Annotated in this window: 39 protein-coding genes (1 of these 39 only partly in view); 25 read left to right on the top strand and 14 right to left on the bottom strand. The window is 62.5% G+C overall.

Annotation, left to right across the window (positions count from 1 at the left end; all coding sequences use genetic code 11):
- Window positions 1–749: 749 nt before the first annotated feature.
- From A4R35_RS18095 to pgsA, 5 genes are all read left to right on the top strand, one after another.
- Window positions 750–1,748: an LTA synthase family protein gene (locus A4R35_RS18095; RefSeq protein WP_112431793.1), complete on the top strand. Its 999-nt coding sequence runs from the start codon at window positions 750–752 to the stop codon at window positions 1,746–1,748.
- Window positions 1,749–1,997: 249 nt separating this feature from the next.
- On the top strand, window positions 1,998–2,297 hold the full coding sequence (locus A4R35_RS18090) for a hypothetical protein (RefSeq protein WP_052890537.1): 300 nt from the start codon (window positions 1,998–2,000) through the stop codon (window positions 2,295–2,297).
- Window positions 2,298–3,429: 1,132 nt separating this feature from the next.
- Window positions 3,430–4,743 carry an NYN domain-containing protein gene (locus A4R35_RS18085; RefSeq protein ID WP_112431791.1) on the top strand — a complete coding sequence of 438 codons (1,314 nt, stop codon included), beginning with the start codon at window positions 3,430–3,432 and terminating at the stop codon, window positions 4,741–4,743.
- A 211-nt stretch (window positions 4,744–4,954) separates the two neighbouring features.
- Complete coding sequence (locus A4R35_RS18080; RefSeq protein ID WP_189362006.1) at window positions 4,955–6,022, top strand: M42 family metallopeptidase; 1,068 nt, start codon at window positions 4,955–4,957, stop codon at window positions 6,020–6,022.
- Between the two features lie 659 nt (window positions 6,023–6,681).
- Window positions 6,682–7,305, top strand: a complete 624-nt coding sequence (gene pgsA / locus A4R35_RS18075; protein WP_112431787.1) for a CDP-diacylglycerol--glycerol-3-phosphate 3-phosphatidyltransferase — start codon at window positions 6,682–6,684, stop codon at window positions 7,303–7,305.
- A gap of 116 nt (window positions 7,306–7,421) precedes the next feature.
- On the opposite strand, the gene plsY is transcribed toward pgsA, so the two are convergent.
- Together plsY and A4R35_RS18065 are read right to left on the bottom strand one after the other, a co-directional pair.
- Window positions 7,422–8,123: a glycerol-3-phosphate 1-O-acyltransferase PlsY gene (gene plsY / locus A4R35_RS18070; protein ID WP_112431785.1), complete on the bottom strand. Its 702-nt coding sequence runs from the start codon at window positions 8,121–8,123 to the stop codon at window positions 7,422–7,424.
- Window positions 8,124–8,514: 391 nt separating this feature from the next.
- The gene (locus tag A4R35_RS18065; protein WP_189362004.1) at window positions 8,515–9,387 is read right to left on the bottom strand and encodes a 4-phosphopantoate--beta-alanine ligase; all 873 of its coding nucleotides are present in this window, start codon (window positions 9,385–9,387) and stop codon (window positions 8,515–8,517) included.
- A 320-nt stretch (window positions 9,388–9,707) separates the two neighbouring features.
- On the opposite strand from A4R35_RS18065, the gene A4R35_RS18060 reads away from it, so the two are divergent.
- Both A4R35_RS18060 and greA read left to right on the top strand, forming a co-directional pair.
- The gene (locus tag A4R35_RS18060; protein ID WP_112431781.1) at window positions 9,708–10,964 is read left to right on the top strand and encodes an alpha/beta fold hydrolase; all 1,257 of its coding nucleotides are present in this window, start codon (window positions 9,708–9,710) and stop codon (window positions 10,962–10,964) included.
- Window positions 10,965–11,960: 996 nt separating this feature from the next.
- Entirely contained in the window at window positions 11,961–12,482 is a 522-nt protein-coding gene (gene greA / locus A4R35_RS18055) for a transcription elongation factor GreA (RefSeq protein ID WP_052890546.1), read from the top strand.
- A 225-nt stretch (window positions 12,483–12,707) separates the two neighbouring features.
- Here greA and A4R35_RS18050 read toward each other — a convergent pair whose 3' ends face one another.
- Together A4R35_RS18050 and A4R35_RS18045 are read right to left on the bottom strand one after the other, a co-directional pair.
- Window positions 12,708–13,835, bottom strand: coding sequence for an aminopeptidase (locus tag A4R35_RS18050; RefSeq protein WP_112431779.1), 1,128 nt, complete (start codon window positions 13,833–13,835; stop codon window positions 12,708–12,710).
- Window positions 13,836–13,860: 25 nt separating this feature from the next.
- Complete coding sequence (locus A4R35_RS18045; protein WP_189362002.1) at window positions 13,861–15,225, bottom strand: MFS transporter; 1,365 nt, start codon at window positions 15,223–15,225, stop codon at window positions 13,861–13,863.
- Window positions 15,226–15,943: 718 nt separating this feature from the next.
- On the opposite strand from A4R35_RS18045, the gene A4R35_RS18040 reads away from it, so the two are divergent.
- Both A4R35_RS18040 and A4R35_RS18035 read left to right on the top strand, forming a co-directional pair.
- A complete protein-coding gene (locus A4R35_RS18040) occupies window positions 15,944–16,963 on the top strand; it encodes a ribose-phosphate diphosphokinase (RefSeq protein ID WP_112431775.1) in 1,020 nt (339 codons plus the stop codon).
- Window positions 16,964–17,062: 99 nt separating this feature from the next.
- Window positions 17,063–17,806 carry a hypothetical protein gene (locus A4R35_RS18035; protein ID WP_112431773.1) on the top strand — a complete coding sequence of 248 codons (744 nt, stop codon included), beginning with the start codon at window positions 17,063–17,065 and terminating at the stop codon, window positions 17,804–17,806.
- Window positions 17,807–18,048: 242 nt separating this feature from the next.
- Here the strand turns inward: A4R35_RS18035 and A4R35_RS18030 are convergent, their stop codons facing one another.
- From A4R35_RS18030 to A4R35_RS18015, 4 genes are all read right to left on the bottom strand, one after another.
- Window positions 18,049–19,377: a magnesium transporter gene (locus tag A4R35_RS18030; RefSeq protein ID WP_112431771.1), complete on the bottom strand. Its 1,329-nt coding sequence runs from the start codon at window positions 19,375–19,377 to the stop codon at window positions 18,049–18,051.
- Window positions 19,378–19,384: 7 nt separating this feature from the next.
- A complete protein-coding gene (locus A4R35_RS18025; RefSeq protein WP_112431769.1) occupies window positions 19,385–21,094 on the bottom strand; it encodes a CTP synthase in 1,710 nt (569 codons plus the stop codon).
- A 327-nt stretch (window positions 21,095–21,421) separates the two neighbouring features.
- A complete protein-coding gene (locus A4R35_RS18020) occupies window positions 21,422–22,117 on the bottom strand; it encodes an MBL fold metallo-hydrolase (RefSeq protein WP_223258390.1) in 696 nt (231 codons plus the stop codon).
- Between the two features lie 161 nt (window positions 22,118–22,278).
- On the bottom strand, window positions 22,279–23,430 hold the full coding sequence (locus A4R35_RS18015; protein WP_189362001.1) for an RNA-guided endonuclease InsQ/TnpB family protein: 1,152 nt from the start codon (window positions 23,428–23,430) through the stop codon (window positions 22,279–22,281).
- A gap of 661 nt (window positions 23,431–24,091) precedes the next feature.
- Between A4R35_RS18015 and A4R35_RS18010 the strand changes: the two genes are divergently transcribed.
- Window positions 24,092–24,667, top strand: a complete 576-nt coding sequence (locus tag A4R35_RS18010; RefSeq protein ID WP_112431763.1) for a hypothetical protein — start codon at window positions 24,092–24,094, stop codon at window positions 24,665–24,667.
- Window positions 24,668–24,884: 217 nt separating this feature from the next.
- Window positions 24,885–25,130 (top strand): preprotein translocase subunit SecG, encoded by a 246-nt coding sequence (gene secG / locus A4R35_RS18005; protein WP_218104095.1) that lies wholly within the window; start codon window positions 24,885–24,887, stop codon window positions 25,128–25,130.
- Window positions 25,131–25,148: 18 nt separating this feature from the next.
- Here the strand turns inward: secG and A4R35_RS24365 are convergent, their stop codons facing one another.
- On the bottom strand, window positions 25,149–25,313 hold the full coding sequence (locus tag A4R35_RS24365) for a hypothetical protein (RefSeq protein WP_189361999.1): 165 nt from the start codon (window positions 25,311–25,313) through the stop codon (window positions 25,149–25,151).
- Between the two features lie 252 nt (window positions 25,314–25,565).
- On the opposite strand from A4R35_RS24365, the gene A4R35_RS18000 reads away from it, so the two are divergent.
- From A4R35_RS18000 to A4R35_RS17965, 8 genes are all read left to right on the top strand, one after another.
- Window positions 25,566–26,834: a serine/threonine-protein kinase gene (locus tag A4R35_RS18000; protein ID WP_112431761.1), complete on the top strand. Its 1,269-nt coding sequence runs from the start codon at window positions 25,566–25,568 to the stop codon at window positions 26,832–26,834.
- A gap of 561 nt (window positions 26,835–27,395) precedes the next feature.
- Window positions 27,396–28,643 carry an MFS transporter gene (locus tag A4R35_RS17995; protein WP_112431759.1) on the top strand — a complete coding sequence of 416 codons (1,248 nt, stop codon included), beginning with the start codon at window positions 27,396–27,398 and terminating at the stop codon, window positions 28,641–28,643.
- Between the two features lie 364 nt (window positions 28,644–29,007).
- Window positions 29,008–31,071, top strand: coding sequence for a serine/threonine-protein kinase (locus A4R35_RS17990; RefSeq protein WP_112431757.1), 2,064 nt, complete (start codon window positions 29,008–29,010; stop codon window positions 31,069–31,071).
- 835 nt (window positions 31,072–31,906) lie between these two features.
- A complete protein-coding gene (locus tag A4R35_RS17985; protein WP_189361997.1) occupies window positions 31,907–32,815 on the top strand; it encodes a tetratricopeptide repeat protein in 909 nt (302 codons plus the stop codon).
- A gap of 171 nt (window positions 32,816–32,986) precedes the next feature.
- Window positions 32,987–35,245 (top strand): tetratricopeptide repeat protein, encoded by a 2,259-nt coding sequence (locus tag A4R35_RS17980; protein WP_112431753.1) that lies wholly within the window; start codon window positions 32,987–32,989, stop codon window positions 35,243–35,245.
- Window positions 35,246–35,569: 324 nt separating this feature from the next.
- Window positions 35,570–36,064 carry a winged helix-turn-helix transcriptional regulator gene (locus A4R35_RS25100; protein WP_112431751.1) on the top strand — a complete coding sequence of 165 codons (495 nt, stop codon included), beginning with the start codon at window positions 35,570–35,572 and terminating at the stop codon, window positions 36,062–36,064.
- 179 nt (window positions 36,065–36,243) lie between these two features.
- A complete protein-coding gene (locus A4R35_RS17970; RefSeq protein ID WP_112431749.1) occupies window positions 36,244–36,747 on the top strand; it encodes an HIT family protein in 504 nt (167 codons plus the stop codon).
- 235 nt (window positions 36,748–36,982) lie between these two features.
- The gene (locus tag A4R35_RS17965; RefSeq protein ID WP_112431747.1) at window positions 36,983–40,993 is read left to right on the top strand and encodes an Eco57I restriction-modification methylase domain-containing protein; all 4,011 of its coding nucleotides are present in this window, start codon (window positions 36,983–36,985) and stop codon (window positions 40,991–40,993) included.
- A 25-nt stretch (window positions 40,994–41,018) separates the two neighbouring features.
- On the opposite strand, the gene A4R35_RS17960 is transcribed toward A4R35_RS17965, so the two are convergent.
- Window positions 41,019–41,255, bottom strand: a complete 237-nt coding sequence (locus A4R35_RS17960) for a helix-turn-helix domain-containing protein (protein WP_189361995.1) — start codon at window positions 41,253–41,255, stop codon at window positions 41,019–41,021.
- 516 nt (window positions 41,256–41,771) lie between these two features.
- On the opposite strand from A4R35_RS17960, the gene A4R35_RS17955 reads away from it, so the two are divergent.
- On the top strand, window positions 41,772–42,539 hold the full coding sequence (locus tag A4R35_RS17955) for a hypothetical protein (RefSeq protein ID WP_112431743.1): 768 nt from the start codon (window positions 41,772–41,774) through the stop codon (window positions 42,537–42,539).
- Between the two features lie 348 nt (window positions 42,540–42,887).
- On the opposite strand, the gene hemH is transcribed toward A4R35_RS17955, so the two are convergent.
- The 4 genes from hemH to A4R35_RS17935 form a co-directional block, all read right to left on the bottom strand.
- Entirely contained in the window at window positions 42,888–43,871 is a 984-nt protein-coding gene (gene hemH, locus A4R35_RS17950) for a ferrochelatase (protein ID WP_112431741.1), read from the bottom strand.
- 224 nt (window positions 43,872–44,095) lie between these two features.
- Window positions 44,096–45,187, bottom strand: coding sequence for a uroporphyrinogen decarboxylase (gene hemE, locus A4R35_RS17945; protein ID WP_112431739.1), 1,092 nt, complete (start codon window positions 45,185–45,187; stop codon window positions 44,096–44,098).
- A gap of 181 nt (window positions 45,188–45,368) precedes the next feature.
- Complete coding sequence (locus A4R35_RS17940) at window positions 45,369–46,157, bottom strand: class I SAM-dependent methyltransferase (protein WP_112431737.1); 789 nt, start codon at window positions 46,155–46,157, stop codon at window positions 45,369–45,371.
- Window positions 46,158–46,183: 26 nt separating this feature from the next.
- Window positions 46,184–47,323, bottom strand: a complete 1,140-nt coding sequence (locus tag A4R35_RS17935; protein WP_189361993.1) for a dipeptidase — start codon at window positions 47,321–47,323, stop codon at window positions 46,184–46,186.
- A 386-nt stretch (window positions 47,324–47,709) separates the two neighbouring features.
- On the opposite strand from A4R35_RS17935, the gene A4R35_RS17930 reads away from it, so the two are divergent.
- The 5 genes from A4R35_RS17930 to A4R35_RS17910 form a co-directional block, all read left to right on the top strand.
- Window positions 47,710–48,648, top strand: coding sequence for a metal ABC transporter solute-binding protein, Zn/Mn family (locus A4R35_RS17930; RefSeq protein ID WP_112431733.1), 939 nt, complete (start codon window positions 47,710–47,712; stop codon window positions 48,646–48,648).
- 207 nt (window positions 48,649–48,855) lie between these two features.
- Complete coding sequence (locus A4R35_RS17925; protein WP_223258389.1) at window positions 48,856–49,722, top strand: metal ABC transporter ATP-binding protein; 867 nt, start codon at window positions 48,856–48,858, stop codon at window positions 49,720–49,722.
- Window positions 49,723–49,770: 48 nt separating this feature from the next.
- Entirely contained in the window at window positions 49,771–50,643 is an 873-nt protein-coding gene (locus A4R35_RS17920; RefSeq protein WP_223258388.1) for a metal ABC transporter permease, read from the top strand.
- 39 nt (window positions 50,644–50,682) lie between these two features.
- Complete coding sequence (locus tag A4R35_RS17915) at window positions 50,683–51,573, top strand: metal ABC transporter permease (protein ID WP_112431729.1); 891 nt, start codon at window positions 50,683–50,685, stop codon at window positions 51,571–51,573.
- 90 nt (window positions 51,574–51,663) lie between these two features.
- On the top strand, window positions 51,664–51,949 hold the 5' portion of the coding sequence (locus A4R35_RS17910; protein ID WP_112431727.1) for a translation initiation factor. The gene runs 89 nt beyond the window's last position; the window shows 286 of its 375 coding nt (coding positions 1–286); the start codon lies at window positions 51,664–51,666; its stop codon lies beyond the right edge, outside the window.

Genomic DNA, 51,949 nt, shown 5'->3' with positions numbered 1-51,949 from the left:
GTCATCCTACGACACCGAAGCACAACGTTCTGTGTTAGCTCTGTCGCGTTGCACTCGGCCTGCAGACATGCTGTCTGCTTTTTCAGGCTCTCAGCAAAATTGAAGCAAGTATCACTAACGCGATTCAGTTGTCAAGGTGCATCATTAGCGTGGCGCTTTAGCAGCGTCGCAGTCATCCCGCGTGGGCCAGCGACTGGTCCAGCCTGGTTATAACCGGGCAGGAGAGTGACTGGTCAGGCGAGGACGACCGCCCATCTGAGCGGACACCGCGATCTCAGCTATCTTCTGCAGAGAGAGCATCCGCTGCCAGCCAGCCGGCTTGTTCCCTGGCTCAACCACTGGGGCCGTGCGGCTGGGCCGCAGTACCTGCGGCGTCTTTAAGTATTCCACACCAGGCGACTCTTGTCAAGAGGGTACTGGGACCAGATCGTCTGACTGGGTCACCGGAAGCGGAAGGGCTATTGGCTTGCGCATCCGCCCGAATGCCGGACGATGCCTTGATCCCTGATCCTCCCTCTGCCAGTCGTCACCAGGCCGACTTGTTGAAGCCGGGCCGCGGTGCGGTGCCTGCATACTATGGCACAGGGGAAGGGGTTTTGTCAATACCTCAGCTTTGGAGCTTCGGGGAAGAAGTGAAAATTAGCCAGAATCTCCCAGAGAGGATTGACGGATTTCTTTGCGCTGACGTACGCTTTGCTACGTGATAGTACGAGGGGTCACCATATCATTGCGGAAGGGGAGTCTCTTTGATGAAATATTTTTTCTGGATAGCATTCGCCGTATTCCTGGCGGCCTCTATTCCACATGTTGCTTACTTCTTTGCATCGTTTGAGCCATCATCGGGTCCAGAGGGGATCTGGTGGTGGGGTGTAAGCTATGCTATAGCGATCAGCATTGACGTTACCATTTATCTGCTGTCCTGGACGGCCTTTCAGCGTTATCGGCGCTATCGGACCCCTAAGGCAGTCTGGCAGCATTGGCTTCTCATTATTATCTGCACAGGCTTCTCATGGGCGGTAAACTGGGCCTATGCCAAGCAGTTTCACAGCCCGCAGATGCTGAGCGCGGCGGAGCACGCGGCGCCCTGGCTGACCAACGTTTTCCCCTTCATGGCCAGTGCCTTCCCGCTGCTGGGCATCGTCTATACTATGATGGCTGAGACCATCAGCGAGACGGAGGCGGAGGAGAAGAAGGCGCGGCAGCAGCAGCTGACGGCGCTCTCCGAGCTTGCCAAACAGGTCCAACTCCCCATGTCAACCCTGCGCCGCGCCCTGACGACCGGCTCGCGGCTGAACCCCGCCAGCCTGCTGCCGATTGTCAATCAGGAGCGCACAACCGAGGTGGCCCCAGTTGCCAGCGCCGCAGGCAATGGGACAGTGCGCGAAAGCAGTCAAGATCTCTCGCGTCCGATCACCGGCCAGATTGTGGCAGTGGGCAATGAAGGCCCCAATGGCGAGCAGAATACCAACCCGGCTATGCTGGCCGCCTCGGCTGAGGGCAACCCCGATAAGCTCCAAATGACGATCGAGGTCCTGAAGTCGAACCCCTCCATCACCGATGAGGCTCTGGCCCAGTACCTCGCTCTGAAACGCCCTGCCAGTGCTCGTTTTTGGCGTCTGAAGGCACTGGAGATTCTCAACGCCAATGGAAACGGAGCCGGACAGGCCAACCATCTCAAGAACTCAGTCAGCGATACAGGCGTCTGGGCCACACGCGAAGTCGCCAATGGCTCGCTTGGCCGACGTTAGCTCTCCCTGGCTACCGCATAGCCGCAGGAGAGAGCTGCCCGGCTCCCATCCCCTCCCTTTGCTTACTACCAGGCAGCCAGGGAGCCGGGCGCCTCTCCGCTCACTACCTTGACGTCCGTTGCAACGATATGATAGACTAACCAAGAGCAGTGGAGAAACTTTCTGACCTGTCTTGATGTATACAGTGACAGCGCCGTCAATCTGTGCGCTACAGGTTTCCCATATTGCCACTATCTTAGGGAGGGATCAATGCCGACCACTTTCAGCTACGCGCGTATCCTCTACGCCGTAGGCCAGGTGCTGGACCAGATCGGGGTGAAAAGCATCGCTCTCCGCGAGGAGGAGGATGGCCTCTTCGTCGAGGGCTATAATAGCAACGGTCAGCTCCAGGTCCAGCTGCGTTACGATATCCCCGGCCTCTACGAACTGCTAACGCGCGTAGAAGAGCAAGAGAATGGGCGGGAGCTGCCGCAAACAGCAGAGGTGGAGGGGCTGTTGCGCCGCTTCTTGACAGAACATGACCGCGAGTTGGTTGGTATTTCTCGCTAGTATCTGAATAGCGTTCACCGGAGGAACCGGGGAGTGTCCCCGGTTCTTGTGTATCAAGGAAGCTCTCTGGCTGGCAGTACTGGCACGCAACGCCCTCGTCGCTCGCGGTTTTCCACGCCCGGGCCTACCCCGGTTAGCCTGTCCAGGCGGATCGGCAGAGCAGACAAGAGCCGCCGAGCAGGAGACGCTACGCTGTACCATAGATAGCCGGTCTGGAGCAAATGGCCTGGCTGCCGCCTGTACCCCGCACCTAGCCCGCTCTATCAGGCACAGAGGCTGGTCGAGAAGAGAGGCTGCGGTCAGCTCGCTAAGCGAGAAGAAGGATACCAATCTGCCTCGCCCGCACAGCGGCCTGTAAGCCGCCGAGCTGCCTAGAGCCGAGAGGTAATCTCGACCACAGGGTTAGCGAGCTGGTTTCCTGCATGCTTGTTTTCACCTGACCTCTCGGCTGCTATTATTGATGGGCAGGTCAGTGTCTGCTCGCCTGCCAGCAGCTCGAGTAACATCCTGCCAGGCGCAGGCTAAAAGCAGAAGAGACAGAGATTCGGAGCCGGTAAATATGACCGATCGCTTGCTGCCTTTCTGTCCTGGTGATGGGCGGAGACGAACAGCACGCGGTTTGCAGGGCAAGCCAAGTCTCTCCCGCCTCGATCAGAGTCAGGGAAGAGCATCCTGTTTTGACCGCTCCGGCCTGTGACCGCGCCACCAGGCTGGCTCTTAACAGGCAGCTGCTCGCCCAGTGGTGGGGGTTTGCCTCACAATCAGCCAGCGTCTCTGCTTGATCGCTTTCGCCTGATCCGGTGGAATTGGCGAGCAGAGCGGCTCTCTAGCGAAGAGGTGCGGCCAACCAACAGGAGCGAGAACACTGACCAACGCAGGTCGATCAGATCGAGGTGATCGCATGCCAACGATGCCTTAGTATTTGCTCTTCACCCTCTGATAAGCTGTCCGGTAGCTATCTTAATGAGAGACTATATCATAAGTAGTTCTGAAAAGTAAAGCGCAGACCACTCGACTTCGCCAATAAAGTATGATATGCTCATAGTTGTAGGATTGCATAGCAGGCAATCCGAGCACCTGAACAATCAGCAATCCTGGTCTGCGCGGTTTCTCCCCATGAGAGGAGAAGATTGTGCCAGAAGAGATCGCTTTATTCATTGACTTTGAGAACATTCGCTACAGTATGCTGAATATCCAGCGGCGAGAGCCTGATCCGCAGGAGCTGATTGCCGTCGCCCGCCGTTATGGAACTGTCATGGTGGCCCGCGCTTATGCGGACTGGTCGCGTCAGCCGGAGCTGTTCAAGGGCAGCCTGACTGCGGCGATGATTGACCGCGTAGATTGCCCGGCCAAGCAGCGTGACCGTATCCGCATTGGGACGATTCATTATCCTCCAGGGAATCCCTCAACAGGCGCGCTCGGAGTGCCAGGCTACGCTTCTGAAGGTCCGTATCAGCGCCAGTGGTCTGCGGGAGGCACTACCCACAGTGGCTACACAGGCCCCTTCCCCGCAGTGCAGCCCAACCAGGAGAACGGCTGGTCCGGCTATCAGCAGGATCAAGGGCCGCGCCAGGATACGGAGATCCGCTCTCCCAGTGAGGAGGATACCGCTTATCAACAGGTACCTCGCCAGGGCCTCCCCTATAGTTACCCCCACGGCCAGCCCCCCAGTGGCCCCCTCTCCCACCATCATGGCGGCTCTGGGTCTGGTCCTCTGGGATATTCCCATCAGCAGCATAGCGGCGGTACTGGCCATTTGCCTGCCATCGGGCCCGGCACCAACGCGATCGTGCAAAGTACGATCGTCCAGAGTACCGTCGATCTGAATATGCTGATGGACATCATCGAGACGGTCTTCGACCGCCCTTCGATCTCTACCTTTGTCCTGATGACGGGCGATAAGGATTTTACCCGCATCTGCGCTCGCTTGAAGTTACGTCTAAATAAAACGGTGATTGTTGTTGGGATACCGGGAACCGTCAGCCGGGATCTGATTAGCAGCGCCAACCAGTTTGTTCCTCTGGTCCCAGGCATCGCTTCGGCTTCGTCGACGAATACTGGCAGTGGCTATGTCCCGGCTGTCTCGTCGGGCAGCACGGGTCACATGCCTGCCGTGCACCCGGGGACGAATCCCCACATGCCAGCAGTGAATCCGCAGCCGCCGATCGATGTGCTGGACCCGCAATTCTTGCAGTTCCTCGATTACATCGATCGCAACTGGTCCTGGCGCACAGTCATGGGCGTGGCGAATTTCATCGGCGATCCGCTGAATCCGAAGAATCGCTTCCGCGGTCGCCTGACACGCGAATCGGCGCGCGAGTTGCTCCATACCTGCATCCAGCGAGGGATCTTGCTGGTCCAGACCGATGCCAGCGGAGCTGAGGATCTCCGCCTCAACCGCTCCCACCCCGAGGTGGAAGAGGTGCTGAAGCAGTTCGTGCGTTGACATCAAGCAGGGAAGAAAAGCTCAGGGAGGTCCGTGTTGCTGAGCGCTGCCCTCTCGCCACTAATCCGCGCCCTCGTCGCGCGGCCTATTCGCTTCGCCCAAGGTCCAGGCGCCTGGTAGCTGTAAAGCGCCAGGCGCTTTCATTTCTGTTTTGTGTCTTCTCTTCGGCTTATGCTGGTTCTCACTGCTGTTTGCGATGGAGTCTGCTTGTATGGAAGAAGAGTCTCACCTCTCTCTGCTCGAAGAGCTGATTGAACGGCCCAGTCCCTCGGGTTTTGAACAACCCGTTCAGGAGGTGGTGCGCCGCGAGTGCGCCCGCTATGCTGATCAGGTGACCACCGACGTGCATGGGAATGTGATCGCAGCCTTGCACCCCGAAGGCCGCCCTCGCCTGATGCTGACGGCTCACTGCGACGAGTTGGGCTTAATGGTGCGTTATATCGATGAGCAGGGCTTTCTGTACTTCGCCCCGATCGGAAGCTTCGATCCAGCAACGCTGCCCGGCGAACGGGTGCTGCTTCATACGGCTTCAGGCCCCGTGCCTGGCGTCATCGGGGTGAAGCCGATTCATCTGCAAGAGGAAGAGGAGCGAGGCAAGGCCCCCGCTCTGAAACAGCTCTGGATCGATATCGGGGCGAGCAGTAAGAAGGAGGCCGAGGAAATCGCCCCTCCGGGGACCGTGGCCACTCGAGCGGCCCGACTCCAACCGCTGCGTGGTCGGCTGGTAACAGCGCGCGGCCTGGATGATAAGGCCGGCCTCTATGCGGTGTTGGAGACCCTGCGCCAGGTCTCTGCGCAGCGCGAGCAGCTGCAGACCGCCCTCTACGTGGTTTCGGCAGTGCAGGAGGAAATTGGCTTCCGCGGCGTACGTACCAGCGCTTACGAGGTGCAGCCGGAGCTGGCTATCGTGGTCGATGTGATGCCAACAGCTGATCATCCCCAGACGTCCAGGCAGGAGATTGGAGATGTCCGGATCGGAGCCGGTCCAGCGCTGACGATCGGCGCCCACGTGAATCCACGCGTCTATGAGCTGCTGGTGCAGGCGGCCCGCGAGGCTGGGCTGCGCTATCAACTCGATCCTACTCCAGGCCGAACCTCGACCGACGTGGATCTGCTCCAGGTGAGCCGCAGCGGGGTAGCAACAGGTCTGGTCAATATTCCTTGCCGCTATCTTCATACAGGCTCCGAGGTTGTTTCTCTGGAGGATGTCGAGGCAACGGCGACCCTGCTGACTCGTTTTGCTCTGGCTTTGAATGCTGAGGTCAACCTGATTCCGTAGCGTTCCTGAGCGTTCCTGATATGGCGTCCAGTACGGCTCTCTGTCTGGCGGGCAGAGGGAAGGGAAGCATCAAGTGTCCTGCTCAAGCGGGTCAATTGACAAAAGGATGTCCCTAGGGGAAGCCGAGGGCCGCTTCCGCCCTCTCCCTGGCCTGTGGTTGGCTGACGAGCAAGTCACTCAGGGTCAGGTCAGGGCTTGACCTGACGCTTCCTGGTCCAGCCGGGACCAGCCTGGCTGACACACCCTTCAGTGCGCGCTCATTGGCCGAGGCGCTCGGCTGAGTGCGCACAATATTTCCTAATATAGCTATCTAGCTGTTATGCCCGCCCAAGGCTGTTAACGTAGACTCGGGTCAGCACATGCTGCTCGCTCGTCCGGCGGTCTCCTCGCGAGACGCCCGCTCATGCTGCCTGGGTGCTCGCCTCGCTAGCACGGAGACGGCGGCGGGGCACACACAAAGGAAGAATGCAGAGGATGGAAGCCAGGCGCCAGGCGAACTGGCTCAGGCTGGCGTTGCTTACCCTTTTGGTCAGGGCCACGGCGACGCCAGCACTCCCTGTTTGCTTGCCAGCAGATGCAGTCGTGGGCTGCGCTCTACCCAAGCGTCAGCACTTTGCTTATAATGTGAGTACCCAACGCCGTAAGGAGACCGCTGGATTATGCAGCATGTTCCCAATCTACTGAGCCTCAGCCGGATTGCCAGCACTTTGCTCATCTTCATCCTGGTGCTGCTCAATCAGCACTGGGCTTTTTTCGTGGCCACGGTTTTCTTTGTGTTGGCCTCCATCACTGACCTGCTCGACGGTTACCTGGCACGCCGCTATCATCTGGTCTCATCGCTAGGCGTTTTCCTGGATCTGACAGCTGACAAGGTTTTTGTTTCGAGCATTCTCATCGCCCTGGTGCAGATCGGGCTGGTGCCAGCCTGGATTGTCGTGATCATTGTCGCCCGCGAATTTCTGGTCACAGGTCTGCGCTCCATGGTCGCGGCTCAAGGTACCGTGATCGCTGCAGGACGCTGGGGAAAGCAAAAAACCTTTATCACTTTGCTCGCCATCGGCGGTATCCTCCTGGCCCACGGACTTGGCGATCCTCGCCTGGCGCTCTTTCCCACTCCCGTGTTGACGCCCTCGCCTGTGGCCTGGAGTCCGAGCAGCCTGCTCCATTTGCTGGCCGATATCGCTCTTGTGTTGGCCACCTTCTGGACAATCATGTCAGGAGTAGAGTACGTGCTGCGCGCCTTGCCGCTCCTGCAGGGTAAAAAGGATCACCTGCGCGCCTAGTGCGGAGCCTTCCCTTCGCCGCAACTCAGAGCACAGCAGGGACCGGACTGGCTGGGATCGCTGCCAGAGACCCAGGCGCCCGGCCTTTGGCTTTGCTCGCTGACTCGCCCGTTAGCTCAGCGAGAGGAAGCCGCCCCACCGGGCGAGGCCACCACCTCCTTCTGCCCGAGCTTGCGCTCTTTCCCGGCAAGAAGCCGCTCAATGTTGTCAGAGTGGAAGATGATCACGAGCAGAGGGGCCATAATCATGAAAAGCATGGCCGGCACCGGGAGCCAGCCGAGGAGGCCGAAGACAAGGCCACAGATCATGACCGTGACACAGCCCACCAGGGAGCCCAGGGAGACATAGCGGGAGAGAGCAATAGTGCTAATGGTCAAGACCGCCCCGATGCCAAAGATAAGGAAGGAGACAGGGGGAGCAACGAAGAGCAATGAGCCAGCCCCAGTGAGGACGCCTCTGCCACCCTGGAAGCCAATAAAGATAGGGTGGCGATGGCCGATCAGTGCCGCTAATCCGGCCAGCAGGGGCCCCCAGCCCAGCACATGAAAGAAGGGCACATAGACGGCCAACAGCATCGGCAAAATACCTTTGGAAAGGTCGAGAACCATGACAATGATGGCCGGCCCCAGCCCGAGAACGCGGTTGACATTAGTCGCCCCCGTCTTGCGACTGCCATAGTTGCGAATATCAAAGTCACGTCCGCGCAGGATCTTGCCCATCCAGTAGCCTGGCGGCAGCGACCCCCAGAGATAGCCGATGATGGCCACGAGCAAGAGCCTGAGTGCGATAAAAATGGGTTGATCAGCGGTAAGCGGCATAGGAGCCTCCTTCGTTGACTCGGTGAAGTCGGAGCTAGCTAGCACCTGTTGACGGCGCGTCGTAGCGCGCCCTTATTATAGGCCACAATGTCCGCCGGATTCCAGCCAGCCAGTTCCAATAGAATCCCTTCCTGCTCTCCTTCCACGCTTTTGCGCGCATCTGCTCGCTTACTCCCTTTCCGGGACGTCTCTCGCGGAGAACAAGCCAGCACCATATGGCAAGGTGAGCACAAGCAAGGGCGCCAGATTCTTTCCTGCATCAGTAGATTCCAGATCCAGACCAGACCAGGCCGGATCGGATTGGACTGGGGGGCCGGGCCCCGCAGGAGAATCACTTTCTTGTCCTGACTGCCTCCTGGCAACAGACAGCAGTACAAGACCACAGTTGACTTTAGCCGGCGGCTGGCCGCTCCTGCGACCAGAGCAGACTATCAAGCAGACGGACGCCGCCGATACGGACCGCCGCCAGGAGGAGCGCCCGCTCCTCAAGCCCAGCCAGAGCCGCCAGTGAATCTGGATCGCACAGCGCGACATACTCCAGCGTCGCCAGAGGCTCAGCCTTAATGACCTGCTCCATCGCCTGGGTGACCGCCTCTGGCCGCCGCTCACCAGCAAGCAACAATCCCAAACCGGTTAATAAGGAGCTGTAGACAACACGAGCAACAAGGCGCTCATCCGCAGTTAACAGAGAATAATTTTCACTATACGCCAGCCCCCCGGCGTCTCGTTGCTCAGGCAGGACAGAGATATTCACGTCGATATTGAGGTCGCGCACCAGGCGACGCATGAGCGCAACCGTATACACCTCGCTGCGCAAGACGTAGGCGATATCTGGACGGACAAGCAGCAGCAGCTTGCAGGCAGTGGTGGCAATGGCCTGCAAACGCTGCGGATAGAGCCGGGCCTCGATGCACTCGGCCAATGCCCCAGCAGGGGTGACATAGGTGGCAAAGTCCGCCGGATACATCGCCTCGCGCTCCGGCGCAAAGACCACATCAACCCCCAGCCGCTCCAGCAGTCGCAGCTTATGCTCGTTGCCCCCTTGCTCGTGCGCATGGCGCGCCAGCTCTTCGGGCGAGGTGAACTGGAGAGGATCGGCAAAGAAGCTGACGACACAGATCTCACATTCCCGCCTGGCTGTCTCGATGAGCGCCAGGTGCCCCGGGTGGAGACTGCCCTGCGTTGGAACGAGGGCCACGGTTCCCCCAGATAGCCAGCCACGCGCCGTCTCAGTCATCTCCCACAGTTCATGAATCACGCGCATACTTTCTCCCTGGGCTGTGCCCATTTGTATAAAAATGTATCTCTATTATTCATTATGTGCGCGTATTGTAGTTGCTCGGTGGTGTGGCGTCAACTCACCTACCATGCTATACTACTGAGTGAAGAAGCCCGCCTTCACCCTCCGCGCCTCCTATGGCTCTGGCGCGATCCTGGGCTGGCCATCATTGCCCATCAGCGCCGTAGCCACTCGCTGCGCAGCCAGTGATGCTCTGGATGAGGGTCTCCCGCTGGCGCTCCGTGAAGTAGCGCCTCCTCGCCTCTCATGCTATACTACTCAGCGAGGAGGTCTGCGTCTCACCCATGAAGAACGCTTTGCCCCGCCTGAAATGGCTGTTGCGCCTGGGCGCCGCCGCCAGCCTCTTAGCGGGTCTGGGGGCTGCCCTGGCCGTTGTCTGGCACCGCCTCCTGACACCACAGCTGCTAGAGAGCACGCTGCCGGGTCAGCCACGGCTCTACCGCTGGCGACATGGCCACATCTTCTACACGCTGGCCGGTCCCGAGCAAGGGCCGCCGCTCGTGCTCTGGCACGCGCCCGGGCTGGCAGCCTCTGCCTATGAGCTGCGCGAGCTGGCGGCCTTCCTGCGAGAACACTATCGGGTCTACGCCCCTGACCTGCTGGGTTTCGGCCTCTCCGACCGGCCTGCCCTCCCCTATAGTGGTCCGCTCTATGTCGAGCTGCTGAGCGATTTCCTGCGCGAGGTAGTCGGGCAACCAGCCCTGCTCATAGCTCAGGGGATCAGCTGCCAGCACGCACTGGACGTGGCCAGGCGCGAGCCTGAGTTCTGCCGCGGCCTGGTTCTGCTCTGGCCAGAGCATGATGCGGGATGCTGGCGGGAACGTTTCCCCTGGCTCAGATCGCTGCTTGCCTTCCTGGCTCGCACTCCGCTGCTGGGGTCGCTCACCTATTGCTTGCTGACGACGCGGCTCGCCTTACGCGCTCTCGCGGCGCCGGGGCAGAGAGAGAGCAATCTAGACTATAGCTATGCCACGACCCACCAGTTCGGCGCGGAACACGCCGTACGAGCCTGGCTGGCTGATCGGCTCTGCCTGGAGACGGACAGCGTCCGGCCTCCAGCGAACTCTCTCCCCTGCCCCGTCCTGCTCGTGCGGGCCGACTCAGAGGAGAGCAAGGTCCACAGCTGGCCCGGGCTTCAGGACCCGGGGGTGGCGGTCGAGCAGCTCTGGATCGAGACCCGGGACTGCACAGTCGATCACCAGGTCGCGGCCTTGCTCAGCGCTCGCCTGAGCAGCTGGCCGGCTCTCGCCACGCCGGCAGAGGAGGTCTCCACGGCGACCTCTGACACCGGCGAGGCTCAAGAGGCGCCCCAGGCCATCGAGAGCGAGCCGGCGCAGTCCGCCCCCGCATCTGTGGTGGCGCAGACCCGGCCTCAGTTAGCAGCCAGGTCAGAGCCTGCTCTTGAAGCGTATTGCGTCAGATGCAGGCAGAAAAGTCCGATGCTCGCTGTATCAGAAACAACCCTGAAGAACGGGCGTCCGGCCCTGCAAGGTACCTGTGCGCGCTGCGGTGCACGTATGTATCGTATCGTTCGTCGCTGAGCAGCCCAGGCCACGGGGCGAAGGAAGCGCAGACTGGTAGGCCGCCCGTCGCTCTGACAGGAAGGGCCTTCGCCCCGCCACGGGTGGGCGGAACAGAATCAGCCCTGTTCGTCGTTTTAACCTTAAGAAGGGAGGCAACAGCAGCGAGGGAAGGAAGCCAGGCGAGAAGCCGGACGGCGGTCACATCATGAGTGGTGTGCTGGCCTGGTGCGCCGTTGCGTTGCGCTGCATTGCGTTGGAGCGCACCAGGGCGAACAGGTCTGAGCCTGGTCAGCCCAACACCATAGCAAAAATGGCTAGCTGATTTGACTTGACGTCCGGTTTTTGAGACCGTATAATCTCTGTCATGTGTTGCGCACCTGGCGTAGCGCCTGCTGCGCGCTGAGCAGCTCTTGAGGGAACCCTGACGGATAACCACGTGGCAGTATTGCCCCAAACTCTGCACGGATGCATGCGCAGCGGATCATGATCGCCGAGTCGCGCCCAAGCAGAGCGTGGCCCAGCGATCACTTGCAACAGAAGCATGCCTGTTCTCTTCCCCGGTTTTAGCAACCCACCGGGGCTGCCTGGTGGGAGGGGCTATGGATTCGCCTTCTGACACTCCCAGCCCCTGGCAGCCATCCACGCCGTGGCGCCTGGCAATGGCCAGGGCCAGACAAGGGACAAGAAAAGCAGGCATCCGGGACACCCCGGGCCTCCCGGCCCAAGCGCTGCGTTGCGCCGAGCAACCGGCCCCAGTGAGGGGTGAGCCGCCAGGATGCCATTCCATCAAAGGGACCGAAAGGCCGCCCAGTCGCGCCCAGAGCAGGCGAGGCACCCGTCAAGTCGCAGCGGTGGTCCTCAGCCTGACTGTGAGGGCCAGCCAGAGCAGCGTTCAAACGGACCGGACCGATGACAAGCTAGAGCTAGCGATCGCGAAGATCTGGGAGAGGCAACCGCGAACGAATCACGCTTCGATCACGAGCCTTAAGACCAGAGAGGAGTAGGAGTCTACATATGAGTATTGGTGGACAGAGCGATGTAACACCCGAGCGCAAGGTCTACTTTCTAACCCCTGAAGGATATCGCAAGAAGAAAGAGCGCCTGGAATACCTGCGCACGGTCAAGCGCCAGGAGGTCGCTGACTTTATTCACGATGCCAAGGAAGCCGGCGACATCAGCGAAAGCGGCGCCTACGAGGAGGCCAAGCGCCAGCAGGCTGCGGTAGAAGGCGAGATTCTGGAGCTGGAGAAGTTGCTGGCCTCTTCCGAGATCATGACCGCCGATATGCACAGCGATCTCGAGGGTCCTCCGGTCGTGCGTATCGGGATGCAGGTAGAGGTTGAGACAGAGAGCGGCGCAACACGCACATTCAAGATCGTAGAGACCTACGAAGCCGATCCCAAGTCCGGTTTGATCTCCGACCAGTCTCCGGTCGGCAAGGCTCTGCTCGGCCATAAGGCGGGCGACGTCGTGAGTGTTTCGACGCCGGGTGGCGTGACAACTTACAAGATCCTATCGGTGCGCCCAATGCTCTGAGCAAGAGGGCATCAGCAGCCTGGCCGCTGCAGCAGCACAGGCTGACGCCCTTCTAGCGAACAGGAAGAAGACAGCAGGGTGGCTCCGCCGCCTCGCGCTGCAGGCTCGCACGCGAGTGCCGGCGTCGATTGCCACCCTGCCTGTTTTGTTCGCCCGGCCAGCTCTTCGCCGCAGCGTCAGCAGACCAGGCTGGGAACTGGCTGAGCCGGCTAGCAGCCGTGCCAATTAGACCACAAAGTGGCCATCCTTGTAGAAGAGCAGGCCATCGACACGAATCTCACTCTCCTGGCGCATATCACATACCAGGTCCCAGTGGATAGCCGACTGATTGCCGCCACCCGTCTCGGGATAGGAGGCCCCCAGGGCCAGGTGGATGGTACCCCCAAACTTCTCATCAAAAAGCGGATGCTTGGTAATGCGCTGAATACGGTAGTTATTGCCAAGAGCGAATTCTCCCAGCCGGCGCGCCCCCTCATCGATGGCCAGCATGCGCTCCAGATACGGTTGACCCTGGGCCGCCTGGGCCTCTACCACGACACCGTCTTCCAGGCGGAGGCGCACATCCTCAACCGACACCCCCTGACTGCTGCAGGGAAAACGAAAGCGAATCCAACCGTTGGCCGAGGTCTCTAGCGGACTGGTGAAGATCTCCCCGCCGGGGAGATTGTAGCGGCCATCGTCGCTGATGAAGCGTCGTCCCTTGTAGGAGAGGGTCAGCTCGACGTCCGGTCCACGCAGCTCAACGTTAGCTTCCTCACGCGCGCTGAGCCACTCCACCAGGCGCTCTTGCTGCTGGTGCAGCTCCCCCCAGCGTGCCACCGGGTCCTCATCATCCAGAAAGCAGGCACTGTAGAGGAAGTCCTCGAAATCGCTCAGGGACATGCCCGTGTTCTGAGCATAGGCGGGCGTCGGGAACATGGTCGCTGTCCAACGCAGCGACTGCGGATCATGCCGCCGACCAGGTTGGGTACGCTTGATGGCGATCTCACGCATCACACTGGCAGCTTGCTGTGCAAGCGCCAGACGAGCCGGATCGACGCCGCTCAGCTCCGAGGTGTTTTCCTCTGACTCGATATTGAGGAGGGCTTCATACTCCTCCCAGATCAAACGCTGCAACGGCGATACAAAGGTCAGCTGCTCTTCGCTGGCCTCTTTGAAGATGATTTCAGCGAGGCCTGGCAGCTGCAAGAGAGGGGAAACGTGGGCGCCGGCGCGCACCGCTTCCCGCACAACTTCGCGAATGAGGGGCGCCGCCAGGGGAGTGGCGAGAATCGCCAGACGATCTCCCCGGCGCAATTCCAGGGAATGGTAGACGAGAACGCGCGCCATGCGCTGCACACGCGGGTCGGACATAGTCTTGTCTCTGCCTCCCTCAACATTAGGCCTGCGCCGGCTGCTGCTCTGAACCTGGCTCAGGCTCAGGTCTCGAAGGCACAGCGACAGGCTCGATTCTGGCTGGCAAGCCGAACCAGCCGACGAGACCGGCCAACACCGTCAGCCAGCCTCCCACAATAAACAGAATATACACCGGAATGAATTGAGCAAGATAGCCCCCGAGGGCGATCGAGAGCACGCTGGCAATAAACATGCTGGTCTGAATGACGGCCTCCACCCGCCCGATGAGCGTGCGCGGCGAGCTGATGAGGACCAGCGCCATATAGCCGACTTCGATGCCGCCCTGGAGCAGGCCCGTGAGGCAGTAGAAGAACAAGGCCAGGGGGAACCAGACCTGAAAGCCGAAGACGACAATGCCCAGGCCCGTCAGAAAGACGCTCCCAGTCAGTAAGGAGCGCGGCGAGAGCTTCTTGCTCAAGACCCCCGCGATAAGGGAGCCAATGAGGAGACCAACGCCGCTACCAGTGGCCATCGGCCCATAGAGTTCAGGACTGACATGGAGACGCTGGCTGATGAAGACGATGTCCAGGGCATTGAGAGCGCCCACCCCAAACCAGTTGATCACCAGCAGGAGCATGACCACGCCAAGGACCCGTGAGCCGAGGACAAAGCGGAAGCCGTCTACTAGCTCGGTCAGCACCGCGCGCACGGCCCCAGTCCGCCCCTCACCAGCTGCCACCTCGGCCCGACGCTGCGCACCCGGCTGCAGGGCCTGAGCCGAGACACGCATGGCCAGGATACAGAGGGCCGAGACCAGAAAGGAAAGGGCATTGAGAATGGTCCCAAGGTAGGGGCCCACCAGAAAGTAGAGACCCGCTCCCAGACTTGGACCAGCAACGACGGCGAAGGCAAAGCTGGACTGCAGGATCGAGGCCGCTCGCGGCTGGTCCTGCTCGGCAAGAATGACTTGCATGACTCCCGAGCGGGCCGGCGAGAAGAAGCGGCCCAGGCTGCCAATCAGGAAGACCGCCAGATAGATGGCCGGCAAGCGCAACGCCGGCGGCACCAACAGAGGCCACAGGGCAATAAAGCAGCGCAGCAGGTCGGAGACGATCATGATCTGACGGCGATTCCAGCGATCGACAAAGACGCCGGCAAGCGGCCCCACCAGCACATAGGGGAGATATTGCGCTGCCCAGATGCCACTTACCGAGGCAGCATTGGGCACCAGGGAATAGGCCCAGATCTGCAAGGTTGTACTGTAAATGAAATCTCCCAGATAGGAGATGATCTGGCCACCGGTCAAAAAGAGAAAATTACGATTGCGCAGCAGGCCCACGGGAGGAGCCTCTCCCGCCGATTGCGCCGCTGTCTGGGGGGTAGTAGGTTGCTGCGAATCCAACGACATGCAGAACTTCCTTTCTCTGTCGCAGTAAACTGCCAAGTGCATCCAGTGCATCCAGGACAAGCGAAGCGGAACCAGAGCATGGTCAACGCCCCAGGCCACTGTTGCCGTGCAGCCTCCGGCCAAACAAGCCAGCAGGCGCATAGACGGCCTACCCTGGCCCAAAAGCCGGGTCTGAGATGAAAGCGAGAGCCTGGGAAGGTGGCACCCCAGCCAGACAGGCAGCCGCAGACAATGGCCTCCCCCAGTCAGGCCGGCTGGCTCATGCTCATTCTTCGGCGTTCCGCCCGGCTTTGCAGCTCGACCAGCCGGCATCTGGTCTTTGCCAAACGGGCCGTCTCAGGAGCAGGCTCATGGCAGCACTTTCCCTGGAGCCTGCTTCTTTTCTTAGCAGAACAACAGCCGCAAAGCGACAATCACGTAGATCTGGCAGAGCCTTTTAGCTATCTACCAGTTGCAATACTCAGGCATTGACCTATTCTTATTGATCGATACTAGCAATCATGCAAAAAGATAATAGACAGATGGCCATGTTGTCAAGGCATTTATCGCAAGATCATCAGCTGGCTGGTCTGGCAAGAATAGTCCATGATCTCTGCAATTCGGGAGGAAAAAGAAGGCTGGCTGATAGCTATCGAGACATGCTACAATAGAGGGGTAACCACTGCGGGGATTGCCAGCCACAGTGGTTCTGTGGCTTCTAAGAGGGGGGAAACCATTCATGACAGAGAGCGCAGCGGCAGCGAGAAGGCCGAATCGGAGCGGCCCGCCGATTGATGTGGACATCTACAGCGGCTCAGCGACCCCGGAACTGGCGCAAGCGGTGGCAAGCTGTCTGGGGCGCCCCCTGGGGAGGCGGGAGCTGCACCGCTTTGCCGATGGCGAATGTCATGTGCAGATCCAGGAGAGCGTCCGCGGCAGGGACATCTATATCGTGCAATCGACCTGCCACCCGGTCAACGAGCACCTGATGGAACTGCTCGTGATGATTGATGCCTTCCGCCGCGCCTCGGCGGCGCGGGTCACGGCGATCATCCCCTACTATGGCTACGCCCGCCAGGAGAAGAAAACCACGGGGCGCGAGCCGATTACCGCCAAGCTTGTGGCCAACCTGCTATCGACCGCCGGGGCCGATCGCGTTGTATCTGTTGACCTGCACTCGCCAGCCATCCAGGGCTTCTTTGACATTGGCATGGACCATCTCACGGCCATTCCGCTGCTGGGCGAGTACCTGCGCCAGCACATGGACCTGAGCGATGCCGTGGTCGTGACGCCGGACACCGGGCGGGTGAAGGTGGCCGACGTCTACGCCAACATGCTTAATATTCCGCTGGTCGTGATGCACAAGCGGCGCGGAGGAAACCATGCCCAGGACGTTGAAGTGCGCGCCATCGTCGGCGAGGTGGCCAACAAGCGGCCCATCATTGTGGACGACATCATCTCGACTGGGGGGACAATCGTCACCTGCACCCAGGCCCTGCTGGAGGCCGGAGCCAAACCGGACATCACCGTGGTGGCGACCCATGCCGTGCTGACCCCGCCGGCGGAGGAGCGGCTCTGCATGCCAGAGATCACGCGCGTGGTCACTACCGATACTATCCCCCTGGGCAACAAGACCCTCGGCGGCAAGGTCGTGGTGATCTCCGTCGCCTCCCTGCTGGCGGAAACAATCGAGCGTCTGCACGAGGGACGTTCGATCAGTGCCCTCTTCCGCGACTGGCGTGAGAGCTATCCTGTCTAATATTGACACATCCTATCGGGAACGCTCATAATATAGAGGCATCTTATCATGGGTGCCACGGGCATACTTGCCCCAACCAGGGGCAGCAAGGAGCGTTTCATGCTAACCTTTGAAGATGTGACCGGTTTCTTCCTGAAGGCGGCTGCGGAGGTCGGGCTTACGGCACATCCCGAATACTGGATCAACTCCCGCACCATGGAACGTGAATTTGCCTGCACCTGTCACATCGGAAGCTGCGAACAGGTCGAAAACTCCAGCATCTGCACCGTCTCCTTTAGCTGGGGTAGTCTGGATACCGCGCTTTCCCTCGAAGGGCCCAGGGGAGTCTGCGATTTCTTCCACGAGCCTCATGCCGATTGTCCGCACCTGCGCACTCGCGAGATCCCTGCGCTGGTGCTGGACCTCTCCTACTCGCTCTCCCTCAAAGGCACCACCTTCTCGGAAGAGTCGCTCCTCTCTCTGACCCAGATGCTCAGGCTGCGCGCCAGTGAGCACAGCAGCCGCACGATCGAGACCCGGCCCGGCGTCACGCTGACTCTCCAGGACCATCGCCTCGCCCCGGAGTCACTGACGCTCCAGCAGCGCGTGGAACTCCCGATCTGGCACCCAGAGGGTCTGCGTGGCCTGCACGAGAGTTCTCCTTACCAGTACAGCGGGGGTCAGACACTCAGTCCAGACTGGAGTCATCGCTACAACTACGAGGAGGAGGAAGAAGGCGAGGCGGAGATTGTGGCCGATGACCCGCATCCCGAAGAATGGCTGCCTCGGGTCATGGTCGATGTCTGCCAGGACATTGTTCATGTGCTTGAAGCCTTAAGCGCGGTCTGCTCTCTTCCCGACTAGGCAAGGGGGAGAGCAGATCGCCCGCTCCATCTGCCCTCGTTGCCAGGGTCGCTCGGGCTTCCTCTTTCTCCTTCGTTCTGCCTTCCAATCAGTGGAGGCCTCTTTCCCGTTCTAGTATCCTGAGAGCTGGCTTATCTGCCGCTACCCTCCCCGGCTCTCCTCTCGTTCCTCCTGTACTGTAACTGTAACTGGACTCCTTCCTCCTTCTTCACCAAGGCGGCTCAGGCTCAAGCGAGCTTCAATTAGTAGCGGCGCAGTGGCCGTCGGCGCCGCTCCGGCGGCAGCAGGACGTCGATAGCATCGTCAATGGTGACAATTCCCTGGAGAGCGCCTTCGTCGTTGACTACCGGGACGGCCAAGAGATTGTATTTGGCGATAGTCTCGGCGACGTTGAGGGCGTCAGCCTCGGGCCGCACCGTGACCAGGTCGCGATGCATCAGCTCTTGCAGAGTCTGCTCCGGCGAGGCCACCAGCAGATTCCAGATCGAGACGACGCCGAGCAGGTGCGGCTCATCGCGCTCCTCGTCATCAACGACGTAGATGTAAACGGCGTGGCCGCCCTGATCGAGGATATGACGACGCAGGGCCTCCAGAGCCTCGGCGCTGCTCCGGCTGCCGCTCAGGGCCAGGTAGTCGGTGGTCATCAGGCCGCCGGCGGAGTTTTCGGCGTACTCTAGCAGCTCACGGACGTCCTCCGATTCCTCGGGCGTCAGCAGGCGCAATAGCTCCTGGGCCCGCTCTTCTGGCAGGCGAGCCAGGAGATCGGCGACTTCGTCCGGCTCCATCGCGCGCAGAATGGCGGCGGCCCGCGCGGCACTGAGCTTCTCCAGGATATAGGTCTGGCGTTCAGTGTCTACCTCCTGGAGAATGTCAGCGGCGGTTTCGTCGTCGAGGCCCTCCAGCAAGCGCGCCCCCTGGGCTGGCGTGAGCTGGTGAATGATATCGGCGATGTCGGCGGGACGCAGCTCGGCCAGGGGACCGCTCGGCGGACGCCTCAGCTCCTCATATGCCCGCCCCTCCGGCCTGCCTGCTCCTCCCCTTCCTTTCCCTTCCAGGCCCTCCTCTGGGGTCGGCTCCCCCTCGCGCAGCAGCTCCAGCCGCTCCCAGGGGATGAGGCTGCCCGGCGCCTCGCGCCCCCTGGCTCCTAACAGCCAGGCAGGCATCAGGCGCCGCAGCAACCCCCAGGTACTGGTATCGATCCCCACAACGCGCCAGTCCGGCTCTAAACAGACGTCGTTGACGCGCACCGGGCGCCGCCTCTCCAGATCAACCGCCTGCTTGTCAAGGACCTCGTGCGCCAGGCTGATCTCGTTCTCGACCGCCGCCGGCGGCGGTAGCTCGGGCAGGGCCATGCGCAGGACCAGCGTGTGATCACGTACCTGGACCGCCAGCGGCGTGACACGCCAGCGGTGCCCATCCTGACCTTCTACCAGCAGAGCACTGGCATAGGTGGGACCGCCTGGCTCTTCGCGCGCCTGCGCGGGAGCCACCAGCACATCGGTGAGTTTTCCAACGCGCGTACCTTGCGCGTCCTCTACAGATGCCCCGAGTAGATGACTCAAATATAACATCTTGCCTTTATTTCGACATTTCGAGTCGCGAATCCGAAGCGACGCCCTCGGGGGTGCGCGTGATCCCGACGCGGGCTACACTCTCGCCTGGCTCCGAGCTGCTCGCGCTCAGGCCAGCGTGCCGCTTGCAGGCGGCGATGAAGTCGCGGAAGAGCGGATGGGGGCGGTTCGGGCGGCTCTTAAACTCTGGGTGGAACTGTGAAGCGACAAACCAGGGATGATCGGCCAGTTCGATGATTTCGACCAGGCTATTGTCGGCGGAGCGACCGCTGATGACCAGGCCGTGGGCTTCCATGCGCTTGCGGTACTCATTGTTGAACTCGTAGCGGTGGCGGTGGCGCTCGAAGACGATGGCTTCTCCGTAAGCCTGGTAGGCGCGTGTGCCGGGGATCAGGCAACAGACCCAGTTGCCCAGGCGCATGGTGCCACCTTTCTCCGAGATATGGCGCTGGGTCGGCATCAGGTCGATGACGGGATGAGGCGAATGCGGATCGAACTCTGAGCTATTGGCGCCTTCGAGGCCGAGCACATTGCGGGCGAATTCGATGACGCTGACCTGCATGCCCAGACAGAGACCCAGGTAGGGCGTATGAGTACGGCGCGCATAGCCGGCGGCCTTGATCTTGCCCTCGACCCCGCGGGGGCCGAAGCCGCCGGGCACGATGATGCCATGGACATCTTCGAGGGCCTCGGTATAGGCCTCGCCCATCTTTTCCAGGGCCTCCGAATTGATCCACTTGATCTGGACATCGACGTCATGGTACCAGCCGGCGTGGCGCAGCGCCTCGGCCACCGAGAGATAGGCATCGTGCAGCTCGACGTACTTGCCCACGAGGCCGACGGTGAGAGCCGGGCGCGGCTTCTTGATCTTCTCCACCAGGGCGCGCCACTCCTCCATCCGAGGCGGATGGGCCGGCAGCGAGAGGGCCTGCACCAGGTAGTCGCCGAGGCCAGCCTCTTCCAGGATCAGGGGGATCTCATAGATGGTCTCGACCGTTAACAGGGGGACTACGGCGCGGGTTTCGACGTTGCAGAAGAGGGCAATCTTCTCGCGCAGCTCCTCGCTCACAGGGTAGTCCGAACGGCAGAGAATGACATCGGGCTGAATACCGACGCGCAGCAGCTCCTTGACGCTGTGCTGCGTAGGTTTGGTCTTCAGCTCACGAGTCGCGCCCAGATAGGGCAGCAGGGTCACGTGCAGGTAGAGCACATTGGCCCGCCCCACATCCTTGCGCATCTGGCGGATGGCCTCCAAAAATGGTTCGCCCTCGATATCGCCGACTGTGCCACCCACCTCGACAATGACGACATCGGCGTCCGAGCGGCGCGCTACATTATGGATGCGCTCTTTGATCTCATTGGTAATATGGGGAATCACCTGAATCGTGCCCCCCAGGTACTCGCCACGCCGCTCCTTGCTGATCACGGTGGCGTAGACCTGGCCGGTGGTGACGTTGTTGGCTTGGTAAGCTGGTTCATCGGTAAAGCGTTCGTAGTGGCCCAGATCGAGGTCGGTCTCTGCTCCATCGTCTGTGACAAAGACCTCGCCATGCTGATAGGGGGACATGGTGCCGGGGTCAACGTTGATGTAGGGGTCGAGCTTCATGATGGAGACGGAGATGCCCCGATTCTTGAGCAGACGCCCGATGGAGGCAACGCTAATACCCTTGCCCACAGACGATGCCACACCGCCGGTCACAAAGATAAATTTTGACATAAGAACTCCTCCTCGTGTGGAGCCTTCACCATCGCGTATGAGACCGTCTTCATTCGCTCAGTCAGTCAGTCAGTCACCTGCTCACAGGCCGCCTGGCACTGGCCACCACTTGCCGCACCGCACGCCAGCAAGCACCGCTTGCTGTCGACGCGCGGCGCGCGCTTTCAACGAAGCACTGCCTGGCCAGGCCAGAGAATAGCCGAGACCATGCTCACCAGACCTGCCACCTCAACCAGCATGCTCGTTCGCTGGCCAGGAGCCATCTCCAGGGAGAGGAACCGCTCTGCGGCTCTGGGAGCCAGCCTTTACGCAGGCGCTTCCGTTCGTTCAGCTCAGACTGCGGCAGGAGAGGATCACGACCTGCGTCTCTGTTGGCAGGTTGCTTTGTGAGATCACGAGCCTGGGCTGGGGATTGATCGCCTCCACGCCCATCTCGCGGCAAAAGGTCACCAGCGCGTCAGGCAGCGACTGCGAGCCGTCGGCTGCCAGAGGATAGTAGTGCATGGGAATCACGATGCGCGGCACCACCTGGCTGATCACTTCAGCCGCCTGCGAGGCGTTGAGGGTGTGCTCGCCACCGATGGGCACCAGCAGGATGTCAGCATCGGCGACCTCCTCAAGCTGCTCTTCCTGCAGGGTATGGCCCAGATCGCCGAGATGACAGACAACGATGCCATCTATGTGGATGACATAGATCGTATTGCGTCCACGTTCGCGCCCCCGCTGATTGTCATGATAGGAGGCCACGCCAGTGATCAGTACGTCGCTGATCTCGTACTCGCCCGGCCCGCGCACAATACGGGGATTCCCCTGCACAGCGCGGACATAGTTGTGATTGGGATGCTCGTGACTGATGGTGACAATCGAGGCGCTGACCTTACCCAGGCGCAGAGGCTCCTTCTGCTGCGGGGCGACTTCCGTCTGGGGAGCGAACGGGTCCGTGATGAGCGTGACTTGTTTTCCTCGCAACTGAAAACAGGAGTGGCCGAGCCAGGAAATCTCCATTGCAAAATGTGAGGACACCCGGAGGTGTCCGCTCCCGCTAAATTCAAGAAGAGGGCAGCCGTCAGTCACGCGCTCATGCCTGGCAGACTCCCCTCGTGTTGCCTTACTGGTCGACTGTTCGAAGTCAACGACCCCAGGCTGAAGCCAGGGGCTTGCCCGCAGCCTCGTCGGCCCGGGCTTCAGGGCTGGTTGACGGCAGCCCACTGCCCCGTAGGACAGTACAGTGCGCGGATATTTCTGGCCGCGTTGATGTCAGCATGCTCCTGGAACCCACAGTGGGGGCAGGTGAAGTGATGCCGGCGACGGATTCCGCGCTGGCCGCAGTGGGAACAGCGCTGGCTCGTGGAGGCCGGGTTTACCTCTGCCACGCGCAACCCCTGCTCCTGCGCCTGCTGCTCGGCCCAGCGGCGGATCAGTCCCCGCTGCCACAGCGCGAGCCGGCGCCGCAGGGCTCGCCCCCGGATGTGTTCTTGCTGCGGCTGAGGGACCTGCAGCCGTTCAAAGACCAGCACCGCCTGCGGTGGTGCCCACTCCACCAGGCGCTTGGCCACCGTCTGGGCAAAGGTCTGGGTCCGGTGCCGTTGCTTGCGGCCAAGCCGTTTCAGCACCCGTCGGACACTGCGCGTGTCCCGATGCTGTGCCTTACGGGCCGCCAGCTTCCGCTGCAGTCTCGCCCGCGTCTTCGCCGTGCGTCGATTGCGCACCTTCACCGCTTTTCCACTCACAAAGAGGACCCGCTTCTGTCCATCCACCGCCACCAGGGCATTCGTCTCATTCAGATCGATCCCCACGACGGCCTCGGTCTCTGGGCCTGCCGCTGGGGGATCAGGGACCTCCAGCGTGAGGGTGAGGCGCCCGATGAGCTGCCCACCCCGTTCCAGCACCGTGAGACTGTCGATGGTCTTGGCCTGCGCCAGCCGCTGCTGAAACGCCTCCGGTACTTGGGAGGGAAGCTGCTTGCGTCCGGCCACGGTCCAGAGCGAGAGGGTGCCATCAGGGCGCAGGGAGGCATCGCGTCCTCGTGGCCCGATCAGAAACAGCGCCCGCCGGCGTCGGAACTGGAACGGGCGTCGCGGCGGACGGCGGTTGCTCTGGGCGCTCTGGTAGGCGGCAGCGACCAGCCGGATGGCGCTACAGGTCATCTGGGCATTGAGCTGGCCCTTGACCTGCTGGTAACAGGCCCGGTGCAGCGCTACGGCAGAGAGCGGCCTGCCCCCGTTGAAGCAGGGGGCTGAGAGCTGCTGCTCGACTGCCTGGAAGACCGCCAGCGTCTGACGCAGATCCTCATCGGCTGGCAAGAGCAGCGGGATCGTGCGCTGCACCTGGGCCATGCCTTCCTCCTTCCGCTGTTCATTCATGCCCTTGCTGATCGCCGGTTGCTGCCAGGGTCCTCTCGGGCTGGCCGGCAGAAAGGACCCTCCTCCCCTCCCCGCCAGGTGAGGCGAATTCCTCACAGGTCAGTGCCTTGAGGCCTCACTGAGTGCAGGGTAACAGGGAAGAGGCCGCTATGTCAACCCTCGGCAGAGAGCCAAAGGGAGCCGCCTTCCTCCCCTGGATGAATCCAGGGGTCCCCGGCGGCATGCCTTTATGGAAAACATAAGTTCGGGCGGGGACTGCAGTCCTCGCCCGGATTACATTGTACCACAGGGATAGGTCTTCTACAAGGGAAGCTCTCACCAACCAGGCTTTTTTGCTTAGTCCGCTCCGGCCCGTCGCTCACTCCTCCGCGGCCCTCGCCGCACTCCGGCCTCTGAGGCCTGGCGCTTCAGGGCCGGCTTGCTTGACGGGGCCTGGGCCCGCGGTTTATACTGCTGCGATAAGCGCGCTTCTTCCTTCCGCTCAGCGGCTGCTCTGCAGACCCGCTCGTGAGCTTGCAGCCTAGCACAGCCAGCCATATGGCACAAGACCCGGACGGGCAGCGGCTCCAACGGCGGCAATGGACAGGCAGAGGTCTGCGCTATGGCTCGTGCGAAGTATGGATGAGATGACCTTATGCGCCTGGAGGAACATGTAGCCTTTTCAACGGCGGCGGCCCTGGTGGCTCTGCCGTGGCTGAAAGAGGAGGTCTGGCTGCCCTATGCGGCCAGTATTCTGATCGATGTCGACCACTATCTGGAGTTTGTGGCAGCTCGCCGGCGCCTGAGCCTGCGCGAAGCACTGCGCTATCTGCGCACTCCTCAGCGCCAGCGCGGCCCTCTGCCGAAACCACTGCACCAACCGTGGACGTTGACCGCTCTGGCAGCGCTGGCCGCCCTTACTCGCCAGCGCTGGCTGTGGCTGGTGCTGGCCGGTATGCTCTTCCATGTGGGCCTGGATGCCTGCAATAATCAGCTGGTGCGCCACATTCAGGGGCAGCTCCAGCAGGAGGCCGCCGGACGCTGCCCACGCTGCGCTCGCGAGACGACCAGGCTGGAACTGCATGCCCGCCGCCCGCTGCGGACTCTGCTGGCTCGCTATCGACGGGCCAATTATGTGGTGCTTTGCCCGGAGTGCCATCGCCTGGTCCATCAGCAGCGGCAGAGACTGATCACGACCTCCAAGCCTGCCCGTCTGGCCCCGGCTCAGTAGGGATCAGGCGGCGAGCGCACTGAGGCCAGGCCAGGCCAGGCCAGGCCAGCCCTCACCTCACCTCACCTCACCTCGCCTGGCCTGGAGGTCTGGGATAGAGAGAAGTCGGCTCGCTCCTGCTTCCTGGCTCTCGTCTCGACGGAGCGAGGCTTCTGTGATATAATCGCCTCGAAGGTTTTGGCCAATGGATGGCCTGCGATGAAAGCGAGGGTGGACCTTGAATACCTTGCAAGCCTGGGCCCCGGCTCTCCGGGTGATTCAGATCATTCTGTCCGTGGCTGTGATTCTCTTTATCTTGCTACAGGCGCGTAGCGCCGGCCTGGGCAGCATCTTCGGCGGAACCAGCGCCGGCTCGGTCTTTAAGACACGCCGCGGCGTGGAGCGCCTGATCTTTAATTTGACGGTGATCTTTGTGGTGCTCTTCGCGCTGGTCTCGGTGGTAATGATGCTGCTGCCCGCCTAGATCAGTCGCCTCGGCCAGCTAGGGGCGCATGGGGAGGCCGCTCTGCGCCTGCGCACGCTCAATAAGGCTGCTCCGCGCCCCGCCCGGTACTCCCGGCTCCAGTCCTGCCTGCTCCTCTACCAGACCCACATAGGCCGCAGTCTGGATTCCCCCGGCTATTTTTTGCGCTCTTTTCGCCCCCACTCTGCCAGCTTCTCCTCCCCCTGGGTAGCCGGGCCTGCTCCCGCCCCGCCAGTACCCCCAAGCTACGGCTGTGTTTTTCCTGAGCCATAAATAAGCATAAATGGATTTATAGATGTAGCGCTATCCAGAATCTCTGGAATCGGTAGCGATTCGATGCACTTCTCAGGCTGCTTGTTTCCGCGTGAGCACATTGACATGTTCCATGAGCGCTATCTACAATCATAGCAGGCAAGCAAGGAGCAGGAGACGAGTATGATGGAGCAACCGCTGAGTTTCTCGACTGAGGCGGACCAGGGCGGGCAGGCCTCCAGTGGCGGTACGCCTGGAGAGAGGGGGCAATGGCTACCGCTGGAGGCCCTCCCTGAACTGGGCCGTTACCGCCTGGTGCGTCTGCTGGGCCGTGGAGGCTTTGCTGAGGTCTATCTGGGTGAGCATCGCTATCTGGGGACCGAAGTGGCCATTAAGTTGCTGCAGACTCATCTGGAGCCAGAGGTGCTGCAGCGCTTCTGCGCGGAGGCGCGCATTGCGGCTCGTCTGCATCACCCTCATATCGTGAGGATCTTCGATTTCGTGCTGCTGGAGGAGCAGGGAACAGCTTTTCTGGTGATGGAGTATGCCCCGGGGGGCACCCTGCGTCAGCGCCATCCCCGCGGCAGCCGCTTGCATCCGGCGACGATTCTGCTCTATTTGCAGCAGATCGGGGCAGCCCTGGACTACGCCCATCGTCAGCAGTGCATTCATTGCGATATTAAGCCGGAGAATATGTTGATTGGGCGCGACGGCTCGCTGCTGTTGAGCGATTTCGGTATTGCCTCTTTGAGCGGCCAGAAGCAGAGGGGCTGGCAGCAGGAGGAGGCCATTGCGGGAACGCTGGCCTATATGGCGCCGGAACAGCTGGCTGGTCAGCCGCAGTTCGCCAGCGATCAGTATGCGCTGGGGGTGGTGGTCTATGAATGGCTGTGCGGGGAGCGCCCTTTCCGCGGTTCGCCCGCTGAGGTGCTGGCTCAGCATGTGCACACGCCACCGCCACCGTTGCGTCAGCGCGTGCCGACGCTGCCGCCGGGACTGGTTGCCGTGGTGGAGCGGGCGCTGGCCAAGCAGCCGGAGGCGCGCTTCGCGACGGTGCTGGAGTTCGTGCGAGCTTATGAACAGGCGCTGGGCCGGGCTTTGCGTCCCCGCACCCCTTCCCAGCCATCACAGCGACAGGTCGAGCGCCCGACGCGACGGGCCTTGATGGTGGGGATGACCAGCCTGGCAGCCAGCGGCTTGCTCGGCGGCGGTCTGACCTGGCTGGCTTTTTCTCCCCAGCTCCGCCCCAGTCGCCCGGCGCTGCCCGGCTGCCCGCTGCCGCTGAGTCAGCCAACAGGGCACCCGCTTGAGGTACCAGCGCAGGCGACGCCGGTCACCCCCCCACCTCAGAAGCATGAGGGGCAGGACCAGCTTCCTTCTTCTTCCTCTTCTCTGCTGCCCCGAGCGCTGCCCACCCCGCGCTCACGATCTTCTGCGCCGTCTCGCCTCTGAAGGCTCCGCGCGCCTTGACAGGCCGCCTGCCGCCTTGACAGGCCGCCTGCGCCTGTGTTACTATTCACGACCGTGATGGCTACACTTCTGTGCTCTGCTGCCAGCGTTGAACGGCGCACGGCTTCGCTGCGCAGCGAGGCTATTCGCCCGACCTATATCGCGCATGCTTCAGCCGCATAGGCCTGGCGCAGCTTATGCGGCAGAAGAGAGGAGCAGCGCCACCAGGGTAAGCAAGTAAGCAGGACAGCGTTCTGCTGACGGGTGCTTTTTGCACAGCGCGTCGTCTGCACTTGCTGGCGCGCGGCTGAGGAAGCCAGTTGCTACGATCGGTGCTGTAGAGCACAGCTCTCCTCTTCCGTCCTTCTCTCTCCTCCGACTGCTCTCCCACACTCCCAGAAGCCTCTCTACCTTGCCCGGGTTTTCATTCCAGCTCAGGACCGGCGAGGACCTTCTCCTGCGGGCTGCCGCGCCAGGCCGCTTCCTTTCAGGTGAGCGTCCACTACGGACGCAATGGCTTGTAAGAGTAGGTGATGTTGTAGAACGAAAGGAACGCTCTGAATCATGGAGAAGCGGATTGAGTGCCAGGGCCAGGAAGCACTGCCCGCAAAACCTCTGGCACGCGGCGCCCGCCTGCGGCTCTTATTGGCCTATGATGGCTATAATCTGGCCACGAATGCGTCTTTGAGTAGCGCGGTCTGGATGATCTATCTGGCACGCCACGGCTATAGCCCGCTGGTCATCGGCTTGCTGGAGATGACCCTGCATGTGACGAAGCTGTGCGCAGAGATTCCAACGGGGATCTACGCGGATTTGCTGGGACGACGTCGCAGCCTTTTTGTATACTGTAGCCTGTCAGCTGCGGCAATGCTCTTTTTATCGCTTCCGATCTGGCCATCGATCGTCTTGAGTTTTGTGCTCTGGGGCCTGGCCTTTGCTTTCCGCGGCGGCGCCGAGGAGGCGCTGCTCTGGGGTCTGGCGCGGCGCCTGGTCGCTCACGAGGGGCAGCACCAGGGCTACTATAGCCGCCTGATCAGCCGCATGTATTTGCTGGCCCTGGTGGCGGAGGCAGCCAGCACGAGCGTCGGCGGGCTGCTCGGCCAGATACAGGAGGCACTGCCGTTCCTGGTTCAAGCCGCCCTGGCAGTGCTCGCGATGCTGCCCCTGCTGGCGCTGCCCGAGGAGCGCGGAACCAGCGAGCGACAGCCGCTACGGCATCTGCTGCAGGGATTGCGCGCGGTGCGAGGCGACAGAGTGCTGATCGGTCTGCTTTTGCTGGCGGGCCTGGTCGAGGGCTGCGGGCTGACCATTTATTACTATCATCAGCTCTATCTGAGCAGCCTGGGGCTGACGCTGGCACAGGTGGGCCTGGTGATCGCCGCCAGCCAGGTGATCAGCTTCGGCTGTACGGCCCTGGCACCCGCGCTGTTGGCCCATCTGAGACGCAGCTATCTGCTGGCCGGGCTGCTGCTGGCGCTGGCCGGCGGGCTGCTGCTGATGAGTCTGCCGCTGGTGCCACTCAGCCTGGTCGGCTTCTTGATGCTCTTCCAGGGGGCCTATGCCCTCTGGCAGCCAGTGGCAAGTACCTGGCTCAATGAGCGCAGTCCCGAGGCCCAGCGGGCCACGGTGCTCTCTCTGCAGACGGGCCTCTTTAGTGCGGCGATGGTGACGCTCTTTCCGCTCTTCGGGCTGGGTCTGGGAGAAATGAGCTATCGCTCGCTCTATCGCGCGCTCGCGCTTCTGGCGGGCTGCGGCTTGTTGATGGCCAGCCTGCGCTTCCTCTGGAGCCGCTGGCGAGGGAGCCAGCGCTAGGGCGAGGAGCACGGGGTGAGGCAGCCAGTGCACAGCCCGCGCGCCGCTCTGGTCCAGCTACGGGGGCGCCGGGCGGCCCTGGCCTGCCATTTTTTTATGCACAACTCACAAATTTTTAGCTAGTCGTCAGCAGCTATCTTGTACGACATGAGGTTACCGACACGTGGCCGCGCTAGAACTGAGCAGCAGGCACTTTCAGAGTCTTACGAGTACTTGACGAGCTTTCTCCTCTCTCCTACAATAAGTATGCTGGTAGATTGGTAGCCAGCAGCCAACCAGGGCCAGCATTTGCCAGACAGGCCGCGTAAGATGGGGACGTCCGCCCAACACAGGGCTTGCAAGCACAGGCAAGAGAACAGGCACGATGGTTGATCATTCGGGGAGACAGCTCGATAATTATTTCCTCCTCCGCTTGCTTGGGCAAGGGAACTATGGCCAGGTCTACCTGGGCGAGCATACTCAGCGCAAGCATCTGGTGGCGGTGAAGGTACTACACACCGGTCTAAACTATGAGGCGCTGCGCCACCTGGTCAATGAGGCCCGCCTCTTCCGCCTGCGGCATCCGCATATTGTGGCGGTCCAGGATTTCGGTGTCGAGCAGGCGCTCGGGGTGCCTTTCATTGTGATGGACTACGCTCCCAACGGTACCCTGCGCCAGCGCCATCCCCAGGGAACGCGTGTGCCGCTGGAGCTGGTGCTGCACTATGTGCATCAGCTCGCCGATGCTCTGCAGTATGCCCACGATGAAAATGTGATTCACCGCGACCTGAAGCCGGAAAATATGCTGCTGGACCAGGAGGACCGCCTCCTGCTGACCGACTTCGGGATCTCGGTGATCGTGCAGACGCCTCCGGGCCAGACCCCTCTGGAGCAGCAGAACGCCGGCATCGCCGGGACGCCCCATTATATGGCCCCGGAGCAGTTTATGGGACGCACCAGCCGCGCCAGCGATCAGTATGCGCTGGCGGTGATCGTCTATGAATGGCTCTGCGGCGATCCTCCTTTTGATGGAACCTTCTATGAGCTGTATGCCCAGCATTCTCAAGCTTCTCCTCCCTCTCTGTTGGAGCGCGTGCCAGACCTCTCGCCCGAGATCGAGTATGTCATTATGCGCGCGCTTGCGAAGGACCCCAAGGGCCGCTTCGCCAGTGTGAGCGAGTTCGCTCATGAGCTGGAACGCGCCGCCCGCTCCCTGCTGGTGCTCAATTATGTGCCGCGCATCCAGCCGCGCAGCCGCCAGGAGTGCTTTGACGATGGGGTGGCTTTTTATTTTCAGGGCCGCTATCGGGAGGCGGCTGAGGCTTTCTCTGAGGCTATCGCCCTGGACCCCTCCTACGCCGATGCCTATGTGAACCGCGGTAGCTGCTATTTGCAGCTCCAGGAGCCTGAGAAGGCTATCACCGATTTCGATCGCGCCCTGGAGCTGAATCCGCAGCAGGCTATCGCCTATAACGGACGCGGTTACGCCCGCTGCGCTCTGGGCGATGATCGCCGGGCCATCGCCGATTTCGATCGCGCTCTGGAGCTGGACCCGACTTATCTGGAAGCCTATTTTAACCGGGGCCGCGCTTACCGCCGCCTCCAGGAGTATGAGAAGGCCATCGCTGACTATAGCCGCGTGCTGCAGCTCGACCCTTCCCATGTCGATGCCTATAATAATCGCGGCAATGCCTACTGCTGCCTGGGCAATTTCGAGCAGGCTATCGCCGATTTCAGTCAGGCCATCCGCCTCAATCCCGAGTATACGCTGGCCTATAATAACCGCGGCAATGCCTACGACGCGCTGGGCAAGCACGAGATGGCCCTCGCCGATCTGACGCGCGCTATTGAGCTGGATGCTTTCTATGCCAACGCCTATAATAACCGCGGAACAGTATATCGCAATATGCAAGAGTATGAGCAGGCCCTGGAGGATTATCAGCACGCGCTCGAGCTTCAACCCGATTATGCGCTGGTTTACTACAATCGCGGCCTGACGTGCTATGAGCTGCAGGAGTACGAGCAGGCCATCCAGGATTTCGAGCGCGCTCTGGAGCTTGATCCGGGCTATGTGGAGGCCTATATCAGGCGCGGCATGGCCTACGATGCCTTGCAGGAGTACGAGCAGGCCATTGCGGATTTCAATCGGGCGGTGGAGCTGGCTCCGTGCCTGGCACGCACTTACGTTTACCGCGGTCTGGCTTACGCCGGCCTGGGCAACTACCGCCGCGCGATTTTGGACTACGATCGCGCTCTGGAGCTGCGCCCCGACGATCCCGAGAGCTATCGCCACCGGGGTGTGGCCTACTTCCGCCTGGGAGACTACCAGCGGGCGATTCTGGACTACGATCGCGCGCTGCAATTGGATCCGAGCAATCGGCTGGTGCGCGCCAGCCGCGAGGAGGCCCTCTATCGGCTGCGCCAGGAGCGGCGGCGCGAGGCTCGCTGAATCCCTTCTTGCTCGTGCTCCCGCGCTCTGACCGGCCCCGGCCAGATAGTCCAGCCGACCGGCTTCCGAGCGCCCCGCTCGCCCAGTCATCCGGTCGGCCCCTGGCTTCCTTCTCCCCCGCCTCTCTGGCCCGGAGACCAGGCCCGCGCCCCAGCCAGCTACCCTGGCTGCGCGCTGATGATGGCCTCCAGGGACGGTCGTGGCTCTTAGGCGTCTCACACGTCTCATATTCAGGCGAACCGGGAGAGTGCAGGGCTACGACGGGGGCCGGCGCCAATGGCTCCGCGGCGCAGCTTAGGCGGCGCCAGCGTCCTCCGACCGAGCAGGCAGGGCGGAGCTGGCTGGTCGTGATCTCCGGCTGAGACGCTTGTTGTTCTGCGGGCAGCGGCTATCTTTCTATGCAGTGAGCAGCGAACGGCGAAGACGGTACAGTTTTGTATAAGGTAATGGGGGAGTAGATGATGAGTCGCTTTGACAGGCGTCCAGGCAGCGGTTCAGCAATGATGAGGAGAAGATATGTCAGAGCTGCTGCCCGAGGAGCTGCGCGGGCTGTACAGTCGCCACAGGGCCAGCGGGTTCGGCGTCGGCGCGGCCTGTCTGCAGCACGGCCTCCGCTCCTGCGAGTAGAGCGCTCTGCTGGGGGACCTGGCCGCGCTCAACTTCCCCAACGCCGCGGCCTTTTCCAGCCCTGGTATGCGCTTTCTTGAGCTGGGCATAGCGGGGAAGGCCCTGCCCGGCTCAACTTGTTCTACTGTGGCGATGTGCTGATGTACTGGCTATAGCCGAGGAAAGGATGCCGGCATCATGCCAATCCGACAGAGAGGAGGAAGCCACAGTGAGACTGCCTTTCTCTAAGAAGGGTTCTTCGGATCAGGGACAGGAGCAGCCCCAGCAGCACCAGCACTCTTCTTCAGCGCTGGACGAGCAGATCGCTGCTTTGACCCAGGCCATTCGCCTCAATCCCCAGGATCGAGAGAGCTATCTACGCCGCGGCAGCCTTTATCTGCAGCAGGGCGCTCTGCCAGAGGCTTTGGCTGACTTCTCTGAGGCCATCCGTCTCGATCCCAACGAAGCCAGCTCTTATCGGGCTCGCGCCCTGGTCTATGCCTATCGGGGCGAGCTGCCACAGGCCCTGACCGACTACAGTGAGGCTATCCGTCTCGACCCAACGGAGGCCTCGGCCTACAGCAACCGCGGAGACATCTACAAACGTTTGGGCGCTCTCGCCCGGGCTCTGGCCGATTTCAATGTGGCCCTCCGTCTCAATTCAGCCAGTGCAGTTACCTTGACGAATCGCGGCGATATCTACTTTGAGCAGGGCGACCTTCAGCGCGCGCTGGCCGACTACAGCGAGGCCATCCGTCTCGATCCCGGCTTTGCCCCGGCTTATACGAATCGGGGCGAGACACGGCTGCGCCTGGGCGATCGCCAGGGAGCGTGGAGCGACTTCACTGAGGCGATCCGCTTGCGTCCAGGCTACGCGCGCGCGCTCTTCTTGCGCGGGCAGCTCGCCAGCGAGTTGCAGGATTTTCAGCAGGCGCTGGCCGATTTCAACGAGGTGATTCGCTGCTGGCCCCATTACGCGCCGGCTTACGTGCATCGCGGGATGGTTCAGGGCCTGCTCGGCAACCTGGGCGCCGCACTGGCCGATGTGGAGCAGGCCCATCGACTCAGGCCCGACGATCCTGAGATCAAGCGGGCACTGGCGATGGTGCGCGAGGCCATGCGCCGCCGGCAACCCTGAGTCAGCGGCTTCGCGCTCCGGCTCTTCTTGCCTCAATCCAGCGGCTTTCTCTATACTATCGGCTATACTACTATACTGGTGGGGAATGCGCCAGGGCCGGCCAGGACCCCCGGTCGGCAGCAGCGCCAGCGAGCGTATCAGCGCAGGAGAGAGGAAAGGAGAGGTCAGACGATGCAGGATCTGACAGGAGCAGAGTTTGAGGGCTATCGGTTGGTGGGCCTGCTCGGTAGGGGTAGCCTGGGCCAGGTCTATCTGGCCCGCAGGACGAGTGAGGAGGCCGAGGGAAGAGCTTCGCCGCCGCTGGCCCTCAAGACGCTCAACAGTCTCTCGCTCAGCGAGGCGGCGCTGCCGGCCTGGCTCGCCGCCCTGCGGGCTTTGCGCCAACTGCACCATGAGCAGCTACTGCCGCTGTTGGACTATGGCTACGAGCGCGCGCGGCGGCTGCCCTTTGTGGTCATGCCCTACGTCGCCGCCGGCTCGCTGCGCGCGCGCCATCCCCGCGGGTCCCGCCTGCCCCTGGTGATGGTGGTCCGCTATGTGACGCAGCTTGCCTCGGCGCTGCAGGCCGCCCACGAGGCCGGCTGGCTGCATGCCAATCTGAAGCCGGAGAACGTGTTGCTGGGAGAGAACGAGCAGCTCTGGCTGAGCGAGGTGGGCCTCTGGTCGCTGGCGCAGCGCCTGACGAGCGGAGCCGGATCGTCGTCCGATGGGCTGGACGGCCCGGCTGGGCTGGCAGCCTCTCCCTATCAGGCTCCCGAGCAGCAGGCTGGTCAGCCTGTGGCGGCCAGCGATCAGTATGCCCTGGCGGCTCTGGGCTACGAGTGGCTGACGGGCGCTCCACCGCGGCGCCCGGAGGAGAGCGGAGCGCTTCAGCCGCTGCGGGCGAGCGCGCCGGAGTTGAGTACGGCGGTTGAGCAGGTGCTGATGCAGGCCCTGGAGGCTGATCCTGCTCAGCGCTTTCCTTCCGTGCAGGCTTTTGCCGAGGCCCTCAGCCGGGCGGCCTCGGTGCTGGAGGTGGCCGTGCCCAATGAGCGCGAGCTGGTCCAGGTCTGGGTTGAGCAGGGCAACGAGCACGCGCGCTACGGCAGATGGCAGGAGGCGCTGACCGCCTTCAGCGAAGCCCTGCGTCTCGATCCACGCAATGTCTACGCCCATAACCGGCGGGGCCAGGTCTACGCCGAACTGGGGCGCTATGAGGAGGCCCTGGCCGACTTCAATGCCGCTATCCGTCTGGCGCCCGACGATCCGACGGCCTATCATCATCGCGGCTTCCTGGCGCTGCAACAGGACCGGCTGGAGCAGGCGCTGGAGGACTATACGACGGTGCTGCGCCTGGAGCCGGGACGGGCGGTGAGCTATAACAATCGCGGGCGCATCTATCTGGAGCTTGGCCGCCCCAGAGAGGCCCTGGCCGATCTCAATGAGGCCCTTCGCCTCGATCCCAGCTATGCCCCAGCCTACTTCAATCGCGGCAACGCTTACGAGGAGCTGGGAGAGCCAGAGCGAGCGATCGCCGACTATACGGAAGCGTTGCGCCTCGATCCCTCGCATGCTCCGGCCTGGTTCCATCGCGGTGCGCTCTATCAACAACAGGGTGACCTTGAACGGGCGCTGGCTGATCTGAACGCGGCCATCCGCCTCGACCCCAGCGATGCCGCCGCCGCTCTGGTGCGCGGCGAAGTCTACGCGGCTCTGGGCCAGCCTGCTCAGGCGCGCGCCGATTTCGATCAGGCCATCCGTCTTGATCCGCAGCAGGCTGAGGCTTATCTGCAGCGCGCTCTGCTGCTGCGGCGCCAGGGAGAGGAGGCGCAGGCCCTGGCCGATCTGAGCGAGGCCATTCGTCTGGCGCCGACCGATCCTCTGGCCTATCGCGAGCGCGCCAGTCTGTATGAGGAGCGGGGCGACTTTGATCGGGCGCTGGCCGATCTCGACGAGGCCATCCGCCTGGCCCCCACCGAGGCGCTCAGCTACGCCCATCGCGGGAACCTGCGCCGGCAACGGGGCGAGTTTGAGGAGGCTCTGGCCGATTTCGAGCAAGCGCTGCGCCTCGATCCCGCGCTGGTAGTGGCCTACCTCGATCGGGCCGTGCTCTACGCAGAGCTGGGCGAGCTGGAGCCAGCGCTGGCCGATCTCGACGAGGCCATCCGCCTGGCCCCCGAGACAGCCGAGGCCCACTATTATCGCGGCCTGCTCTACGCCGACCTGGGCCAGCTCCAGACGGCCATCGCCGACCTGAGCGAGGCCATTCGCCTCCGCCCCAATGATGCTGCCTTCTATCGAGAACGGGCCCGCCTCTACGAATTACAGGGGAGACCTCAGTACGCCCTGGCCGATCTGGAACGCGCCCGACGCTATGCGCCGGAGGACGAGGAGATCTGGCAGGCCCTGCAGCGGGTGCGCCAGCTCTTGCACTCTGCCGATGGGGACTAAGCTCCTTGCTCTGCTCACTCTCTTGACTGATCGAGAGCCGCCCGGTCTAGACTTTCTCTTCGCCTCCTCTCCCTTCCGCGGCCCTCTCCTGGAAGCAGCCGGCGCCGACCTGGGAGCGGTCCTCCGCCTCAACTCCGCCAATCCGGAGAGCGCCAGAGGCACGGCAGCCCGGCCTTGCCTCAGCAGGAAGACAATGTTATACTGTTAGATGCGGAGAGTATGACCTTTGTGACGCTGAATCGCCGCCAGAGTGCCGACAGCCAGAAGATGAGGCTGCCCACTGCGAGCTGGCCGGCGAGAAGAGTAAAAACGTATACGAGAAGCATGGCCAAACCACACGAGTCGGCGCCCTCAGCGTCGTCCTCAACTTCTTCACGGTCTCACCAACAGCAGCAACAGCAGCAACAGCAGCAGAAGCAGAGTAGCCGGCTCTGCCCCCGCTACGAGCATGCAATGCAGATCCTCGGCAAGCGCTGGACGGGCCTGCTGATCGCTTCGTTGCTTGACGGCCCGCGCCGCTTCTGCGAGTTGACCGCCACTGTCGGCGGCCTCTCGGACCGCGTGCTCTCCGAACGCCTGCGCGAGCTGGAACAGGAGGGCCTCGTTGAGCGCGTCGTCTATCCGCAGATTCCGGTGCGCGTTGAATACCAGCTGACAGAGAAGGGCCGCGCGCTGCAGCCGGTGATCGATGCCATCCATGCCTGGGCCGAGCAGTGGATCGAGCTGCCCTGTCCCCCATCTTCGCCTGCGCCTGCAGCGGCGGAGACGGCGGCCACCTCTGCCTGCGGCGAGGGGGAGCACTGCGAGAGCAATGCCTGACCTCGCCCCGCTCGCGCCCCCCTTGACTGGCACTTGCGCTCCCGACAGATAGATTGACCTTCCTCTTTTCCTCCTGCTATACTCGTCTTCGCCCAGGCAAGCAGGTGCAGCTCATTTGTCGCCTGCGCTGCCCTTGCCCTGCTCCTTCTTATCCAGATTCAGCAAGGAGAACTGCGCGCATGGAAAATTTATGGGCTCCCTGGCGCATGGCGTACATTACGCCAAAGGACCAACAGGCGAAGTCCGATGAGTGCATCTTTTGTAGCAAGCCCGCCGCCCACGACGATGCTCGCAACCATATCGTCTACCGCGGCGAGCGCTGCTTTATGATGCTCAATCTCTATCCTTACAATAACGGCCATCTGATGATCGCCCCTTACCGCCACGTGCCCAGCATTACAGAGCTGGAGGCGGAGACGCTCGGCGAGCTGATGGCTCAGGCCCAACTGGCTCTGCGCGCGCTGCGCAAGCTGATGGCCCCCGATGGCTTCAATCTGGGGATCAATGAGGGGAAGGTGGCCGGCGCCGGCTTCGCCGACCATATGCATCTGCACGTGGTGCCGCGCTGGCTCGGCGATACGAATTTTATGCCGGTGATCGCCGATGTGAAGGTGATCCCCGAGCATCTCGATAATGTCTATCGTCAGCTCAAGGAGACGCTCGCTACCCTTCAGGGAACGTGAACAAGGGCAGGGCCAGCACCCGGGCACCCGGCGCGCTCGCGGCTCGCGGCGCTGCACGCTGGCGCTTCCTGACCGCCTCCGGCCTAAGATTCGCGACCAGAGCAGCGCCTCCCGCCGCCGGCTTCTTGCCCTCACGCTTCTGTTGTGCTATAGTAACGTACTAAGCCGCATACCTTAGCTGGTCAGCGAGGTGGCCTCTCCGTCGTTAGTTCCGAACAAGAGGGGGTCTGGTCAGGTGCCCGAGGCAAGGCAGTTGCCGCTGATCGCTCGCCATAATAATCAGCGCCTCTTCTCCGACTACTTCCTCGATGAGGTGCTTCCCAATCAGCCCGAGTGGCAGGCGCTGATCCCCAGGGCGGAGCGCGTGCAACAAGAACTGCGCCAGCGCTATGAGCGTTTCCGCCCGCTGCAGAAGACAGCCAACGAGGCTCAGACGGAACATGAATGGATTCAGCCGGTGCTGGAGGCGCTGGGCCATATCTTTACGGTGCAGCCGTCGCTCCAGGTGCCCGGCGGCGTGCAGAAACCTGACTATGTCTTTTTTGCTTCGGAAACCGCACGCGTGGCCTGCCAGGGCCTCCCTCTCGATGAACAGGCCTCGGAGCGCGGGGCGCTCGCCGTCGGCGATGCCAAGTATTGGGACCGCCCCCTCGATCAGATGGCCCGCTCAGCTTCAGAGGCCTTCTCGAATAAAAATCCTTCCTGGCAGATCTTCTTTTATATGCTGCATAGCGGCCTGCCCTGGGGCCTGCTGACCAATGGTCGCAAATGGCGCCTCTACCATCGCTCAACCGCCCATAAGCTGGATGTCTTCTACGAGGTCGACCTGCCCGAGCTTCTGGAGAATGGTGACCCTCAGCAGTTCCTCTATTTCTACGCGTTCTTCCGCGCAGAGGCATTCAACCCTCTCTCGCCCCTCTCGCTGGATCAGCTGCTGACGGCCAGCAGCGAGTCGGCCCAGCGCGTGCGCGAGAATCTGCGCGAGCAGGTCTACGATGCCCTGCGCCTGATCGCTCAAGGCCTCTTCCAGTTTCCGCGCAATGAGCTGGCCCCAACGCCGGAGAACCGCCGCCTGGTCTATGAGCATGCGCTGATCCTGCTCTACCGCCTGCTCTTTATCTTCTATGCGGAGGCCCGCCAGTTGCTGCCGGTGGAGAGCGGCACGATCTATAGCAGGCGCTTCAGCCTGCGGATGCTGGCACAGCAGGCCTCGCGCCTGCTGCAGGAGAAGACGGCGCTCTCCAATGTGGCCCTGGTCTGGGCCCATTTGAAGACGCTCTTCGAGAGCCTGCATGCGGGCAATCGCCTGATGGGGGTCAGTGTCTTCGATGGTGGCCTCTTCGATCCGCAGAAGGCGCCTTTCCTGCAGCAGTACGCGGTCGGCGACGAGGCCCTCTGTCAGGCCCTGGAGCTGCTGGCCTATGCGCCCGATCCACACGATCGCAGCCGCAAGGTGCCGATCGATTACCGCGATCTGTCGGAGCGCCACCTGGGGACGATCTACGAGGGGCTGCTGGAGTATACGCTCTATGTGGCCGAGGAGCCAATGGCCGAGCTGCAGGCGACGAGCGAGGTGGTGCCGCTCTCTCAGGTCAATGGCCGCGCCGTCGCCCGCCGCTATGAGCCGGGCGAAGTCTATCTGGTGACCGATAGCGGCCAGCGGAAGCTGACGGGCAGCTACTATACGCCGGATTTTGTGGTCAAGTATATGGTGGAGCGCACGCTGCAGCCGGTTCTCGATGAGGCGCTGCGCGGGGCACGCTCGCAGGAGGAGCGCATCGCGGCAGTGCTGGGGATCAATGTGCTCGATCCGGCGATGGGCAGCGGCCATTTTCTGGTGGAGGCGCTGGAGTTTCTGGCGCGCTCGCTGGTGGAGCTGGGCGCCGTGCCAGAGGAGAAGACGGGCGAGACGGATGTGGTCTATTGGAAGCGGCGCGTGGTGCAGCAGTGCCTCTATGGGGTGGATCTGAATCCGCTGGCGGTGGAGCTGGCGAAGCTGTCGCTCTGGCTGGCGACGGCGGCCCGCGAGTATCCGCTGAGCTTTCTGGACCACCACCTGCGCCCGGGCAATGCCCTGGTGGGGTCATGGCTGGCCGAGGCGGCGGCGGGACGCCATCCACTGGCAGGCCGCCTGGAGGAGCCGGCAGGCGCTGAGTCGAGCGCCAATGGCCGCCGGGGCCGCAGCCGCCCGGGGAATGGGCAGGCCCGGAGCACGCCGGCACCAGCCTCCAGCGCGGGCAACGCGGCAGGCTCGAACGGCGAGGCTGGCACGGGGTCAGCCGGGGAGGAGCCGCAGCCGCTGCAGCTGGTGCTGCTGGAAGACGAGGAGTTCCGCACAGGAGTGGGGGAGGCGCTGCAGTGGATCAGCGAGATCGAGGGGACTGAGGGGCGCTCGCTGGCCGAGGTGCGCCGTCAGGAGGAGGTCTACGAGCGCCTGCGCAGCCACTTTATTGCGAAGTATCAGGGGATTCTGGATCTGGCGACGGCCCTCTTCTATGGGGTGGAGGTTAAGGAAGGCTGGTGGGGCTGGCTGACGGCCTATGCGGTGGGGAAGCCAGAAGCCTATGAGTATGAGCGGCAGGCGCTGGAATTGCTGGATGCCGCCCATACCCTGAGCCAGCGCCGCCTCTTCTTCCATTGGGAGCTGGAGTTTCCCGAGGTCTTCTTTGCTCCCGATGGCCGCCCGCTGGGCGAGCAGGCCGGTTTCGATGTGGTGATCGGCAATCCTCCCTATGTGCGTCAGGAGAAGCTGGGAGAGGATAAGCCCTTCTTCCAGGCGCATTATCCCGTCTACCACGGGCAGGCCGATCTCTTTGTCTATTTCTTTGCGCAGGGCCTGCGCCTGCTGCGTCCGGGGGGCCGTCTGGCCTATATCAGTAGCAATAGCTGGCTGCGCGCCAATTATGCAACGGCCCTGCGCCAGTTCCTGCGGACGCAGACGACGGTCGAGGAGCTGATCGATCTGGGCAATACGCGCATCTTCGCCGATGCACCGGACCTCAGCCCGGCCATCCAGATGGTGCGCAAGGCGCCGCCGCCGCCAGGGAGCCAGGCCCAGGTGGCGGTCTTCACGCGCAGCGAGGGGGTCAGGGATTTCGCCCGCCGCCTGGAGGAGCTGCGCTTTGCGGTGACGATCGGCGATCAGCCCGATAGCGGCTGGCAGCTCCGCAGCGATGCCTCGCGCCGCCTCTTCGAACGCCTGCTGACCAGCGGGAGGCCGCTGAAGGAGGTGGTGGCCGGACGCATGTATCGCGGGGTGGTGACGGGCCTGAACGAGGCCTTCATTGTGGATACGGCGACGCGCGAGCGCCTGGTGCAGGCCGATCCGGCCAGCGCGGCCCTGCTCAAGCCGCTGGTGCGCGGCGAGGACCTGCGCCCCTGGTACCAGGAGAACGAGGGCCGCTGGCTGATTTTCGCTCGCCGCGGCATCGACATCGATGCGTATCCAGCCATCAAGGCTCACCTGGAGCAGTTCCGCGAGCGGCTGGAGCCACGTCCGGCAGACTGGGACCCGCGTCGCCCCTGGCCGGGCCGTAAGCCAGGCTCATACCGGTGGTATGAGATACAAGATGCGATTGATTACTATCAGGAATTTGAGACGACGAAAGTCTTCTGGCCTGACATGGCCAAGTACCCGCGTTTCTCCTGGGATGAGAAGGGCTACTTCTGCAATGATAAAGGCTTTATCCTGGAAGCTATAGATTTCTCGCTTCTGGGCCTTCTCCAATCACGCGTGATCTGGTTCTGTATCTCAAATCTCTGCGCTCCACTCGCCGAGCGAGAAGGGCTGATGATTTACCAGCAAAAGATACAATACATTGAGCGCCTGCCCATTCCCGAGCTGAGCGAGGAGCAGCGCCAGAGGATCGGCGCCCTGGCCCGGCAGCTCACCGAGGTGGCCCAACAGCGCTATAGCCTGCGGCGCCGCACCACCCAACGTATCATCCAAGACCTGGGCGCCGGCCAGACCAGGCTGAGCGAGCGCCTCCAGGAGTGGTGGACGCTCCCCTTCGACACCTTCCGCGAAGAGCTGCGCCGCAGCTTCAAACGCGACATCCCCCTCAAGGATCGCGACGAGTGGGAGGAGCTGCTCTCCGAGCGCCGCCAGGCAATCGAACAGCTCACCGCCGAGATCGTCCACCTGGAGACCGCTCTCAACAACGCCGTCTACGACGCCTTCGCCCTCGATCAGCCAGAACGCACCCTGATCGAAGAAGAAACCCGCTATCGCTACGGCGAGTGGTGAGAGCTGCTTAGCTGATCAGACAGCATCAAGCATCATCTTGCTCAGGGAGGCTGCTGTTGCTCCTCCCCCTTGAGCCAGTGCTGCGACGGCGACGTGGCTGCCAAATTTGCCGCTGCGTTTCGATATAGTGGTCCAGGTCCTTCTTTGTAAAGCGATACTCCTGCGCACCAACAGGCACTACTGGAATGAGACCCTTTTTGACCCAATCGCGGATTGTACGCACGCTCACCCGCATGTAATCGGCAGCCTCTTTTGCAGTCATTAAACCTTCACACATGTATGACCCTCTACCTCTTGAGACAGTCAGAAAGCCTCTCATATCCGCGCCTGATCTCCAGGCAATGCAGAGAGCCTCTCATCATGACAGGCAGACAGCGCGTTTTCTGAAACAGTGTGAAGACCCTTGGCCTGAGCAATAGGACAGTGGTACTCCCATCCTCAGTATTGCGGTCTCCATAGTTGGCCAAGGTTCTACTCGTCCCTCGGAATCCCGTGACTACATGCACGTACATGCACTAACATTCCGCTCTCTGCACGCTTGTGCACTCTTCAATACTTCCCTAAGTATAGGCCACGAAGGCGCTTCAAAACAAGCGTTACCGTTTGCTTGCCTATTCCTTCCTGGTTAATTCTCTTCATTTCTAGTCATCTCTAAGCATTGCAAAAATCTCAAAGATGTTCTATACTAAGAGCTGGAACTGAAAAAAAGAGGGTAGCCCGCAAGGGTCAGTGAATGACAAGGCAAGCCAAGAAAAGAGAAAGGAGAAGCACTTGCGAGATGGTGAGTGAAGTAGCGGAGCTGCGCAAGCGGCTGGAAGAGGAGTACATTGCCGGGCGGCGAGCGCTCTACGCGCCGGCGATCGGCTGGTCGAAGCATGCCTTTATCGAGGCTCGCCTGCGCAACATGGAGCGTTATCATCAGCGGCTCTGCGAGCTGGTGGGGCCGGAGCAGGCGCTGGAGCTGGTCTTTGAGGTCTTTGAGCGTGGCGAGAGCCTGCTGCCGGAGCGAGCGGGAAGCCAGGGGCAGGGGCAGGACCAGAGCCAGGACCAGAGCCAGGGGCAGGCCCCAGCGGCAGCGGAGGAAGCGGCGGCGGCGACTATAGCCGCCCCCTCAACAGAGGCGGTGCGTCTGGAGCAGGCTGGTCACCCCCTGGCGCTGCGCAGCGAGGAAGGCGGGGAGACGGAGCCGCTGCCGGCCATTCAGGAGCGTGGAGCGCGTGACGAGGACGAGCCGGATGAGTCCAAGACACTCTGGCTGCTGGCCAGCAGCGCCGGATCGACCTCCGACCTGCTCTATCTCTTCTATGCCGCCGACGAGCAAGAAGCGCAGGCCCTGGCCCAGGAGTGGTTACGCCAACTGGCGCCCTGGGTCAAATTGCGGACCTTGCAGCCTCTGCCCACGGGCCTGACCCTCGTTCATGGCCACTATCGTGGCCTCATCCATGTCCGTCCCGATGGCAGCCTGGTCGAGGGCCAGTATTTCCTGGCGGCGGAGAGCCTGGCCAGTCAAGAGAGCGAGCCAGTGGGTCAGGCCGCCAGTTCCTAGCAGATTGTTCATTCCTTTCCTTTTCGATTCCGCGGGTGATCTCGTCCCTGGACCTCTCTATCCCTTGAGCCGAGGGCGATGGGCAGCGGCTACGCACCAGCCGTCTCCTCCCATCGCCCTTTCTCATCGCCCCATCATCAGCAGAGGCTGATCGCCGCCGGCCACCAGGATCGCCGCCCCGCCCCGTCAGCCAGGATGAACCGACAGAGGAAGGAGGCGGGCCACACACCAGCAAAGAGCGCCTGCAGAGCGTCAAGCCAGCCAGCAATCAGGCAAGCCTGACGCAGTGACGCTCCGCCTGGCTGCGATGACCCGGCTCATCCACAACAGCCACACAGTCAGTCAGACTCAGCCCACCCGAGCCTGAGACGTCGACGGCAGCCCGGCCAGCGCCGCGCGCAATGTCTCCTCCACCACCGCCGCCAGCGCCGCAATAAAGTGCGGCTCTACATTCAGCGACTCGATGCGCGCGAACTGCAGTCCGGCCTGCTCGGCCTGCTCCCGCGCTCCCACATCGATATCGTAGAGGATCTCCAGATGGTCAGCCAGAAACTGCACCGGCGCCATCAAAACATGCGTATGGCCCGCCGCCTTCAGCTCCGGCATCACATCGGCGAAATCCGGCTTCAGCCACTCCTCCGGCGTATGCCCGGCGCTCTGGTAGCAGAAGAGCCAGCGCTCAGACGGCAGACCCACCCGCTCGGCCACGGCTGCCGCCGTCTCCTTGAGGGCCGCAATGTAGCCCGGCTCGCCATCCACCACGCGCTTCGGCATACTATGGGCCGTAAAGAGCACCGGCACCCGCGCACGCACCTCCGGCGGGAAGCGATCCAGCGCCTGGCGCACCCGTCCCGCCAGCGCCTCGATAAAATCAGGCTGCAGATGCCAGTCCTCAGCCACCTTCACCAGCAGATCAGAGCGCCCCAGGCGCGCCGCCGCCTCCGTGAGCGCCTGAATATAGCCGCCCATAATAATCGGCGAATACTGCGGCGACATGATCAGGCCGATCAGCGCCTGAGCGTCCGCCGCCGCCTCGGGCACCACATCGGCCACAAACGGCGGCGAGAAGCGCATCCCCGCCACCACCTGAAAGCGCGGCCCCGCCGGATGGCGCCGATTCAGCTCCTCCTCCAGGGCCGCCGCCTGCTGCTGCGTAATGCGAATCAGCGGCGAACCTCCGATCAGCTCGTAGCGGCGCCGAAACTCCTCAACCAGCTCCGGCTCGGGCTTGCGCCCTCCACGCACATTCGTCATATAGGTCTCAACATCATCGAGAGTGGCCGGCGAGCCATAGGTCATCAAGACCACGCCGACACGCTTGACGCTCTCCATCGCAGTCTATCCCTCACTCTTCTCTTGAGATCAGTCTCAGCTCTCTCATCATTCAGTGCCGGCCTCAGACAGTCGGGAGCCTTGAGCGACCTCTTGCCGCAGCGCTCATCAGCCGACTGTCGACCGGGAAACCAGGAGCGCGACCAGTGGGAAGTGAGCCGCTGAACCTCTGCCCCCAGGCGGCAGCGCCCGGGTCGGTCAGATCAGGTCAGGTCAGGTTCTCGTCAGCGGCGACGCGTCTCCTCATGCACAAAATCGACGAGCCGGCGCAGTACAGAGGGATCGGCCTCCGCCGGCACGCCATGCCCCAGATTAAAAATGTGGCCAGGCCGGCCAGCGGCCCGACGCAGCACGTCGCGCGCCCCCTCTTCAAGAATCTCCCAGGGCGCCAGGAGCAGCACCGGATCAAGATTGCCCTGGATACCGCGCTCGTAGCCAATGCGCTCCCAGGCTGCATCAAGATTGACCCGCCAGTCCACGCTGATCACATCGCCACCCGCCTCGGCCAGCAGCTCCAACAGCGCGGCGTTGCCCGTCCCGAAATGAATGCTCGGCGTACCCGTCTCCTTGACTGCCGCAAAGATGCGCTGGCTGTACGGGAGCACATAGCGCCGATAGGCCTCTGGCCCGAGCGCTCCCACCCAGCTATCGAAGAGCTGGACCGCCGTCACCCCGGCGCGGATCTGCCCGAGCAGATAGCGCGTCACCACCTCGGTCAGCTTCTCCATCAAGGCATGCCAGAGGGCCGGCTGCCCGTACATCACCGCCTTGGCCTGGGTATAGTCGCGCGACGGGCGCCCCTCGATCAAATAACAGGCCAGGGTAAAGGGCGCTCCCGAGAAGCCGATCACCGCCTTCTTCCCCTCCAGCTCGCGCCGCACCAGGCGCACCGCCTCCAGAACAAAGGGCGTGGCCTCCTCCGGCTCGCGCACCTGCAGGGCCGCCACATCGCTCAGCGTGCGAATCGGGTGATGAATAATGGGGCCAATCTCAGGCTGAATCTCCAGCGAGACCCCCATGCCCTCCATCGGCAGCATAATGTCGGCATAGAGGACCGCCGCATCAACGCCGAGCTGCTCGACCGGCATCAGGGTCACCTGCGCACACAGCTCGGGCGTCTTGGCCATCGTGAGGATATCGTAGCGCTTGCGCAGCTCACGGTACTCGGCGAGGCAGCGCCCGGCCTGACGCATAAACCAGACCGGGGTCGCGTCCGGCTGCTCTCTGCGACAGGCAGCCAGGAAGCGAGCCAGGCCCGTCGCAGCCGCCGGCCCTGCGCCTTCCACCTGCGAGTGATGCTCTTGTTCAGTCTGCATAGAACGCTATCCAGAAAAAAAGGAGTCCTTTCTTGTGAGGATGAGGCGAGGAGGTCCTTGCCTCTGCGCCATGTCATATGATAGCGTGGAAGGCAGGGCGGCGGCAAATTTTGCAAAAATCTCTACCGCTTTCTACCAGATTGTGAGATTTTTGTAACTCCTCCCCCAGGAGAAAGCCAGCTCAGCCCGCGGCGTCGCAGGGCCGGCCCCAGGTGATCGTAGCAACCACCTCGAAGCTGAGCAGGCCATCCCGTGCAAAGGGCGTCAGCAGCGTGCGCATCTCCTGCTCAAAGTCAGCCCGCTGCTCGCTATCCAGCCCTGCCAGTGAACTGTAGGCATACTGCGCGGCAATGTAATCCTCGACCGTTTGCTGCATCGGCAGCGGCGCCGTCTGGCGCTCGCCAAGCAGGCGAAACAGTCCACGCTGCGCCATTGCAGCAACCAGATTCAGGCCCGGCGCTGGCCGCCCGTCGGCGAAGCGCCGGCGGATCTGCTGGTACGCCTGCCGCCAGGGCATGGACTGCTGCAGGTTGAGAATAGCCAGCAGGCCCCGCGGCGTCAGCATATGGGCCAGGCGAGGCAAAACCTGCCCCCAATCCATCCAATGGAGGCACATACCCGCCGTCACCAGGGCATAGGGCGGCGTCAAGGCCACATCCTCAGCCCGCCCGTGAATCCAGCGAATTGTCGGCGCATCACCCCCCGGCAGCTCCCTGGCCCGCTCCAGCATAGCCAGCGAGACATCGACAGCATCGATGCGTTCCACCGCCGCCGAGGCAGCCAGCGGACGGGCCACATTGCCGGTGCCACAGCCCAGATCAAGCACCACGCGCGGCTCATCCACCATCAACTCCTCAAGAATGACAAAGGTCTCCGGCGGATAGAAAGGGCGCAAATGGTAATGGCTGACCAGTTCGTGATCCTGAAAGCGCCTCAGACGCTTCTGATTTGGCACAAAGCGCTTCTCCATCAAAGTGGCTCCTGCAGGAGTAGATACTATCCTTTCTCGTCTGTCTCCGGTGAAGCAGCGCCGGATCGCGGCAGGACGCGCTCCAGCAAGCGCAGCCAGTTTCCTCCCATGATGCGCACAATATCCTCCTGGGCATAGCCAGCCGCCGCCAGCGCCTCCGCCAGGCGCGGGAAATCGGCCACCGTCTCCAGCTCCTCCGGCGTCTCATCGCGCCCAAAGCCGCCATCGAGATCGCTGCCGATCCCCACATGGCTGGCGCTCCCCGTCAACTGACAGACATGATCAATGTGCTCCACCACGCGCCGCAGCGAGACCGCAAAAGGCTGGCTCCGCTTCCAGTCCGCGTAGAGGAAAGGATTGATCGGAGCGATGCCAATGACGCCGCCGCGCTCCGCAATGGCGCGAATCATGGCATCGCTGAGATGACGGGGCGTATCAACCAACGCCCGGCAGTTGCTATGACTGGCGATCACCGTTCCCTCGAACTGCTCCAAAGCCTGCCAGAAACTCTCTTCGGCCAGGTGACTGGTATCGAGCACCAGGCCGAGGCGCTGCATATGGCGCAAGAGGCTGCGCCCCTCTGACGTCAAAGGACCGGGCCGCCCATTGCCACCGCAGTAGCGCGAGCCATGCGCCCAGGCCAGACCCAGCACACGCAGACCCGCCGCAAACCAGTCCTCCGCCTCCTCGGGCCGGCGCACCGCGTCGGCTCCCTCCATCAAAGGCACAATACCAAAGGGACGCTGTGGATCATCTGCATTGCTCTGCGACCAGGCTTCGATGAAGCGCTCCAGATCCTCCTGGGTGAGCAGCAACCAGACACCGGCCTCCTGTGCCAGCCGGCGATAGTAGTCCAGTTGCGCCCGCGCCACCCGCCAGGCTCCCTCTGGATCACGATAGCTCTGGGTGAGCCGATAGCGCGGATTGACGCCTTTGCCCACCCCGAGCAGGGGATAGGCGAAGAGGGTCCCAAAGACAATAGCCACCCCCCCACGGCGCAGCTCCGGCAGCCCCACCATGCAGATACCCCCCTGGGCATCCTCGCGGCAGTAATCGGGGTGCTCGCGCGCCTCCAGCGCCCGCGTCTCGGCCACCGCTCGCCGCAGATCACGCCCCCACTCCAGAGCATTGTAGGCAATGTCTTGATGCGCATCGACAATGAACATGACTCGCTTTCGCTTCCTCTCCAGTTTAGCAAGCTGGCCGACCAGTCCAGCACCTGTGCGCCTCCCGCAAGGACCCGACCCTCTTGCGAGGGGCAGCGCCCAGGACAGGATAGGATCGTTCTCGGCCACGTCCTCATGATATGCTACACGCGCCAGCGCTGTCGAGAAGCAAGCCTGGCCCACAGCAGAGCGACGCCGCCCTGACGCTGGCGCGACTGCTCTCGTCCATCTGCTCATCCGCCTCTCCTGCTACAGCGCTCGCTTGTTGAGACGTTATCTCATTGACAGCGCTCTCTTCATTGTGGTATGCTCCTCAGTAAGAGAGATGCTGTATCAATAACGCCGCAAGCTCGCCGAGGGCTTGTGGTGAGGGAGGAGCAAGCGGCATGTATCAGACCACGAGCCGGACGGCGCGTTTCCTGCTCGCCGTAGGACTATTTCTACTTGTCAGCCTGCTGGGGAGCGCCTGCAGCGCAGGCAGCCTTAGCGCTGGCAGCACCGGGGACAGCGCGGGCAAGCTTGCCATCGTGGCGGCGGAGAACTTCTACGGCGATATTGCGCGCCAGCTTGGCGGCGATCATGTCGCCGTCACCAGCATTCTGAGCGATCCCAACATTGACCCGCACGAATACGAAAGCAACGTCCAGAACGCCGTTGCCGTGGCGCAGGCCAGGCTTGTCATTGCCAACGGTGGCGGCTACGACAGCTGGATCGATCACCTGCTGGCGGCGGCCCCTCAAGAGGGGCGCATCGTCCTCAAGGGGTACGAGCTGGCCCCCGTCAGGCTGGAGGACAACGAGCACGTCTGGTACAGTCCTGCCGACATCGGCGCCATCGCGCGCGCCATCAGCCAGGCCCTGCAGAAACTTGACCCGGCCCACGCCGGCGACTATCAGCAAAACCTGCAGCGTTTCCTCAGCTCGCTAGAGCAGATCACCAACAAGCTCGCCGAGATCAAAGCGCGCTACGCCGGCACCCCGGTTGGGCTAACCGAAACCCTTTTTCTCTATCAGACCACCCTCATGGGGCTGAACGTGCTCACCCCCTTCGACTTCCAGAAAGCCATTGCCGAGGGCAACGATCCCCCGGCCAGCAGCGTGGTCACCGTCGAGAACCAGATCCAGCAGCATCGCATCAACGTTTTGATTTATAATGAGCAGACCGCCACAGCCATCACCGCGAAGCTGCGCAGCGAAGCCCTGGCCCATCAGATTCCAGTGATCCCGGTGAGCGAGACCATGCCGCCGGGCAAAACGTATCAGACGTGGATGCTGGACCAGCTCAATGCCCTGGAGACAGCTCTGCAAAAGGCCCAGGCAGCTTGAGCGAGAGAGAGAGAAGAGAGACCGGACCTCAGCGCGCCAGTCAGCCTGAGCCGGGCCAATCGAGGCGGCCTGGCACATAGCTGGCGCGCGGGAGCAGTCAAGCGAGCAAGGAAGTAGTAGATCAGACAAGGCAGCACAGTACTCACAGCACAGCACAGTACCCACAGCACAGTACACAGAGCAGAGGACAGAAAAGGAGCACGCCCAGTGAGCACCAAGCACGACCAGCGCCTCGCTCCTTCCGGAGCGGCGCCTCAAGCTTCTTCCTTGAGGGGCCCGGGTCAGGAGGCGACCCCAATTTCAGAGCCAGTCATCGAGCTAGAGGGAGTCAGCGTCTGCCTGGGAGGCAGGACCATTCTGCAGGAAGTCAGCTTCACCATCAACCCGGGTGAATTCATTGCCGTGCTGGGGCCAAACGGGGCCGGCAAGAGCACCCTTCTCAAGGTGCTGCTCGGGCTGATCCGGCCCAGCGCAGGCACTGTGCGCCTCTTTGGGCAGGCGCCGCGCCGCGGCAACCGGCTGATCGGTTATGCCCCCCAGCACCGCACGCTGGAGGGCGCCCTCAGTTTGCGCGCGCGCGATCTCGTCGGCTTCGGTCTCGATGGCCATCGCTGGGGACCGGGCTGGTTCGTCTCCGGCGGACGCCGGCGCCAGGCCATCATCGAGGAAGCCCTGGCCGAGGTCGATGCCCTGGCGCTGGCCGACATGCCCGTCGCCCACCTGTCGGGCGGCGAACAGCAGCGCCTGCTCATCGCCCAGGCCCTGCTCAGTCAGCCGCGTCTGCTCCTGCTCGACGAACCGCTCTCCAACCTGGACATCAGCCATGAGCAGGAGATCATCGCCCTCATCGCCCGGCTCTGTCGCACGCACGGCATGACCGTCTTGCTCGTCTCTCACGACGTCAATCCCCTGCTGCCGGTCATCGACCGCGTCCTCTATCTGGCGCGCGGGCATGCCGCCATTGGCAAACCGGAGCAGGTCATCACCAGCGCCACCCTGAGCGCCCTCTACGGCGCCCCCGTTGAAGTCGTCGAGGCCCTGGGGCGGCTCTTTGTCGTCGGCGTCGATATTTAATTTAAGCAGCCAGCCCCCAAGAGGATGGAAGAAAGGAGCGGAGGCGCCATGATCAATCTGTTGAGTTATCCCTTTATCCAAAATGCGTTTCTGGCCGGGACCTGCATCGCCATTGTGGCCGCTGTCACCGGCTACTTCCTGCTGCTGCGTGGCCTGACCTTTGCCGGCCATGCCCTGCCCAACATTGGTTTCGCGGGCGCCGCCGGCGCCGTCCTGCTCGGCCTCGACCCGCTCTTCGGCCTGCTGGCCTTCACCATCGGGGCCGCCGTTGGCATCGGACTCCTCGGGCGCAACCTGCGCGAGCGCGACCTGGCCATCGGCATCCTCATGACCTTCGCCCTCGCCCTGGGCCTGCTCTTCCTCTCCCTCTACAGCGGCTACGCCGAGCGCGTCTACAGCATCCTCTTCGGCACCATCCTTGGCATCAGCCGTCTCGACGTCCTGCTCAGTTTTGGCGTCAGCCTGCTGATCCTGATCAGCATCCTGCTCCTCTTTCGTCCCCTCCTCTTCAGCTCCTACGATCCCGAGGTGGCCGAGGCGCGCGGTGTCCCTGTGCGCCTGCTAGCTGTCGTCTTCCTCGTGCTGGTGGCCCTGACCATCGCCATCGCCGTTCAAATTGTCGGGGCCTTGCTTGTCTTCACCCTGCTGGTCGGGCCGGCGGCCACCGCCGGGCGACTGGCCCTGCGTCCGGGGGCGGTCATCCTGCTGGCCATAGCCCTGGGGCTGCTCTACACCTGGCTGGGCATCCTGCTGGCCGTCCTCAGCGGCACCATCCCGGTCAGCTTCTTCATCGCCTTCCTCTCCTTCATCGTTTATCTTCCCGCGCGCCTCATCGCCCCGCGCTGGCAGCGACGGCCACCGCAGCCAGGCGCGCTACCAGCCGCTGGCGCGGGCCTCTCACAGCAGGCCAGCGCGAGGTAAAGCCCTATCCCGATCGTCCAAGAGAGGAGCATCAGGAACATGAACATTGGCACGCTCTGGCAGCACGAATTTATCCAGAACGCCTTCCTGGCCGGCGGCTGTGTCGCCATCGCCGCCGCCCTGGTTGGCTATTTTGTGGTCCTGCGCGCCCAAACCTTCGCCGGTGAGGCCCTGACCGACATCGGCTTCACCGGAGCCACCGGGGCCGCCCTGCTTGGTCTCAGTCCCCTGCCCGGCATGCTCGTCCTCAGCCTGCTGGCGGCCTGCACCATCGGCCTGCTCGGCGAGCGTCTGCGCGGACGCGACATTGAGATCGGCATGGTGCTCTCCTTCGCCCTGGGCCTGGGCGTCCTCTTTCTCAGCCTCTACGCCGCCAGCAGCGCTAGCCATGCCAGCGCCGGCATTGGCATTCTCTTCGGCTCCATCCTCAGCGTCAGCCGTGGAGACGTCTGGCTGAGCCTGGCCTGTGCTCTTGGCTGCAGCCTGGCCCTGCTCATCCTCTACCGACCGCTGCTCTTCGCCTCTATCGATCCCGAGGTGGCCGCGGCGCGCGGCGTCCCCGTGCGCCTGCTCTCCGTCATTTTCCTGCTCCTCCTCGCGCTTGCCACGGCCATCTCCGTACTCGTCATCGGCGTCCTGCTCGTCTTTGCCCTCCTGGTCGCCCCAGCAGCCGCCGCCGCGCGCCTCAGTCCCTCGCCGGCCCGCGCGCTCCTGTTGGCCGTCCTGCTGGGCCTGGGCAGCACCTGGGGCGGACTGCTCATCGCCTTCCTGGGACCTGGGCAGCACCTGCCCGCCAGCTTTTGCATCGCCACTCTGGCCACGCTCTGCTACGCTGCTGCCACCCTCAGCGCCCACTGGCGCCAACGTCGCCCGCCACAGGTGCCGGCCCAGCCCGCTCATCCCTGCAAAGGGCGACGCACCGCCGCCTGACCCTGACTGACGCAGCAGATCAGCCAGTCAGCCAACCAGCCCGGCCCGGAAAGAAGAAAAGAGAAGAGAAGAAAGGAAGAGAAAAGAGCCATGCCAGATCGTCTCGTCTACAGCACCGACGGTGGACGAGTTACCCATTGTCCCGTCTGCCACCAGCCCTATCGCCATTGCCGCTGTGAGAGCGGAGGCAAGCTAGGCAAGCCAGCCTCGACCAGCGCCCCCGGAGGGGGAGGCATCCGTGTCAGCCGCGAGCGGGCCCAGCGCGGCGGCAAAACGGTCACCGTAATTCGCGGCCTGCCTATCAGCCAGGCCGAACTGGAGACGCTCGCCCGCAACCTCAAGCGTCTCTGTGGAGCGGGAGGCACCGTCAAAGAGG

The sequence above is a fragment of the Thermogemmatispora tikiterensis genome, from assembly GCF_003268475.1.
In the GTDB taxonomy this organism is placed as follows: Bacteria; Chloroflexota; Ktedonobacteria; order Ktedonobacterales; family Ktedonobacteraceae; genus Thermogemmatispora; species Thermogemmatispora tikiterensis.
Note: the sequence above shows the minus strand (reverse complement) of the source record. Positions and strands in the feature narration are given on the sequence as shown.

What these genes read in the sequence shown, in the direction of transcription:
- A4R35_RS18095 (WP_112431793.1), top strand. Translation starts at nt 750, where the DNA reads ATGAAATATTTTTTCTGGATAGCATTCGCCGTATTCCTGGCGGCCTCT.
- A4R35_RS18090 (WP_052890537.1), top strand. Translation starts at nt 1,998, where the DNA reads ATGCCGACCACTTTCAGCTACGCGCGTATCCTCTACGCCGTAGGCCAG.
- A4R35_RS18080 (WP_189362006.1), top strand. Translation starts at nt 4,955, where the DNA reads ATGGAAGAAGAGTCTCACCTCTCTCTGCTCGAAGAGCTGATTGAACGG.
- pgsA (WP_112431787.1), top strand. Translation starts at nt 6,682, where the DNA reads ATGCAGCATGTTCCCAATCTACTGAGCCTCAGCCGGATTGCCAGCACT.
- plsY (WP_112431785.1), bottom strand. Translation starts at nt 8,123, where the DNA reads ATGCCGCTTACCGCTGATCAACCCATTTTTATCGCACTCAGGCTCTTG.
- A4R35_RS18065 (WP_189362004.1), bottom strand. Translation starts at nt 9,387, where the DNA reads ATGCGCGTGATTCATGAACTGTGGGAGATGACTGAGACGGCGCGTGGC.
- A4R35_RS18060 (WP_112431781.1), top strand. Translation starts at nt 9,708, where the DNA reads ATGAAGAACGCTTTGCCCCGCCTGAAATGGCTGTTGCGCCTGGGCGCC.
- greA (WP_052890546.1), top strand. Translation starts at nt 11,961, where the DNA reads ATGAGTATTGGTGGACAGAGCGATGTAACACCCGAGCGCAAGGTCTAC.
- A4R35_RS18050 (WP_112431779.1), bottom strand. Translation starts at nt 13,835, where the DNA reads ATGTCCGACCCGCGTGTGCAGCGCATGGCGCGCGTTCTCGTCTACCAT.
- A4R35_RS18045 (WP_189362002.1), bottom strand. Translation starts at nt 15,225, where the DNA reads ATGTCGTTGGATTCGCAGCAACCTACTACCCCCCAGACAGCGGCGCAA.
- A4R35_RS18040 (WP_112431775.1), top strand. Translation starts at nt 15,944, where the DNA reads ATGACAGAGAGCGCAGCGGCAGCGAGAAGGCCGAATCGGAGCGGCCCG.
- A4R35_RS18035 (WP_112431773.1), top strand. Translation starts at nt 17,063, where the DNA reads ATGCTAACCTTTGAAGATGTGACCGGTTTCTTCCTGAAGGCGGCTGCG.
- A4R35_RS18030 (WP_112431771.1), bottom strand. Translation starts at nt 19,377, where the DNA reads ATGTTATATTTGAGTCATCTACTCGGGGCATCTGTAGAGGACGCGCAA.
- A4R35_RS18025 (WP_112431769.1), bottom strand. Translation starts at nt 21,094, where the DNA reads ATGTCAAAATTTATCTTTGTGACCGGCGGTGTGGCATCGTCTGTGGGC.
- A4R35_RS18015 (WP_189362001.1), bottom strand. Translation starts at nt 23,430, where the DNA reads ATGGCCCAGGTGCAGCGCACGATCCCGCTGCTCTTGCCAGCCGATGAG.
- A4R35_RS18010 (WP_112431763.1), top strand. Translation starts at nt 24,092, where the DNA reads ATGCGCCTGGAGGAACATGTAGCCTTTTCAACGGCGGCGGCCCTGGTG.
- A4R35_RS18000 (WP_112431761.1), top strand. Translation starts at nt 25,566, where the DNA reads ATGATGGAGCAACCGCTGAGTTTCTCGACTGAGGCGGACCAGGGCGGG.
- A4R35_RS17995 (WP_112431759.1), top strand. Translation starts at nt 27,396, where the DNA reads ATGGAGAAGCGGATTGAGTGCCAGGGCCAGGAAGCACTGCCCGCAAAA.
- A4R35_RS17990 (WP_112431757.1), top strand. Translation starts at nt 29,008, where the DNA reads ATGGTTGATCATTCGGGGAGACAGCTCGATAATTATTTCCTCCTCCGC.
- A4R35_RS17980 (WP_112431753.1), top strand. Translation starts at nt 32,987, where the DNA reads ATGCAGGATCTGACAGGAGCAGAGTTTGAGGGCTATCGGTTGGTGGGC.
- A4R35_RS25100 (WP_112431751.1), top strand. Translation starts at nt 35,570, where the DNA reads ATGGCCAAACCACACGAGTCGGCGCCCTCAGCGTCGTCCTCAACTTCT.
- A4R35_RS17970 (WP_112431749.1), top strand. Translation starts at nt 36,244, where the DNA reads ATGGAAAATTTATGGGCTCCCTGGCGCATGGCGTACATTACGCCAAAG.
- A4R35_RS17960 (WP_189361995.1), bottom strand. Translation starts at nt 41,255, where the DNA reads ATGACTGCAAAAGAGGCTGCCGATTACATGCGGGTGAGCGTGCGTACA.
- A4R35_RS17955 (WP_112431743.1), top strand. Translation starts at nt 41,772, where the DNA reads ATGGTGAGTGAAGTAGCGGAGCTGCGCAAGCGGCTGGAAGAGGAGTAC.
- hemH (WP_112431741.1), bottom strand. Translation starts at nt 43,871, where the DNA reads ATGGAGAGCGTCAAGCGTGTCGGCGTGGTCTTGATGACCTATGGCTCG.
- hemE (WP_112431739.1), bottom strand. Translation starts at nt 45,187, where the DNA reads ATGCAGACTGAACAAGAGCATCACTCGCAGGTGGAAGGCGCAGGGCCG.
- A4R35_RS17940 (WP_112431737.1), bottom strand. Translation starts at nt 46,157, where the DNA reads ATGGAGAAGCGCTTTGTGCCAAATCAGAAGCGTCTGAGGCGCTTTCAG.
- A4R35_RS17935 (WP_189361993.1), bottom strand. Translation starts at nt 47,323, where the DNA reads ATGTTCATTGTCGATGCGCATCAAGACATTGCCTACAATGCTCTGGAG.
- A4R35_RS17930 (WP_112431733.1), top strand. Translation starts at nt 47,710, where the DNA reads ATGTATCAGACCACGAGCCGGACGGCGCGTTTCCTGCTCGCCGTAGGA.
- A4R35_RS17920 (WP_223258388.1), top strand. Translation starts at nt 49,771, where the DNA reads ATGATCAATCTGTTGAGTTATCCCTTTATCCAAAATGCGTTTCTGGCC.
- A4R35_RS17915 (WP_112431729.1), top strand. Translation starts at nt 50,683, where the DNA reads ATGAACATTGGCACGCTCTGGCAGCACGAATTTATCCAGAACGCCTTC.